This is a genomic window from Arhodomonas sp. AD133 (assembly GCF_051195215.1).
In the GTDB taxonomy this organism is placed as follows: Bacteria; Pseudomonadota; Gammaproteobacteria; order Nitrococcales; family Nitrococcaceae; genus Arhodomonas.
In genome coordinates this window covers 1-41322 of record NZ_JBNAZM010000040.1, presented here as the reverse complement: position 1 = coordinate 41322, position 41322 = coordinate 1, and the positions used below count along the sequence as shown (strand labels likewise).

Below are 41322 nucleotides of genomic sequence, written 5' to 3'. Positions count from 1 at the left end.
GCAGGCGATGAAACACTGGTACGCTGACAGGCCCGATCTATTTCACAAAAAGCCACGGAATCGTCCGGGACCCGACACGTAGCGGTCGAAAAGCGCCAGGGTCCTGGTCACGGTACCGCTATCAAGGCCTTCGTGCCTGAGGGAACGTGCCAGGCGTTGCCGCGCGGTAGGGACTCCCGGGCGGGGCCTGGCGGTGAGGAAATAGTCGAACCGTCGGCGCAGGCCCCGCGTCACCATCACTTCACCGTCACTGCCGACACGGACGTGCCCGTCCATGGCGGTACCCCGGTGGGACGGCGCGGTCGTGGTGTCGTTCGCTGGCGTTCGCGCCGGCTGGCCAGGTGCCGGCGGATCCGCAACGGCTCGCGGAGCAGTGCCGCCGGCTTCTGCCGTTGGCGGGCGGGTGCCCGGCACGGGCGCCGGCGCCGTAATCAGCCATCCGGCGCACAAGGCGGCGGCAGCGACCGCCGCCGTCAGTGGCAGCCACCGCGACATGGCCTAAAGGCCGGCGCGCTGGAGGCGATTGGCGTGCTGGCGATAGAGCGCGACAGGGTCGGCCGCATCCGGCGCGGTCAGCCCGAAGAGCTGATTGACCTCGTCGAGGTGATTCTGGCGATAGTCGTCGCGGATGACCTTGCCCAGGTGGGCGCTGCACCGGCTCACGAGGCCGTCGTTCGGGGTCTCGAAGGCATGGCTGGTGAGCGCCAGAGCGAAGTCAGTCGCGTCGAGGGGGTTGGTGAAGGGGGTCGTGCCGGTCCAGGAGTAGTAGCGTACGCCGTCGACCACGTGTGCGCCGTCGCCGCAGCCTTCGGGAATGCCCGCCGGAAAGCGGCGGTTGAACTCGGCCGCACCGGCGGTGGTCAGCGACGCCATGGCAGCGAGTGACTGCTGTTCCAGGTCGCCGCCGGAGAGGCTGTCGATAAGCAGCGCCAGACCGTCGACCACGCGGGCGATGACGCCGCCCACCTCCGGGTCGTCGGCGTTGAGCTCGGCCAGCGCGTCCGCCACGGGCGAGCCCTTGTTGACACCGCCCACACTGGTTACCGAGGCAACCAGATCCGGCCGCACGCCGGCGACGTAGCGGGCGGTCGGCGCGCCGTGACTGTGGCCGATGAGGTTCACTCTGGCCTTGCCGGTTATGGCCACGATTTCCTCGACCTGGGCGAGCAGCTGCTCGCCGCGGACTTCGGTAGCGTTGGCGGCGGCGACCTGGGTGACGAACACCTCCGCGCCGTCCTCGCGCAGGGCGCTGGGAATGCCGTGCCAGTAGGTGAGGGGGCCGATGGTGTCGAACCCTAGCAGGCCGTGCACCAGGACAATGGGGTAACGGGTGGCTGTATAGCCACGGGGGGCCGCGGATGCCGAAGCCGCGGCGAGCAGCAGCGCCGCTGCGAGAATGAGTGCGACCCAACGGTGGATTCGGCCGGGCATGATGTGCTCCTCCCTGGTCATGTCGTTGCCTTTCCCTGTGTTCCCGCTCTCATGGCGGGCTATTGCCACTCGTTTAGCATGGCTTTTGCGATGTTGCATCGATGCGTGTGAGCGTATTGACGAGGTGACCGGGGGTCAGGTCGAAGACAGACGTGTCGGTGGATGGCGCCCGCTGTCGTAGAGTGTCATCTCCCAGCCGCCGGCTTCGTCGTGACAGAGGATATAGATGCCGCCGTCGTCGCCGCGCAGCTTGAAGTAGCGTCGACCGGGCGCGAGCCAGCGATCGATGACCTCGACCACCTCCACGGTGCGCTCGCCGATGTGGAAGCGGCGCGGGCGCTCGTCGGCGCGGTAGCCGGAATGGCACTCGACGTGTACCGTCAAGGATCGCTGCGGCATCCCCGGGCCCTCTCGGTTGGGCATTGGCTACCGGTACTAACCTTTGCGAAAGTATTGCCAGGTCTCAGCGCCACTGCGCGGTGTCTCGGCAAGGCGCGGGAGCGCTGGCGTGGCTGGGTCACGTCAAGCGAGCGCAACGCCGCCGAGGCGCCGCGCAGTGGCGCCCTGCGGGTGGCCGTGTACGCCGCTGTGGACTGCGTTGCTCGTCGCCCATGTAGACCTTGCTACACTACGCTCCTCGCGTCTTGCCACAGCGGCGCACGCGGCCACTGAGACCTGGCAATACTTTCGCAAAGGTTAGCAATTGCCACCATAGGCACGGTGTTTGCTGTAAGGCAATCGGCCTTCCGCACCAGGGTGCCGCGACCGGTTCCACCCCGCCACGGAGAAGCGATGACCACTCGGAAGCCGTTCTCTCAGGCCTGCGAAAACAACAAGGCGCCCATCCTCGAAGTCCTGCGCACCGTCTTCGTCGATCCAGGGCTGGTGCTGGAGATCGGCAGCGGAACCGGTCAGCACGCGGTGCATTTCGCCGCCGGTCTGCCGCACCGCGTCTGGCAGCCAACCGACCAGCATGCCTATCTGTCCGGTTGCCGGCAGTGGGTAGCCGAGGCGGCACTTGCCAATCTGCGTGAGCCCGTCGAGCTTGACGTGCGCCGGGATCCGTGGCCCGTGACGGCTGCCGACGGCGTTTTCTCGGCGAACACCGCGCATATCATGCACTGGCCGGCGGTGGAGGCGATGTTCGCTGGCGTCGCCCGTGTGCTTACCACTGGCGGCGCCTTCTGCCTCTACGGACCATTCTGTTACGACGGTGAGCACACGAGCGCGAGCAACACGCATTTCGACAGTGATCTCCGCGCCCGTGATCCCGGTATGGGGATTCGGGATGTTGCCGACCTGACGTGCCTGGCCGGCGATCACGGGCTCGCACTCGTGCACGACCACGCGATGCCGGCCAACAATCGCACTCTGGTGTTCCGGTAACGTCAGCTCGGAATGCCAGCGTGGTGGCGTTCGCGATGATGGCCGGATCCGGCGAGATATACTAATCGGAAGACGGCATCATCGGATCATGGAGATCACCGACGAGATTTGCGAACGTGCCCGTCATGCGCGGGATCCGCGCTTCGATGGCTGCTTCTTCATCGGCGTTGTGACCACGTCCGTGTTCTGCCGGCCCACCTGCCCGGTGCAGCCGCCGCGGGGTGACCGGGTACGTTTCTTCCCGACGGCAGCGGCGGCGGTGGCGGCGGGTTTCCGCCCGTGCCTGCGGTGCCTCCCCGAGCTGGCGCCTGGCACTCGTACGGCTGCCAGCGCGTCGGACCGGGTGGAGCGGGCGCTCGCGCTGATCGCCGACGGGTTTCTCGACGGTAGGCGTCATGACGATCTCGCCGCCGCCGTCGGGGTCTCCGCGCGCCAGCTCGCTCGCCTTTTCCGCCGTCATGTCGGCGCGACGCCGGGACAGGTCGCGCACACGCGACGGTTGCTGTTCGCCAAGCAATTGCTCGACGACAGCGATCTTTCCCTCACCGAGGTCGCCTTTGCCGCCGGTTTCGGCAGCCTTAGGCGCTTCAACACGGTCATCCGAGAGACCTGGCAGCGTCCGCCGTCGATGTTGCGCCGGCGCGGTGCCTCGACGGCGGTAGCCGGGGCGCCGATTCGGTTGCATCTTGCCTACCGGCCGCCGTTCGACTGGCCGGCATTGATCGATTTCCACCGCCGTCGGGCGTTGCCCGGAGTGGAATGCGTGCACGACGGCCGCTACCGGCGCACCGTGACCACTGCCGGTGGCAGCGGCTGGATCGAGGTCGGCCCGGCTGCGCACGCGCTCGAGCTCTCCGTGTCGGTTCCGGACGTGAGCGGACTCGCCGTGCTGGTGGCCCGGGTGCGGCGGATGTTCGACCTGGATGCCGAGCCGTCCGCGATTGCGGCAGTGCTCGGGGCAGACCCGCTGCTGGCGCCGGTCGTCGAGGAATGCCCCGGTCTGCGCGTGCCGTGTGCATGGGACACGTTCGAGGTGGCCGTGCGCGCCATACTCGGTCAGCAGGTATCCGTGGAGGCGGCGCGCACACTCGCCGCACGCATCGTGGAGGCGTACGGCGAGCCGATTGACACGCCGCCCGATGCGGGGCCCGATCGTCTGTTTCCCGCGCCCGAGCGTCTCGCCGAGGCGCCGCTCGAACGCCTCGGTGTCATCGGCGCGCGCGCCCGGGCGATTCGTCATCTCGCCGCCGGCCTGGCATCGGGCGCACTCGAGCTGGACGCCCCGGGCCTTGCGGGGCGTCTCGTCGCCCTGCCGGGTATCGGCGACTGGACGGCACAGTACGTGGCCATGCGCAGCGGGCGTGACCCGGATGCCTTTCCGGCGGCGGACCTGGGCCTACGCCGCGGGGCCGAGGAGGGCGAGCCGGTGACCGCGGCGCAGCTGCGAAGGCGCGCCGAGGCCTGGCGCCCGTGGCGGGCGTACGCTGCGGTTTGCCTGTGGCGGCGTCACGCAGCGCTGGGCCGCGAGCATATCGATGCCAAGGAGGTGGAGCATGCTGTACACGTATCTGGACAGCCCCATCGGTGAGTTGATGCTCGCCGGCGACGAGGCCGGGTTGCACCGTATCGCGCTGCCCCGGGAGGGCGGCCACGTGCCGCTGCCGCAGTGGCGGCAGGCGGGGGAGGCGTTCGCCGAGGCACGCCGGCAGCTCACGGCCTACTTCGCCGGCGAGCTCACGGACTTCGATCTGCCGCTGGCGCCGCAGGTCACGCCGTTCCAGGGGCGTGTGCTCGCGGTGCTGCAGCAGGTGCCCTATGGCGAGACCGTGAGCTACGGCGAGCTCGCCCGGCGGATCGGCAATCCCAAAGCCTCCCGGGCCGTGGGAATGGCCAATGGCCGCAATCCCCTGCCCATCGTCATACCGTGCCATCGCGTGATCGGCGCCGGTGGTGCACTTACCGGCTACGGCGGCGGGCTGGCGATCAAGCGCTACCTGCTCGATCTGGAACAGGGTCAGGGCTTGCTGGCCTGACGATCAGATGGCGAAGAAGCTGCCGACCGTGACCGCCAGCAGTATCGCCAGGCCGAGGGTGAGGTTCACCAGGACCACCAGGCGTACGCGGGAGAGCGCTGCGCCGCCTGCCGCGGCGTCGTGCCGTGCGGCGGCATGGATGAGCCGTCGACGCGGGCCGAACCACAGGTAGACGAACAGCGCGATCATCAGCCAGCCTGCCCCGTGCATGAATTGCACGTAGTGCGGTGCTCCCACCAGGCCGCCGAAGTCGAGCCAGGCGAGACGGTAGCCGGTGGCGGGCAGGGCGATCACGGCGAGCCAGACCACCGCGAGGAAACGCTGCAGCACGCCGCGCCACAGGGTCAGGCGCAGGCTCGGGGCAAGCTCACCGGTGGCCGGACGCAAGCACGCATAGGCGAAGAACATGCCGCCGATCCAGATGACGGCGGCGATCAGGTGCAGAGCCTCGAGTAACGGTAGCTCCCAGAAGAACATACGGCTGTTTCCCCCACGCCGGTTGGCAGACAGGCGTCGCAGCGCCACGGCTGGCAGTCACCCTACCATGACGCGCCGACCGGGCCCTTGACGGCTGCAAATGCCACGCCGCTGGTGTAGAGTGCCCCGCTCCGGAGCCAACCCGCCAGTCAGGGTTCTGAAATCATGACGGATTTCCGCATCGCCCCGTCCATACTGTCCGCGGACTTCGCGCGGCTCGGCGACGAAGTGGATGCCGTGCTCGCCGCGGGCGCGGACATCGTGCACTTCGATGTCATGGACAACCATTATGTGCCCAATCTCACCTTCGGGCCGGTGGTTTGCGAGGCACTGCGCCGCCACGGCGTGACGGCGCCCATCGATGTGCACCTCATGGTCAAACCGGTGGACCGCCTCATCCCCGATTTCGCGGCCGCAGGGGCGAGTTACATCACCTTCCATCCGGAGGCGAGCGAGCACGTCGATCGCAGCCTGCAGCTCATCCGCGACCAGGGTTGCCGGGCGGGGCTCGTGTTCAATCCGGCCACGCCGCTCGAGTATCTGCGTTGGGTGATGGACAAGGTGGACATGGTGCTGATCATGTCCGTGAATCCGGGGTTCGGTGGGCAGACGTTCATTCCCGGGGCCCTGGAGAAGCTCCGCGAGGCCCGGCGGATGATCGAGGCGAGCGGCCACGATATCCGCCTGGAGGTCGATGGCGGCATCAAGGCTGACAACATCGCCGATGCGGCGGCTGCGGGTGCGGATACCTTCGTCGCCGGTTCCGCCATTTTCGGCGCCGACGACTACGCCGCTGCCATCGCCGCCATGCGCGAGCGTCTCGCAGGGGTGTCCGCATGAGCCTTGCCGGTGCGCACGCGGTGCTCTTCGATCTGGACGGCACCCTCGTGGACAGTGCGCCGGACCTCGCCACCGCGGTGGACCGCATGCTCATCGAGCGTGGCCACGAGCCGGTGGGCGAAGCGTATGTGCGCTCCTGGATCGGTAACGGCGCGAGGCGGCTCGTGGCGCGGGCGCTGGTCGGGCGACGCGACATCGAGACGGAGCCCGAGGATACCGAGGCGGCCCTGGCACGTTTCCTCGCGCTCTACGGCGAGCGGCTTGTGGCGCGCACGCAGGTGTATCCGGGCACGCTGGACGCCCTGGAGGCGCTGGCCGAGGCAGGCATGCCGCTCGCGGTGGTGACCAACAAGCCGGAAGCCCTGACCTGGCCGCTGCTCGATGCGCTCGGATTGACGCACCGCTTCGGTGCCGTCGTCGGCGGCGATACGCTGGCGGTGCGCAAGCCCGACCCTGCGCCGCTGGCGCACGCCGCCGAGCGGCTCGGCGTGGCGCTCGGCCGCTGTGTCATGGTCGGCGATTCCATGACCGACCTTTCCGCGGCGCGGAATGCCGGTGTTCCCATCGTGTGCGTGCCCTATGGCTATCGCGACGGGGATGCTATCTTTGACGCTCGGCCCGACGCAGTGGTGGAGTCGCTCGCCGAGCTGCCACCATTACTGAGAACTGACATACCGAGCCATGACATCGGTCACCGAACCGCGTAACTCCATGCACAGGTTGACGTTGCGAGAGCGATGGCGAGGCTGGCGCCACGCTTCGCGGATGTCGTCGTGTGTAATGTCAATCGGTGGTGACCATGGATCAGACCCAGTTTCAGACGCTGGCCCGTTCGGGCTGTAACCGTATCCCGCTAGTGCGCGAGGTCCTTGCCGACCTCGACACCCCGCTGTCCACGTATCTCAAGCTCGCCGAGGGCCCCGGCAGCTATCTCTTCGAGTCCGTCCAGGGCGGTGAGAAGTGGGGCCGGTATTCCATTATCGGCCTGCCGTGCCGGGTGCAGTACCGCATCCGGGGCCACACTGTGGAGACGGTGGTCGACGGTGCGGTCACCGATACGTGCACTGTCGACGATCCGCTCGCCTGGGTGGAGGCGGAGCACGCCCGGGTGACCGCGGGGCCCACGCCGGATTTTCCCCACATGCCGCGGTTCCTCGGTGGGCTGGTGGGCTACTTCGGCTACGATACCGTGCGCCATATCGAGCCGCGTCTCGGTGAGTGCCCCAATCCGGATCCGCTGGGCGTACCGGATATCCTCCTGATGGTCTCCGAGGAGGTGCTGGTCTTCGATAATCTGGCCGGCAAGCTCTATGTGGTGGTCAATGCCGATCCGGGGGAGCCGGAGGCCTGGGAGCGTGCCCAGTCGCGGCTCGACGATATTGCCGAACGTCTGCGGGCCACCGAGCTCGCTTACCGAACCGGTCGCCCGCCACGGGAGGTGGTGGAGGAGGACTTCACCTCCAACCCGGGACAGGCGGAATACGAGGCGGGCGTCGAGCGCATCCGCGAGTACATCGCCGCCGGTGACTGCATGCAGGTGGTTCCGTCCCAGCGCATGACCGCGAGCTATCATGGCCGCCCGCTGGACCTCTACCGGGCGTTGCGTTGCACCAACCCCTCGCCATACATGTACTTCATCGACCTTGGCGATTTCCAGGTAGTGGGGTCGTCGCCGGAGATCCTGACCCGCCTGGAGGAAGGCGAGGTCACGGTGCGCCCGCTCGCGGGAACCCGCCGCCGGGGCGCCAGCGAGTCCGAGGACAGGGCCCTGGAGGAGGAGCTGCTGGCCGATCCCAAGGAACTCGCCGAGCACCTCATGCTCATCGATCTGGGGCGCAATGACATAGGCCGGGTCTGCGAGACCGGCAGCGTGCGCGTCACCGACCGCATGACCATCGAGCGTTACTCCCACGTCATGCACATCGTCTCCAACGTATCCGGACGCCTGCGCCCGGAGCTCACACCCATGGACGTGCTGCGCGCGACCTTTCCGGCGGGCACCCTGTCCGGCGCGCCAAAGATTCGCGCCATGGAGATCATCGACGAGGTGGAGACCGTCAAGCGCGGTGTCTACTCCGGCGCCGTGGGCTATCTCTCCTGGTCGGGCAACATGGACACCGCCATCGCCATTCGCACCGCCGTGATCAAGAACGGCGAGATTCACGTGCAGGCAGGCGCGGGCGTCGTTCACGATTCGGTGCCCCGACTCGAATGGGAAGAGACCCTGAACAAGGGCCGCGCGCTTTTCCGCGCGGTGGCCATGGCCGAGGCCGGACTCTGAGGTATGCCGCCATGCTGTTGATGATCGACAACTACGACTCGTTCACCTGGAACCTGGTGCAGTACCTCGGCGAGCTCGGCGCGGAGGTGGCCGTGCACCGCAACGACGCCATCACCGTCGACGATATCGAGCGCCTCGCGCCGGAGCGCATCGTGATATCGCCGGGACCGTGTACGCCCAATGAGGCCGGCGTATCGCTGGACGTCGTGCAGCGCTTTGCCGGTCGGATCCCCCTGCTCGGCGTCTGCCTCGGCCATCAGGCGATCGGTCAGGCGTTCGGCGCACAGGTCGTGCGCGCCGGGCGGGTGATGCACGGCAAGACCTCGGCGGTTCATCACCGCAACCATGGGGTTTTCCGCGGGCTGCCCAACCCGATGGAAGCAACGCGCTATCACTCACTGGTCCTAGACAAGGCCACGCTGCCACCGTGTTTCGAGGTTACTGCCTGGTGCGAGAACGACGATGGCAGCATGGAGGAGATCATGGGCGTGCGGCATCTGGCGCTGGACGTGGAGGGTGTGCAGTTCCACCCGGAGTCGATTCTGACCGCCGCCGGCCATGATCTGCTGCGCAACTTCCTGGAACGACCCGCCCGCGCGGCCTGAGGAGACAGTCATGGAAATCCAGCACGCCATACGTGCGGTCATGGATCGCCGCGACCTCACCAACGAGGAAATGACCTCGGTGATGCGCCGGATCATGACCGGTGAAGCCACGCCGGCGCAGATCGGCGGGTTTCTCGTGGGGCTGCACATGAAAGGTGAGAGCGTCACCGAGATCGCCGCCGCCGCGGCGGTGATGCGCGAGCTGGCCACCGGCGTGCCCGTGGACGGCGGTGCGCTGGTGGACATCGTCGGTACCGGCGGTGATGGCGCCAATCTGTTCAACGTCTCCACGGGATCGATGTTCATCGTCGCCGCTGCGGGAGGTCGTGTCGCGAAGCACGGTAACCGCTCGGTGTCGTCGTCCTCGGGCAGCGCCGACCTGGTCGAGGCCGCCGGTGCCAAGCTGGATCTCGAACCCGCGCAGGTGGGTGAGTGTGTGGATCGCGTGGGCGTGGGCTTCATGTTCGCCCCCATGCATCACAGTGCCATGCGTCACGCTGTCGGGCCGCGTCGGGAGATGGCGGTGCGTACGCTGTTCAACCTGCTCGGTCCGCTCACCAACCCGGCCGGGGCCGAGCGTCAGCTGCTCGGCGTATTCGCCGGCCGCTGGGTCCGCCCGGTCGCCGAAGTGTTGCAACGGCTGGGCAGCCGGCGGGTAATGGTGGTTCATTCCGAGGACGGGCTCGACGAGATCAGTATCGCCGCGCCCACGCACGTCGCCGAGCTCGACGAGGGCTCGATCCGCGAATACACCATACGGCCGGAGGATTTCGGCCTCACGAGTGCCTCGCTGGATGCGGTGAAAGTGCACACGGCGGTGGAGAGCCTGGACATCATCCGGCGTGTCTATGCCGGTGAGCACGGACCTGCCGCCGACATGCTTGCCATGAATGCCGGTGCGGCCATCTACTGCGCCGGTCTGGTGGATACCCCGTCCGAAGGCGTCGAACGGGCCCGCGAGGCACTCGCCGACGGGTCGGCTGCCCGCAAGCTCGAGGAGTTCGTGCATTTCACCAACCGGTTCCGTGATTGAGGGCAGGCCCATGGTGCACCCCGAGACCCCCGACGTATTGAAGCGCATTCTCGAACGCAAGGCGGAAATCGTCGCCGAGCGCAGCGAGCAGGTGGGGTTCAAGGCCTTCGAGCGGCGCATCGCCGAAGCCTCGGCGCCGCGCGGATTCCGCGCGGCGCTGCAGGCGGTGGTGGGCGCCGGCGGCTCGGGCGTCATCGCCGAGGTCAAGCGAGCCTCGCCAAGCAAAGGCGTGATTCGTGATCCGTACGACCCCGTTACCATTGCCCGCAGCTACGAAGCTGGCGGAGCGAGCTGCCTGTCGGTGCTCACTGACGAGGATTTCTTCGGCGGCGCGGACACGCACCTGGTGCAGGCCCGTGCGGCGACCTCACTGCCGGTGCTGCGCAAGGACTTCATCATCGACCCCTACCAGGTCTACGAGGCCAGGGCCCTGGGGGCGGACTGCGTGCTGCTGATCGTCGCCGCGCTCGGCGATACCCGCCTGCAGGAGCTCCACGGGCTCGCCGAGGATATCGGCATGGACGTGCTCGTCGAGGTGCACACCGGCGATGAGCTCGAGCGCGCACTCGCATTGCGGCCGCGCCTGCTGGGGGTCAATAACCGGGATCTCCACACTTTCGAGACGGATATCGCCACGACCATCGCTTTGCGCGAGCGGGTGCCGCCGGAGGTAACACTGGTCACCGAGAGCGGTATTCACACTGCCGAGGAAGTGTCGTACATGCACCAGCACGGGGTGCACGCGTTCCTTGTGGGGGAGGCGTTCATGCGGGCGGCCGAGCCCGGCGAAAAGCTCGCCGAGCTCTTCGGGGAATCGCGCTAGTACTGGGTATCGCGTCGCGGGTTTCAGGTCGCGCGTAGCGCGCATAGCGGCGAGACGCGGACCCGAGACCAGCGCCCCGGACCCGGCCCATACCACACCCGCCTCAGCGCGTGTTGTATATCACCATCGTCTTGCCGCTGACCGAGATCAGTCCGCGCTCCTCGAGGTCCTTGAGCACCCGGCCCACCATCTCCCGGGAGCAGCCCACGATGCGCCCGAGTTCCTGGCGCGTTATGCGGATCTGCATCCCGTCGGGATGGGTGAGCGCGTCGGGCTCGTGGGCGAGGTCGAGCAGTGTCCGCGCAATGCGCCCGGTGACGTCGAGAAACGCCAGGTCGTGGACCTTCGCGCTCGTCTTGCGCAGACGGTCGGCCATCTGCCCGGCCAGCAGGAAGAGCAGCTGCGGGTCTTCTTCCGCAGCCTGGCGAAAGCGGGAATAACTGATCTCCGCGAGCTCGCAGTGCGATCGCGTCCGGATCCATGCGCTGCGGGTGCTGGTGCCCCCGAACAGCCCCATTTCACCGAAAAAGTCCCCGGCGTTGAGATAGCTCAGAACAAGTTCGTGGCCACCTTCGTCGTCCATCAGCACGCTTACCGAGCCCTCGATGATGTAGTAGAGGGCATCTGACTGGTCGCCGGCGTAAAGCACCACGGTCTTGGGCGGGTAGCGCCGGCGGTGACAGTGCGCGAGAAGATTCTGGATGGGCAACTGGGCGTCCCTGACTGCTTGTACCATGCCGTCGGATCCTGCCCCGTTATTTATGGTGGGCTCCCCTGATCATAATTCGTAGACCACTGTGAATACGTTCGCAAGTCGGAACGAATCCTCACGAATATACCCTACTGGCTTGCGTATATGCGAGCTATACTGGCAGATTACACTAAGAAAGGACCCATTCACCTTGCGGGTCCTTTCGTTCGTTTGGGCGGCGGGTGAGGTTTCGATGACCATGCAGGTGTCGGTGAGTTGGCGCGGGCAAATGGCGTTCGAGGGCGAGACCGGCAGCGGTCATCGGCTGATGCTCGACGGTCCTCCCGATCTCGGTGGGGACGACCGCGGGCCGAGACCGATGGAAATGCTCCTGCTCGGGCTCGGTAGCTGTTCGGGCGTGGACGTGGTGCATATTCTCCAGCGCGGCCGCCACGACGTCAGCGACTGCGTCGTGGAGGTCTCCGGTGAGCGCGCCGACGAGCCGCCCAAGGTCTTCACGAAGATCCATCTGCATTACCGTGTCAGCGGTCGCGGCCTCAAGGATTCGGTGGTGCGCCGCGCGGTGGCCCTGTCCGCCGAAAAGTACTGCTCGGCTTCGCTCATGTTGGCGAAGGCCGCTGAGATCACCCACGATTTCGAGGTGATCGAGGCTTGAGCGCTGTCTGCAGCCTGTCATCGCGTGTCGTATTCAACCGAGGCCACTGAGAGTTTGGCGGGAGGATTGCAAATTGGCGGAGCCCCAGCGTGTGAAGCTCTACGGGTTCAACAACCTGACCAAGTCGCTGAGCTTCAACATCTATGACATCTGCTACGCCAATACGCCAGAGCAGCGCCAGGAATATATCGAGTATATCGACGAGGCGTACAACGCCGAGCGGCTGACGCAGATCCTCACCAACGTCGCGGAGATCATCGGCGCCAACGTCCTCAACATAGCCCGTGAGGACTACGACCCGCAGGGCGCGAGCGTGACCATCCTGATCGCCGAAGAGGACGGCGAGAGCGCCGACGGCACGTACGTTTCAGCGCCCGCATCGCCGGGGCCGCTGCCGGAGACGGTGCTCGGCCATCTCGACAAGAGCCACATCACCGTGCACACCTATCCGGAAAGCCACCCGTACCGGGGGGTGAGCACGTTCCGGGCGGATATCGACGTGGCTACCTGCGGCTTGATCTCACCGCTGAAAGCGCTCAATTATCTGATCCATTCGTTCGATTCCGACATCGTCACGATGGATTACCGCGTGCGCGGCTTCACCCGCGACGTGGAGGGGCGCAAGCACTTCATCGATCACGAGATCAACTCCATCCAGAACTACCTGGCGGAGGACACCCTGGCGCGCTATCACACCATCGACGTGAACGTCTTCCAGGAGAACATCTTCCACACGAAGATGCTCCTGAAGGATTGGGACGTCGACGACTACCTCTTCGGTGAGTCCGCCGAGGATCTCAGCGAGGCGCGCAAGGACGAGATACGCCGGCAGCTGCGCCGGGAAATGAACGAGATCTTCTCGGGGCGCAATCTCTCTCCCGCCCAGGACGTATGAGCCCGCATCGGCCGCTGCCGGCGGCGAGCGGCCGACACGCTTCGCCGCCCCGGCTGGCCGCCTGTGTACGCTCCGGCAGTGGCGGTCAGACCCGGTAGGTCAGGGTCGTCATTACCTTCGAGGTGAGCTGCATCATGCGCTTCACCGGTGCCGGCAGCTCCCGTGCGCCCGCTTGTACGGCCATTGATGCGTGTTCGCCTTCGTCCGTGCGCATTTGCGTGACGATGGCGCGGCTGCGGTGGTCCGCTTCGGGCAGCCGTTCCAGATGACCGGAGAGGTGCCGGACCACCTGGCGCTCGGTTTCCGCGAGAAATCCCAGGCTCCAGCGGTCGCCCGCGGCACCGGCTGCGGCGCCCAGGGCGAGAGAGCCGAGGTGGAAGGCCGGGTCCAGCAGGCTCGTGCGGCTGTCCAGCTCGTTGAGCCGTCCGCGGCACCAGGCCAGATGGTCATTCTCCTCGTCGGCGGCTTCGCGCATGGCATCACGTATCACCGGATCGCGCGCGGTGAGCGCCTGGCCCTGGTAGAGCGCCTGGGCGCAGACCTCGCCGCAATGGTTGACGCGCATGAGCCCGGCACTGTGGTGGCGATCGGCATCGCTGAGCTCACCGTCCGCCACGTTTGCGGCCGGGTGCGGACGGCCGGTGGTGGGCGGGTTGCCGAATACCGTGCGCAGGCCCTGGTCCAGGTGGTCGATGAGTCGGTCGGCAGGGGAGTATCGGCGTGCGGTCATCGTGACTGTGCCCTCATGTTACGCTGGCCGCATTGTATCGCCGTCCGGTGGACTTCCGCAGGACGGGTTGACACGACGCCGGTACCTGTCGACAATCTTCGCCGGTTGAACGTGCCGCCGGCGGAAACGCCGCGGCGTCCTGTTTCGATTCTCCTTTGGTGTATTATTGGCGCGGCCCGGATGGCCGCGTTCCTTTGTGCAGGGTGGTTGTCGGGCAATCGTGGATTGTGTAGTATTGCCGCCCTTCCTTAGGAGCGACTGCTTCGGAGATCAGGTTCGATGAAGACCTTCAGCGCGAAACCGGCTGATGTGAAGCGTGACTGGTACGTGGTCGATGCCGCGGGCAAGACCCTCGGCCGGCTGGCCTCGGAGGTCGCGTTCCGGCTGCGTGGCAAGCACAAGCCCGAGTTCACCCCGCATGTCGACACCGGCGATTACATCGTCATCGTCAACGCGGACAAGGTGACCGTCACCGGTCGGAAGACGAAGCAGAAGACCTATTTCAAGCACACGGGTTATGTCGGTAACGGCAAGACCTTTACCTATGAGAAGCTCCAGGAGCGCGCCCCCGAGCGGGTGGTGCAGCTGGCTGTGAAGGGCATGATGCCGAAGGGGCCTCTGGGCCGGCAGATGCTCAAGAAGCTCAAGGTCTACGCTGGCACCGAGCACAACCATCACGCCCAGCAGCCGCAGGCGCTGGACATCTAAGACGCTGCAACGCGCTGAAGAAACGGTAAACGGATCATGGCAGTGGAACAGTATTACGGTACCGGTCGTCGCAAGACCTCCCAGGCGCGCGTCTTCCTGCGCCCCGGTAACGGTCAGATCACGGTCAACGGCCGTCCCCTCGACGAGTATTTCGGCCGTGAGACTGCGCGCATGATCGTGCGTCAACCGCTGGAGCTCACGGAGACTTCCGATCGGTTTGACGCTTATGTTACCGTTTGCGGCGGTGGCTCGACGGGGCAGGCCGGTGCCATCCGGCATGGCATCACCCGAGCCCTCGCGCAGTACGACGGTGAGTTCAAGCCGAGCCTGCGCCGCGCCGGTTACGTCACCCGTGACGACCGCATGGTCGAGCGGAAGAAGATCGGCCTGCACAAGGCGCGTCGGGCGACGCAGTTCTCGAAGCGCTAAACCGGTTTCCATTGGGGGATCGTCTAGTGGTAGGACAGCGGACTCTGACTCCGTCAACCTAGGTTCGAATCCTAGTCCCCCAGCCAACAGAAACAAGGGGTTACGGTACGCCGTAACCCCTTGTTCTTTATTGGGTGTCAATCAAGTGGCAACGGCGGGTTCCTCGCGGCCCTCGCGAACACCGGTCGATGGCCTGATCCGTCGCCCGCCATTTCGATACGACCGTTACTGCCCACCATCAGACCCCGCCCCGTGCTTGGACGTCGCACAACACCCGGCGTTTGCCGGGTGATCCGGGGTGCGCCATCGGATGAATCCGCATTCTGCGTGTATCGCGCCGTCGGTTTCGCACTTGGGTGTGCAACTATCCTCGGCTATTGTCGACATTGGTGTTAATGTGAACCCTGCACTGGAGGAGGCGGCTTCCCCATTGTGAAGACCGTCGGCGCATTGACGATGGCTTTCCGTACCGGCGGAAGGCCAGGGTGGTGACCATGAGCAATTCCGGCGAACCGACGATTGTCAGCCGCGGCGCTTTTCCGCCGACGGCAGGCCCGTTGGTGGATCGGTTCGATCGCAGCAAGCACAAGCTCCGGCTGTCGCTTACCGACCGTTGCAACTTCCGCTGCCACTACTGCATGCCCGAGGATCCGGAGTGGCTACCGAAGGAAGCGTTGCTGAGCTTCGAGGAGCTCGAACGCATTGCGCGGCTGTTCATCACCCGTCTGGGCATCGACAACATCCGTCTCACTGGTGGTGAGCCGCTGATGCGCCGTGGTGTGGCGGATCTTGTTGCACGCCTCGATGCCCAGCGTGCCGAGGGGCTCGAGCGCATCTCGATGACGAGCAACGGCGTGCCGCTGCGCAAGCATGCCGACGATCTCGTAGCGGCCGGGCTCGATGACATCAACATCAGCATCGACTCCATCGATCCGGAGCGCTTTCGCGCCATGACCGGGGGTGGCGAGCTGGATGCTGTGCTCGGCGGCATTCGGGCCGCGCGCGATGCGGGCCTGGCCATGAAGCTTAACGCGGTGGTAATCCGCGGGGACAACGAGGAAGACATCGTTCCTCTCACCGAATGGGCCATGAGCGAGGGCGTTTCCCTGCGGTTCATCGAGTTCATGCCGCTGGATGCGCGCGGCGGCTGGCAGCCGGGGCGGGTCGTCCCGGAACGGGAGATCATCGAGCGCCTCGCCGAGCGCCACCATGTGGAAGCCCTGTCGCGGACGCGGGAGCCGGCGACGTATTACCGCGTCGATGGCGATTACCGCCTGGGGGTAATCTCCACGGTTTCCAATCCCTTCTGTTCCACTTGCGATCGTGTACGCGTCACCGCGACCGGGGAGATCTACCCGTGTCTGTTCTCGCCGGTCAACACGGATCTGAAGACGCCGCTGCGCGACGGTGCGAGCGATGACGATCTGGAGCATGTGGTCCGCGGCGCCGTGTGGCGCAAGGGCAAGGGGTTCGTCGAGAGCGCCGGCTACGTGCAGCGTGCGATCACCATGCACGGGCTGGGCGGCTGAGGAGGTGTCATGGAGATCGAGCTGCACGGCCGCCTCACCGAGGTGGCAGGGTGCGACCGGCTGATGCTGACGGTGGACGCACCGGTGCGGGTTGACGAGGCGCTCGAGCGGCTTGCTGCGCAAGTGCCCGCGCTCGCGCCGCATCTGTCACGGGTCGCCTGTGCCGTGGGGGACACGCTGGTGCCGCGGGGCAGTGTCGTCGAAGGCGACCGCCCGCTTGTGCTACTGCCCCCGGTAAGCGGGGGATGAGGGAGAGTCCTTTGGAGCATCTCACCGACCGTCCGCTGGACCTGATGGAGGCGCTTGCCGCGACGGACGATCCCCGTTGTGGTGCGCTCGTGGTTTTCGAGGGCGTGGTGCGTGACCATCACGACGGCCGGCGGGTTTCGGCCATGGAGTACAGCGCCTATGCCCCGCTCGCGGAGCGCGAGCTGCGCGAGCTGGAACGTGAGACCTGCGAGCGCTTCGGCGTACCGGTGTGTCGAATCGTGCACCGAACCGGGCGGCTGGAGATTGGCGAGGCGAGTGTCCTCATCGTGGTGCGCGCGCCGCACCGGGCGGAAGCGTTCGAGGCCGCGCGCTATGCCATCGATACGCTCAAGCAGCGTGTTCCCGTCTGGAAGAATGATTTCTTCGACGATGGCAGCCATTCCTGGCAGGACGGTACGAGCCTCGCCGACCGTGCCGAACGCCCGGACGAGGATCACGCATGATCACCATCGAAGATGCGCTGGCGCATTGCCTGGAGGTTGCCCGTCCCCTGCCAGCCGTGCGGTGTGCCGTACCCGAGGCGCGGGGAGCCGTGCTGGCGAGTGATGCCGTCAGTGCTCTGGATCTACCGCCGTTCCCCCAGAGTGCGATGGACGGCTACGCAGTGCGTTGTGCCGATATCGCCGCTGCGACCGACGACGCGCCGGCAACACTGCCGCTCGCCGGCGAGGTCGCGGCCTCGATCCAGGGTCAGCGGGCGCAACTTCGTCCGGGGCAGGCGGTGCGTATCTTTACCGGCGGTCTCGTGCCGGACGGGACCGACGCAGTGGTGCGCCAGGAGGATGTGGCGGCAGGCGACGGGGTCGCGAGCTTTCACGCACCGGCCGCCGACGGCAAGAATATCCGGCGCCGCGGCGAGGAAATCGCGGCCGGTACGCCGCTGCTCCGCGCAGGCACGCGGCTGACCGCCGGTCGCGTAGCGGCACTGGCTGCGGCGGGCCTGGCGGAAATCGACGTGCGCCCACTGCCGCGCGTTCACGTTCTGGTTACCGGCAACGAGGTCGTGCCGGCCAGTGCCGATCTCCCGTTGGGGGCCGTGCCGGATGCGAACGGACCGCTGCTCGCCGGGTGGCTTGCCGAGCGGGGCGTCACCGATGTGACCGTACGTTACGTACACGATGACGAAAGCGAGCTCCGCGCGGCAATTGCCGACTCCCTGGCCGGGGGTGATCTCGTGGTCACCACTGGCGGTGTCTCGGTTGGCGAGCACGACCTGGTGATCCCGGTGGCCACGTCGCTGGGTGTCGAGCAGGTGTTCTGGCGGGTGCGTCAGAAGCCGGGCAAGCCGCTGTATCTCGGCGTTTCGGAGGCTGGCGTTCCGCTGCTCGGATTGCCTGGTAACCCGGGGGCGACGCTGGTGGGGGCCGCTGTCTATATCCGCCGACTCATCGATCTGCTGCAGGGCGCCGCTGCGCCCGGGCCACAGTGGCGTACTGCCATCGCCGACAGCGATTTGCGTGGTGATGCGGCACGCGCGACCTGGGTTCGGGTCGTGCGCCGGGTCGACGACGAGGGGCGCGTGTGCGTAGCGCCCAGCGATCATCAGGCCTCGCACATGCTGAGCAACCTCTGCGAGGCTAATGCCTTCGTGCACCTGCCAGCGGGTACCGAGCGCGTGCCGGCGGGCACCCCGGTGCGCTGGCTGCCCATCGCCGGCGGCGAGGACTAGTGTCCCGGGACACCAGGATCTACTTCCGGAACAACCAGATGAGTACGCTCACCACGATGCTCGCAATGATGGACGTGGTGATCGGGAAGTAGAACGAGAATCCCTCACGCTTGATCAGGATGTCCCCGGGCAGCCGCCCTAGCCCCAGCTTGCTGATCCACGGCCACAGCACCCCGATCAGCAGAACGATGATCCCGATGGTAATCAGCCAACGCTGCATGGCGCGCCGTGCTCCGTATCTGTCGCGATGTCTCTATCGTCGGTGCGGCGCGGGAAAACACCAAGGGCACGAGGGGAAGTACAAAGGTCACAAAGTGAAAAGACCCAAGCGGGCAGTGCCATCGAGGCCGCACAGTGTCCCGTAGCGATTGCCGGAGGGGGCGGGTATTCCCCGCCCTCTCCCCGCACCATCGCGATAATCCGCTCCCCGATCACGGAACCGCCGCTGTATAGGGTTCAGACCGGAGATCGCTTTGCGATCTTTGTACTTCCCCTCGTGCCCTGTGTGTCTGCATACCGCTCAGGCCGTAATGGACTCCACCCCGTTGTCCGTGCCGAGCAGCAGCAAATCGGCGCGGCGCTGGGCGAACAGCCCTACCGTGACCACGCCCACGATGTTGTTGATGTTGCGCTCCAGCTCGATGGGCTTGGCGATCTGCAGCCCGTGCACATCGAGAACGAGGTTGCCGTTATCGGTGGTGAAGCCGCTGCGCAGCTCTGGCTGACCGCCGAGCTTCATGAGCTCGTGGGCCACATAGCTACGGGCCATGGGTATGACCTCCACCGGCAGCGGGAACGTCCCGAGCACGTCCACGCGCTTGGAGGCGTCGACGATGCACACGAATTGCTTCGCCACCGCCGCCACGATCTTCTCGCGGGTGAGCGCGCCGCCACCGCCCTTGATCATCTGCAGGTGGCGGTTGATCTCATCGGCGCCGTCGACGTACACGGGGAGGTGGTCGGCGTCGTTGAGATCCAGCACCTCGATGCCGTGGTCGCGCAGTCGTCCGGTGCTCGCCTCCGAGCTGGACACCGCGCCGCGGATGTCATGCTTCATCCCGGCGAGTGCGTCAATGAAGTGATTCACCGTGGATCCGGTGCCCACGCCGACGATGCTGCCCGGTCGGATGTGCTTGATAGCCGCGCGGCCGGCCGCGGCCTTCTGCTCCTCGGCGCTCATATCATTGCTCCGTTGGCCATGCGTGTACATCGCATGATAGCCGTGCGCCAACGGCCGGCAAAGGCGCTTCTGGCCGTCGGCGCCGCGCGCCTAGTAAACTGATATGCTTGACCTTGCCACAAGTGATACGGGCCCGGAATGAAGGCATACCTGCAGAAGATCCTCACCGCCAGCGTCTACGATGTCGCCCGCCAGACTCCGCTCGACGAGGCCATTAACCTCTCGAAGCGTCTCGGCAATCGCATTTACATGAAGCGTGAGGATCTGCAGCCCGTCTTCTCGTTCAAGATCCGGGGGGCCTACAACCGGATCGCGCAGCTAACCGACGAAGACCGCGAACGCGGGGTGATCTGCGCCTCCGCGGGCAATCATGCCCAGGGCGTGGCGCTGTCCGCCCGGCGCATGGGTATTCGTGCCACCATTGTGATGCCGCGCACCACGCCGGGCATCAAGGTGAATGCCGTGCGAGCGCTGGGCGGTCGCGTGATCCTGCACGGGGACAACTTCGACGAGGCCAAGGCCCACGCGGACAAACTCGTCGAGGAACGCGGGATGACCTACATTCCGCCGTTCGACGACCCGGATGTGATCGCCGGGCAGGGGACGTGCGGAATGGAAATCCTCTCCCAGCACCCGCGTCCGCTGGATGCGATCTTCGTCCCCGTGGGCGGCGGTGGCCTGATCGCCGGCATTGCCGCGTACGTCAAGCAGTTGCGTCCGGACGTCAAGGTCATCGCCGTGGAGCCCGAGGATGCGCCTACGCTCCACCACGCCCTGCGCGCCGGTGAGCGTGTCACCCTCGATGAGGTGGGGATCTTCGTCGACGGTGTCGCGGTGCGCCAGATCGGTGAGCATCCGTTCGCGGTGGCGAAGGAATTCGTCGATGACTGCGTGCTTGTCTCCACGGACGAGGTCTGTGCCGCGATCAAGGACATCTTCGATGACACGCGCTCGGTGATGGAGCCTGCCGGGGCGCTTGCTGTCGCTGGGCTCAAGCGCTACGTCGAGGAGCGCGGATGCGAGGGGGAAACGCTGGTGGCGGTGAACTCCGGCGCGAACATGAACTTCAGCCGCCTCTCTCATGTCGCCGAGCGTGCCGAGGTGGGCGAGCACCGGGAGGCGGTGTTCGCCGTGACCATCCCCGAGCGGCCGGGCAGTTTCCGCGAGTTCTGCGAGGCTATCGGCAACCGGTCGGTCACCGAGTTCAGCTATCGCTATGCGGATCCGGAGCACGCTCACGTGTTCGCGGGCATTGGTCTGCACGACGGTGCCGAGGAACGCGAGGCGGTACTGCGCGACCTTCGCGAGCGCGGTTACTCGGTGCTCGACCTCACCGATGACGAAATGTCGAAGGTCCATCTCCGGCATATGGTCGGTGGACACGCCCAGAACGTCTCCGACGAGATTCTCTACCATTTCGAGTTCCCGGAGCGCCCCGGCGCGTTGCTGAAGTTCCTGCGGCGCCTGGGCAAGCGCTGGAACATTTCCATGTTCCACTACCGCAACCACGGTGCCGATTACGGCCGCGTGCTGGTGGGCATCCAGGTGCCGGCCGGCCAGCGCGAGCGTTTCCGCGAGAGCCTGGACAAGCTCGGCTACCAGTACCGCGACGAGAGTGACAACCCCGCGTACGCGCTGTTTTTGAGCTGAACGCGGCCGGTAGCGAGTTGCAAGTGGCACGTTCAAAGTTGCAAGTGCTGTGATCGCAGGCGGTGCCGCGCGCCACTTGGAACTCGGAATTTTGGACTTTTCACTCAGATTGCGCGGGCCACTCCACGTCCACCCAAACGAGCCGGTGGTCGGAGCTGATGACTTCCGGCCCGTTGCCGACGAGCTCGTGGCCGGGTTCACCCGGGGCGGGCCAGAATACGCCGGCGTCGAGCACCGGCAGCCGCGCGTCCGGAAGCACGTAGTCGACCCGTAGCCCGAATGGCCCGAACGCGGCCGTGTGCAGGCTTCGGTCGCCCCATCCCGGGCGGCCGTCAGTGGTCGCGGCACCGTTGCTTCGAGGGGCAGCGTCCTGAAGCGCCGAATGGGTGAGCAGCCGTTCGATGGCTTCCGGGTGACCGTTGCCGTCGCCGGGATCGGCGTTGAGATCGCCGGCGATGGCGACTGGCGAGTCATCCGGCCGCCCACCTCGGTGACCGTCATCGTCCACCGGATACGCGGCGCCATCCAGATAGTCGCACCAGAAGCGCACTTCGTCGTGATTGCGTGCCCAGTTCCGACCCTCCGTGCCGTCGAAGGCCGGTGGCGTCGGGTGGCTGGCGAGCAAACGCAGGCGGGTGCCGGCGACGCGTATGGCCACGTCCCAGTGGCTCTTCGAGGAAAGCGGCAGAACCGCGAGGGCCTCGTCGGTGTACCAGGGCGCCCCCGTTGCCGGGTTCATGGGTAGCCGGGCGTCGGGCATGTCGCGCCATAGAAATCGGCGAAAGGTTCGGCAGGCGCTCGTTTCGACGGGAAAGCGGGAGAGCACGGCCATGCCGTACTGGCCGGGGAAGCGGCCGAAGCCCAGGGCGTCGCCCGGACCGTCGGTGGCGCCGTCACCGTCTAGGTCGAAGCCGGAGGGCAGGCCCGTGTTCACGGGCGCGGTGAAGCAATGATCGAATGCCAGTGGCAGATCGTCGCCGGCGCCGCCCAGATAGTGGTGCACGAATCGCCGCAGCGCGCGTCGCCTCGGGTCGAAGTCCAGCTCGTTGATCAGCAGGATGTCGGGGCGGACCCGCCGAATGATCGCTGCCACCGCCGTGGCCCGGCTGTCACCGGCGGCCAGATCGCGGGCCAGCGCGCCGCGTCCCGGCCGCGTGAGCGCGGCGTTGAAGGTGGCCAGCCGCAGCCGCATGGGCCGGGGTGGCGCGCCTATGCCCGGCCGGCGTCGAAGTCCGTCGGCGCGTGGAAGTACTCGCTGCTACGGGCGAGCTCGTCCACGGCCTCGTGCAGGGCCTGCAGGCGCAGATCCGCCGTGCAGATCGGGCCGCAGTCCTGGCACTGGGGGTCTCCGCAAGGCTGACGGGTGTAGAGCCAGTATTGAATGGCGCCAGCGAGGAGGCCGTCGGCAAGATCCCACAGATCGGCGTCCTCGTCGGTGTTGGCCAGCCGGTTGCCGAGCTCGACCGCCTCTTCGGCGGCCTTGTCGTAGGGCGTTTGTGCCTCGCTCATTGCGCCTTTCACGCTCCGTTCCGATCAGAAACGCTAGTGTAACAGGCATGGGCGGGCTACAACGTGGCCGGTGCCGATGGTCCGCCCGGTGGCGCCTGCCCGCGAGCGCTCAGGCGCCGGGATAAGCGATCGCCATGGGCAGGCCGTGGGCGTCCCGTAGTGGCTCGGAGGGTAATGACCGCAGGCCTGCCGGATGTCGTGCGCAGATGGCCAGCACCAGCGCGTCGATTATGTCGTCCCGAACCGACGCTCTGGTGTGGTGCCGAGCGGCCGCGGCGAAGTACGCGGGTGCGTCGGGAACGATCGTGGCAAGTACCGCCAGCCGTTCATGCACCCCGTCGGGAGTGCGTTTTCCCGTGCGCATGGGCTGGCCGCTCAGGGCCCGGAAACACAGCTCCGGATGCGATTCCCGCATTCGCCCCCGTATGCCGGGATGACGCTCCAGCAACTCATCGGTCTCGCGAATTTTGGGAACGATTGCCCAGCTTTGTCTCGACAGGCTTCTACCGAGCACGGAGCGGTTGATCCGTGACGCTTCCTCGTAGCAGTCGGCGTAGACGGCTTGGCGGCAGGGTACGGGGAACACGCTGGCGGTGCGTCCCGGTGACAGCATTCGCCTTGCGGCGGTGTCACAAGCACGGGGGCCCGTGTTGCGTTCTGGCAGTCCGATGGGAATATCCACGAGTGTGCACGTATTGGCGTCCATCCGGGGGAGCAGGGATTCGAGCCTGGTGGCGAGGCCGCAATCGAACCGGCCACCGTCGAGGAAACAGTAAAACCAGCCGTGCCTGCTGCCATCGATACCCATTGCGGCCACGGTGTGGTGTCCCCCTTCGACAGTGATCGTGCGATCGGTGTGGCGTGCTGGTGATCGCCTCACGAGGCCCGCCCAGGGCATGACAACAAGGCGGACGCCGCAGCGGGCGTCCGCCTATGCGGCATGAGCGTGGTATCGATGACGTGAATGACGCCGTTGCTGGCCGGCATGTCCGCCTTGACCCCGGTTACGTCGTCGATCATGACGCGCTCGCTCTCGATGGTGATGCTCGGTCCCTGCACGGTCTCGACGCTTCTCGCCTGCATCGCAACCGTGGCCGTGCTCCTGCCGGGGACGACGTGATACGTGAGCATCGCGCGGAGCTGTTCGCGGTCGGCCCCTCGGGCAGGCCGTCCACGGTGCCCGCCGGCAGCGTGTCAAAGGCATCGTTGGTGGGCGCGAACACGGTGTATGGTCCGTCGCCCTTGCCTGTTTCCACGACGTTCGTCATGAGGACGCCCTGCATTCGTATACTATTTGTATCGAAATTCGACGAGTGGTCCCGCACTGTCAGCGATGGGGCGTTTGGCGATATCATGACGAACCGGTGACCTTGCGGTGGAGTGCGAATTGAGCCCCATTTTTTCGAGTATCGAGGCCCCGCCGGGCAGTCGTCTGTCCGACGTGATCGCCGAGCAGATCGAGCGTCGCATCGTCGATGGCTGTCTGCATCCCGGTGACGCGCTTCCGGCGGAGCGCGAGCTGGCGCGCCAGCTACAGGTCTCGCGTCCGTCATTGCGGGAGGCTCTGCTCAAGCTCGAGGCGCGGCACATACTCGAGGTGCGGCGCAACGCGGGTTATACGGTGGCCGAGGTGACCGCGCCCAGCCTGACCGATCCGTTGCTCCATCTGATGTGCGGCCACCGCAAGGCAGTCGGCGATGTGCTCGAGCTGCGCCAGGGGCTCGAGACCCTGGCGGCGACGCTCGCCGCCATGCGCGCCGAGGCGGGGGACATCGAGCGCATGACCGAGGCGCTGGAGGCGACCGAGCGGGCTCACCGGGCCGGTGACGTGAGCACCGCTGCCGACTGGGATGCACGCTTTCATCTCGCGGTCGCCGAGGCCAGTCACAATGTGGCGTTGGCGCACGTGATGCGAGGCATGTTCAGTGTCATGCGCGAGAACGTACGCCGGGCCCGGGAAGCCTTGTTCGCGCATGCGGATGCGGAGCCGGTGCTCGCTACACAGCACCGGGACCTGGTGGCAGCGATACGCGCCCACGATCCGGAGGCGGCGGTGCGCGCCGCCGAGACGCATCTGCGCTACATCCGCGAGGGCATCGACGCTCTCGATTCCTGACCGCCCCGGCGGTCCAGGTGTCGGGCCGCCGGAGAATCCGTGCCATTTCGACCGAGTGCGAGAGCCGTGGACAGCCGCATTACCCGCATCCAGAGTCTTATCCGTGACGTGCCCGATTTCCCGAGCCCCGGCGTGACGTTCAAGGACATTACGCCGGTGCTCGGCGATGCGCTGGCATTTCACACCTGCATCGACCTGCTGGCCGAACGTTTTGCCGACGAGTACGTGGAGACCGTCGTGGGCATCGAGTCGAGAGGGTTCGTGTTTGCGGCGGCGCTGGCCTACCGGCTGCGCGCCGGCTTCACGCCGGTGCGCAAGCCGGGCAAGCTTCCCGCGGACGTCCGGCGTGTCGATTACGAGCTGGAATACGGCGCGGATGCTGTGGAAATGCATCGTGACGCGTTGGGTCACGGTCAGCGCGCATTGATCGTCGACGACGTGCTCGCCACCGGCGGCACGGCCCGAGCGACCGCGGACCTGGTGGGCTCGCTCGGGGGCGATCTCGTCGGCTACGGGTTCGTCCTCGAACTCGGCTTTCTCGACGGGGCGCGGCATCTCACCGGCGCGCCGGTCATGTCACTGGTGCGGGCCTGAGCCGGCGGCGCGTCAGCACGCCGCAGCGCTTGCCACGCCCGGCAGGGGCTCGTCGCAAACGAACCAGGGGGAGGTGCCATGCTGCACGCGTTCGCGTTGGAAAAGGGGATGCTCACCGCGATTCCCGAGGCCGAGGACGGATCCACCGATCTCTCGCGCGCCATGTGGATCGACCTGGTCGACCCCGACGAGCAGGAACGCGCGCGTGTCGAACGCCTCTACCGCCAGGATCTCCCCGACGTGGAGGACGTCGAGGAAATCGAGGCCAGTGCGCGTTACTACGAGGACCAGGACGGCCTGCACGTGCATTCGCTGTTCCTCCAGGACATCGACGGCCGCCCGATGAGCACCACGGTCGCGTTCATCCTCAGCGGTAACCGGCTGTTCACGCTCCATGAGCACAGCCTCTCGGTGTTCCGTCTGCTGCGCCTGCGTGCCCGACGTGAGCCTGACCTCGCGGAAGACGAAACCGCGTTGCTGCTCGGCCTGTTCGAGACCAAGGTGGAGAACCTCGCCGACCGGCTGGAGCGGGTGCACACCGAGCTCGAGCGGGTCAGTCAGCAAGTGCTCGCCGACGAGGATCAGGTGGACCTGGAGGGGGCGATCGACGAGCTCACCCGTCAGGAGGACAACAACGGCAAGATCCGCCTGTGCCTCATGGATACCCAGCGGGCCCTGACGTTTCTGCTGCGCCGCGGCCGGCTCAGTGCCGACAATCGCGAGTGGGTGCGCGAGCTGCTGCGTGACGTGGATTCGCTACTGCCCCACAACCAGTTCCTGTTCGAGAAAGTGAACTTCCTGATGGATGCGGCGATCAGCTTCATCAACATCGAGCAGAACCAGATCATCAAGATCTTCTCCATCGCCGCGGTGGTGTTCCTGCCGCCCACCATGGTGGCGAGTGTCTACGGCATGAACTTCCGTGTCATGCCGGAGCTCGACTGGACCTTCGGCTATCCCATGGCGCTCGGGCTCATGGTGCTCGCCGGGGTGGCTCCCTACCTCTATTTCAAGCGCAAGGGCTGGTTATAGCGCATCGGCCGGGCCCTCAGCCGAGCTCCCGGCTGCCGCCGGAGCCAGGGGGCGTCTGCCAGCGCGTGAGCACGCGTTGCAGCCAGCGTGCGGTGGGATGCGCGTCGCCGGCTACCAGGGCAGAGGCTTCCGGTGCGGTGGCCCAGCGAGCCTCGCTGTGCTCGGCGCTCAGGGTAACGCCCGCTGTGTCGGTGGTGCGGCACAGGTAGACGACTCCCACGAGCTCGTTGGCGGTCACGGCGGCTCCGCGGTGGAAGTGGGTGGTTCCCAGAATGCGGGCTATCGACACACTGAGCCCGGTTTCCTCACGCATTTCGCGATGGAGCGCGTCTTCGAAGCCTTCGCCTTGCTCCAGGCGGCCGGTGACGCATTCCCATACCCCGGGGGCGAAGTCGCGCCCCGGCGCCCGGCGTAGCAGCAGGCAACGTCCCGTCGGGTCCTCCACCAGCCCGGCGACGCCGGCAAGGAAGCGCCCGCCGGTGCTCACCGCGACCGGTCGATTCGGGCGTGGATTTCCGGTCCCCGGGGTGCCGGGGGTTCCGGCGGCGCGGTGTCGGCGCTGCCGCGATCACCAGCGATCAGGCGCACGATGCGCTTGAGGCCCCGCCAGATCTTCGGCAGCAGCCAGACCGCAAGCGCGATGAAGGCGGCGAGCGCGGCGAGAAAGGCCAGCGGATAGTTGAGTGCCGCCCACAGCCCGGCGATCACGGCCACATCCTCCAGCAGTGAGGCGGACCAGTTGCTAACCGGTTCCGGCGACGTGTTGATGAGTGCCCGCCCGCCTGCTTTCACCGCATGGCTGCCGGCAGCGAGAGTGCCACCCACGAGCCCCGCAGCGATCTGCGCCGCGGGGGAAACGTCGCCTACCGCGGCGGCGGCCAGCACCGCGCCCGCGGGCAGGCGGATGAACGTATGAAGCGCGTCCCAGCCGGTGTCCACGCCCGGCGTCTTGTCGGCGAAGAACTCCACGCAGTACATGAAGCCGGCCGCGCCGAGCACCAGCGGGTCTGCCACGATCTCCAGCGACGGCGGCAGCGTTACGTGCCCCGCGTTGTGCATCAGCCCGAGGGCGAGCACGGCGGCATAGAGGTTGATGCCGCTCGCCCAGCCGACTCCGAGTGTCAGGGCGATTGTCGCGGCGAGTTGTTCGACGCCGGTCATGGCCTGCCTCCCCGCTCGAGGTGGTTGCCAAGTGTCCTGGAGCAGACGTGCAGCGAACACCTGACTCAGAATAATAGGATACCGCGGGGCCACTGAATCGCCAGTGCATGGCAAGCGCCAACGTCTTTGGCGCCTCCAACGTGGCGGTGCGGATGCCATCCTCCCGCCCGGTCCCGCCCATGCGCCGGCGTTGTTCCGCAATTGGCACGTGCCGTCGGCGGTGGGGAATGGTCCGTCACGACAGCCGCTGCCGTCCCAGCGCGCTCGCCACCCAGATGGCGGCGAAAGCGTAGGCGGCGACGACGAGCAGGTGCAGCGCCGCGAGTGCTGGCCACTCGCCGACCATCAGTGGGCGCACCACGGCGACGACATGAGCCAGGGGCAGCAGCATGGCACCGCGTACCACGGTGTCCGGCAGCTCCGCCAGAGGGAAGAACACGCCCGAGATCAGCATCATCGGCGTGATCGCCAGGGTGAAGTAGTAGAGGAAGAAGTCATAGCTGCGGGAAACCGTGGTGACGATCATCGCCAGCGCCCCGAAACACAGCCCGGCGAGGGCTACGACCGGTAGCGCCAGCAACGCCTGCCAGCTCCGGGCGAGGTCGAACAGGAGCGTGACGATGATGATGGCGGTCGCGTTGATGAGCGCCTTGGTTGCGGCCCACACGATCTCGCCGAGGACGATGTCGTTCACGGACAGCGGCGCGTTTAGCATCGCCGACCACGTTTGCTGCATCGTCAACCGCGTGTAGGCGGAGTACAACGCCTCGAAGGTGGCGCCCATCATGGCGCTGGAGCAGACGATGCCCGAGGCAAGGAAGGCCATGTAGCTGAGGCCCTCCACTTCCCCCACGAGACGCCCCAGGCCGTAGCCGAGCACCAGCAGGTAGAGCAGCGGGTCGGCGAAGTTGCCGAGCAGCGAGGGTACCAGTAGCTTGCGCCAGACGAGGAAGTTACGCCGCCATACCGGCAGGAAGCGCAGGCTCGGTTGCGGTGGCGTGAGCAGATGAGCGGCGAGGGTCATGGCGTTACTAACCTTTCGCAAAGGTTAGTAGTTCCGCACCTGGCGGCCGGTGAGCCGCAGGAACACGTCTTCGAGATTCGCGGGGCGGTACAGGTAGTCGCCGCCGATATCGTGGTCCACGCGCGTGAGCAGGGTCTCGCCGCTGCTGGCGTAGACGAGCACCGTTTCGCCGACGGCCTCGGTACGCAGGCCGTTGCTGTCATGATCGTGCTCACGCTCACGCCAGGCTCGGCCCGATGCGCCCCGAAGCTCCACCACGTGGGGCTCGATGTGCCGGGCGATGAGTGCGCGCGGCGTGTCGCAGGCGATGATGTGTCCGCCGTCGATGATCGCGGCGCGGTCGGCGAGGCGTTCCGCTTCCTCCATGTAATGCGTGGTGAGCAAGAGGGTGCGCTGTTCACCTTTGAGACGTTGAAGCCGCTCCCAGATATGCTGGCGCGCCTGCGGGTCCAGGCCGGTGGTAGGCTCGTCGAGCACCAGCAGCTCCGGGTCGTTCACCAGTGCCCGCGCCAGCGTCAGCCGGCGTCTCATGCCCCCGGAGAGTGTAGGGATGGCGGCATTGGCGCAGTCGGAGAGCTCCGCGAGATCGAGGAGATACTAATCCGATCATAGGTCATGCCGCATGTCAGCGAGGCTGTCGGGCGTTCTCGCAAGGCGCGAGGAGCGTGGTGTAGCAAGCGCTACATGAGCGACGAGCAACGCCGCGAGAGCGCCCGACAGCCTCGCCCGAAGGGAGCGCTTGTGCGATTCGGCTGCGGCGTTGCGCTCACTCGACGTGAGCCTTGCCACGCCTTCGCTCGCGCGCCTGGCAGCCGAATCGCACAAGCGCTCTGACACGTGGCATGACCTATGATCGGATTAGTAATCCAGGCGTTCGGTCACCCTGCGGCGGGAGAGACCGAAGTAGCTGCCGTAGGTGAGCAGGTTTTCGCTAACGGTGAAGTCCGGGTCGAGACTGTCGAACTGCGGCACGATGCCCGCGCGTGCACGCATGGCCCGCGCCTCGGCGGGAACTGGGTGCCCCAGTACGTCGATGGTCCCGGCGCTGGGCGGCGTCAGCCCCAGCAACAGCCGCAGCGTGGTTGTCTTGCCGGCGCCATTGGGCCCGAGCAGAGCCAGACACTCGCCGCGATGAATATCCAGATCCACACCCGCGACGACGGCGGTGGCGCCGTATCGCTTCACCAGCCCGCGGGCGGACGCGATCACCTCGCGCCCGACGGTTGCCGCGGCGGTTTCCTCAGTCAAGACTTCCTGTCGCATCGGGTGATGAGTGGCAAGTACCAAGTTTCAAGTCAAAAGCAGCACCGCGGTGCCCCCCGTCTCCCGGTCTGGGCACCGTTCACGGTGACGGGCTAGAGGCGGCGCGCCCGCGGCACCATGAGTGGCGCCGAGCAACTTGCTACTTGAAACTTGCCACTTTGAACTCGATTCGCCTAGTGCTGCAGCACCCGGGAGAGGAACGACTGGGTACGTTCGCTCTGCGGGTTGTCGAACACCGACTTCGGGTCGCCCTGCTCGACGATCTGACCGCCGTGGATGTAGATCACGCGATCGGCGACCTCGCGGGCGAAGCCCATCTCGTGGGTGACCACGAGCATGGTCATGCCTTCCCGGGCGAGCTCGCGCATCACGTCGAGCACCTCGCCGATCATCTCCGGATCGAGTGCGGAGGTGGGCTCGTCGAAGAGCATCAACCGGGGCTCCATGGCGAGAGCCCGGGCGATGGCCACGCGCTGCTGCTGACCGCCGGACAGCTGGCTGGGGAACTTGCCGGCCTGGTCGCCGATGCCCACCCGGTCGAGCAGGCGCTCGGCGGTCTCGCGCGCCTTGTCCTCCGAGAGGCCGCGCACCTTCCTCGGCGCAAGCGTCACGTTTTCGAGCACCCGGCGGTGGGGGAAAAGGTTGAACTGCTGGAAGACCATGCCGACTTCCTTGCGGATGGTATGCAGGGCGTGCCGGCTCTTGCCCTTGGGCAGCAGCTCGTTGCCGTCCACCACGAGCTGGCCGCTTTGGAACTCCTCCAGCCCGTTGACGCAGCGGATGAGCGTGGATTTGCCCGAGCCACTGGCGCCGATGATCACCACCACCTCACCGGGGGTGACCGTGAGATCGATGTTCTGCAGCACGTGCAGGCTGCCGAAGTACTTGTTCAGGCCATCCATCTCCACGATGGGGGCGTTGTCGTCGCGGGGTTGAGTGTCTGTCGAGGGCATGCCGTGACTCCGTTACTGACCCACCAGGCCGCTGCGCTCGACCCAGCGCAGAATGATGGAAAGGCTCATCGTGATCACCAGATACAGCAGTGCCACCATCAGGTAGACCTCCAGCGCCGTGAAGGTCGTGGCGATGTAGACCTGGCCCTGGCGAACGAGCTCGCCGACGCCGATGACGGAGAACAGCGAGGTGTCCTTGATACTCACGATCGCCTGATTGCCGAGCGGCGGGATCATGCGCCGCAACGCCTGCGGCCAGACCACGTACCAGAACGTCTGGCTGCCCGAGAGCCCCAGCGACAGGCCGGCTTCGCGTTGGCCGCGGTCAATGGATTGTACCGCTCCGCGCACGATCTCGGAGATGTAGGCGCCGGCGTTCAGGGCAATGGCCGCGATGCCGGCCGTGATCGCGTCGATCGGTCCGCCGAGCACTTGGGGCAGGCCGTAGAAGATGAACAGCACCTGCACGAGCACCGGCGTGCCGCGGAAGACCTCGATGTAGGCCGTGGCAAACCAGCGCAGGGGGCGCAGGGGGTTGATGCTCAGCAACCCGAAGATGATGCCGATCACGAAGCCGATGGCGAGGCCACCGAAGGAGATCAGCAGGGTCCAGGGGATGCCGGTGAGGAGGTGGGGGATGGAATCGATAGCCGCTTGCCAGTCGAACTGGAAAGTGAGATCCACGAGCGCGCTCCTGTCTTACGCCTGGCACACAAAAGGGGCCGGATCGTGTCCGGCCCCGGGGTTCAGTGGCTATGGGGATTCACCCACGAGACTTACTGCGTGGGCGGCGCCTCGCCGAACCATTTCTCGTAGATCTCGGCGTAAGTGCCGTCTTCCCGCATGGAGGCGAGCGCCTCGTTGGCGTCGTCGACCCACTCGCTGCCGTCGACGAATGCCAGCCCGTACTGCTGACCCTGGTACAGCGGACCCACGGTTTCCACCTTGTCACCGCCCTTGGTGCGGGCGAAGTAGGCGACGTTGGGCGCATCGTAGAAAACGGCGTCCACGTTGCCGCCCAGCAGCGCCATGTACATGTCGGAGCTGCCCGGATACGGGGTGACGTCGGCGCTGTCGCTGAGCTCCTGCTTGAGGAAGTCGTAGCTGGTCGAGCCGATCTTCACGCCCACCTTCTTGCCCTCCAGGTCGGAGAGCTCGGTGATGGACTCGTCACCGGCGTTGCGCAGGATGCGCAGCCCCGAATCGTAGTACGGATCGGTGAAGTCGACGATCTGCTCGCGTTCCTCGGTGATCGTGATGCCGGCGATGGCGACGTCGGCATTGCCGGTCTGCAGGGCGGGGATGATGCCGTTGAAGTCCATGGTGCGCAGCTTGTAGTCGAAGCCGGCACGTTTGGCCACCTCGGCGAGGATGTCCATGTCGAAACCGACCATTTCGCCGGAGTCCTGGTCCATCATCTCGAACGGCACGAAGCTCGGGTCGGTGACTGCCTGGAGCGTGGGCTTGTCCTCCTGCGCGCCGGCCGTACCGGCGAAACCCAGGCTGACCGCCAGGCAGGCGGCCAGGGAAATGGTGCGGAACGGTTTCTTATACATTGTCGCCTCCTCACGTCGTGTTCTCAGGGCACACTGCCCATATCTTATTCACGATGGTCCCAGAGCCACCGGCCGTCAAGCGCGCCGGCCCCTTCCCGTGGATAAGGCAAACTGAATCGGATATCAGTTTTTCTTGACAGTCGTTGGGTAGCCCCCTAGTTTTTCGCGCAAACAATGCCGATGGCATCTGCGTGTCCCCGACCACGGAGCTGGTGCGGGGCGTATCACAAGTAAGGAGGAGCAGGTTGATGCAGACCAAGCACTGGCGTGTCTGGGCCGCGGGGGCGGCGATGGTGGGGCTGTCGCTGGGGATGGCGGCGACCGCCTCGGCGAAGACCCTCGTTTTCTGTTCGGAGGGCAGCCCGGAAGGATTCAATCCACAGCTCTACACCTCCGGCACGACCTTCGATGCGGCGGGCCGTACGGTTTTCGACCGCCTGGTCGAGTTCAAGCGCGGCGAGACCACCCTCCGGCCGGGCCTGGCGGAATCCTGGGACATTTCCGAGGACGGCACCGTCTACACCTTCCATCTGCGCGAGGGCGTGCAGTTCCACGACACCGAGTGGTTCACCCCGAGCCGCGAATTCAATGCCGACGACGTGCTCTACACCTTCCGCCGGCAGTTGAACGATGACCATCTCTGGCACGACGTGGGCGGCTCTTACCAGTACTTCAACGCCATGGGGATGGATGAGCTCATCGAGAAGGTGGAGAAGGTTGACGAGCACACCGTGCGTTTCCATCTCTCGCGGCCGGAGGCACCGTTCCTGGCGGACATGGCGATGGACTTCGCCTCCATTCATTCCAAGGAGTACGCCGACCAGCTCATGGAGGCGGGCTCGACCGAGCAGATGAACCAGCAGCCGGTGGGCACCGGCCCGTTCCAGTTCGTGGCCTACCAGAAGGACGCATTCATCCGGTACACCGCGCATCCGGCGTACTGGCGCGGCAAGGCGTCCCTCGACCGGCTGGTGTTCGCGATCACGCCGGATGCCTCGGTGCGCTACCAGAAGCTCAAGGCTGGTGAGTGCCATGTCATGCCGTATCCGAACCCGGCGGACATCGAGGACATGAAGGCCGACGACGGGATCAACGTGCTCTCGCAGCCCGGTCTGAATATCGGCTATCTCGCCTTCAATACCCAGAAAGAGCCGTTCGATGACGCCCGTGTACGCCGTGCCCTGAACATGGCCGTGAACAAGGACGCCATCATCGAAGCGGTCTACCAGGGTGCCGGCCAGCCCGCGAAGAACCCCATCCCGCCGACCATGTGGAGCTACAACGAGTCGGTGGAGGACTATCCCTACGACCCGGAGCAGGCCAGGAAGCTCCTCGAGGAGGCGGGGGTCGACTCGCTGGAGACCAATATCTGGGCCATGCCGGTTCAGCGGCCTTACAACCCCAATGCCCGGCGCATGGCCGAGATGATCCAGGCCGACTGGGCCGAGGTGGGCGTCGACGCCCAGATCGTCTCCTATGAGTGGGGCGAGTACCTGCGCCGCAGTGGCGACGGCGAGCATGACACCGTGCTCATGGGCTGGACCGGCGACAACGGTGATCCGGACAACTTCCTCTACACGCTGCTCTCCTGCAGCGCGCGCAGTGGTCCCAACCGCGCCAAGTGGTGCCACGAGCCCTTCGAGAAGCTCATCGAGAAGGCGAAGGCAAGCAACGACAAGGACGAGCGTACCCGGCTCTACGAGCAGGCGCAGGCGGTCTTCAAGAAGCAGGCGCCGTGGCTGACCATCGCTCACTCGGTGGTCCACGAGCCCGTCCGCAAGGAAGTCAAGAACTACAAGGTCGTGCCGTTCGGCACGCATATCTTCTACGGCGTGGATCTCGAAGAGTGATCCCATGCCGGGCGGGTCTCAACCGCCCGGCCGGCCGGGCCCTGCCGTATCCACGGTGGGGTCCGACTTCTTTCGCGGTCGCTGTCCAAAAGACAACCGTCCGCCCGGAGCATGAATGAACACCCATGTTGCGCTTTCTTCTGCGTAAGCTTCTGCTTTTGGTCCCGACGTTCATCGGGGTCACCATCGTCACTTTCGCCCTGGTGCATCTCATCCCCGGCGACCCCGTGCTGATACTGGCCGGCGAGCGCGGCCTGTCTCCGGAGCGCCACGCCGAGCTGCTCGCCCAGCTCGGCCTGGACCGGCCGCTGTGGGTGCAGTACCTGGATTTCCTCTGGGGCGTGCTGCAAGGCGATCTCGGTCAGTCCATCGTCACCAAGAAGCCGGTGCTCAGCGAGTTCTTCGCGCTTTTCCCGGCGACGCTGGAGCTGTCCATCTGCGCCATGCTCTTCGCCGTCTGCCTGGGGATTCCGCTGGGCGTGCTCGCGGGCGTGAACCGCGGCAAGACCGTGGATCACGTGGTCATGGGAACGGCGCTCACCGGTTACTCGATGCCGATCTTCTGGTGGGGGTTGCTGTTGATCATCCTGTTCTCCGGCATCCTCGGCTGGACCCCGGTCTCCGGGCGCCTCGCGGCGACCTACTGGATCGACACGCCCACCGGTTTCATGCTCATCGACACGCTGATCTCCGGTGAGTCGGGGGCGTTCGTCAACGCCGTGCGCCACCTGATCCTGCCCGCGGTGGTGCTGGGCACGATCCCGCTGGCGGTAATCGCGCGCATGACGCGCTCGTCCATTCTCGAGGTGCTGGGCGAGGATTACATTCGTACCGCCCGCGCCAAGGGGCTGCGTCCGTTTCGCGTGATCGCCGTCCACGCTCTGCGCAACGCGCTAATTCCGGTAACCACCGTTATCGGCCTGCAGATCGGCCTGCTCTTCGCCGGTGCCATCCTCACGGAGACCATCTTCTCCTGGCCCGGCGTGGGCAAGTGGTTGATCGACTCCGTCAGTCGTCGCGATTACCCGGCCGTTCAGGGTGGCGTATTGCTGATCGCGACCATGGTCATGCTGGTCAACCTGGTGGTGGATCTGCTCTACGGCGTGATCAACCCGCGGATTCGACATACGGGATGAACGCATGAGTGAAGCGAACCCCCAACCCACGGCGGCGGTCGCCGATGCCGGCGAGCCCGTCGCCGCGACCCATCCCTTCACGGAGTTCTGGTCCTCGTTCCGCGAGAACCGGGCGGCGCTGGCCGGCATGCTGGTCATTGCCACGATCTTCGCGGTGGCGGTACTCGCCGACGTGCTCGCGCCGCATTCGCCCATCGAGCAGTTCCGCGACGCGGTGCTGCAGCCGCCGGCCTGGCAGGACGGCGGTAGCTGGCGTTTTCTGCTCGGCACTGACGACGTCGGCCGCGACATCCTCTCGCGCATCATCCACGGAGCCCGGCTGTCGATGTTCATCGGCGTCATCGTGGTGACCCTGTCGCTGGCGGTGGGGCTGCTGTTGGGCCTTTTCGCCGGGTTCCTCCGCGGTCCGGTGGATGTGGCGATCATGCGGCTGATGGACGTGATGCTCTCCATCCCCAGCCTGCTGCTCGCGGTGGTGGTGGTGGCGATCCTCGGGCCGGGGCTGTTCAATGCCATGCTTGCCATCGCCATCGTCTACCTGCCGCACTACGTGCGGCTGACGCGAGCGGCGGTCATCACCGAGCGGAGCAAGGACTACGTCACCGCCTCCCGCCTCGCCGGGGCCGGCACGTGGCGGCAGATGTTCATCACCGTGCTGCCCAACTGTCTCGCGCCACTGATCGTGCAGGCGACCCTGTCGTTCTCCAATGCGGTGCTCGATGCCGCTGCGCTTGGCTTCCTCGGGCTCGGCGCCCAGCCGCCGACGCCGGAGTGGGGCAGTATGCTCGCCGATGCCAGGCAATACGTACTCGAGGCCTGGTGGGTGGTGACCTTCCCGGGCCTGGCGATCCTGATCACGGTGCTCGCGTTCAACCTCATGGGTGACGGTCTGCGCGACGCCCTCGACCCGAAGTTGAAGCGCTGATGGCTCTGCTCGATATCCACAATCTCTCCGTCGCCTTCCAGACCCGAACGGGTCAGTTCCCGGCGGTCACGGACATCAACCTCGCCCTCGACGAGGGGGAAGTGCTTGGCGTGGTGGGCGAATCCGGTTCCGGCAAGAGCGTCACCATGCTCGCGCTGATGGGCCTGTTGCCGTGGAACGCCACGGTCACGGCCGACCACCTGGCCTTTGCCGGGCGCGACGTGCTCGCCCTCTCCGAGCGCGAGCGCCGCCGGTTGACGGGCAAGGAGGTCGCGATGATCTTCCAGGAGCCCATGACCAGCCTCAACCCGAGCTTCACGGTGGGCTTCCAGATCGGCGAGACGCTCAGGATCCACGAGGGCGGCAACCGTCGTCAGCGTCGCCGCCGCACCGTGGACCTGCTCGGCCAGGTGGGGATCCCTGCGCCGGAGAAGCGGCTCGACGACTATCCCCACCAGCTCTCCGGCGGCATGAACCAGCGCGTGATGATCGCCATGGCAATCGCCTGCAATCCGCGCCTTCTGATAGCGGACGAGCCCACCACGGCGCTCGATGTCACCATCCAGGCGCAGATCCTGGATCTGCTGCTGCGCCTGCAGGAGGAGCGGGGCATGGCCATGATCCTCATCACCCACGACATGGGGGTGGTGGCGGAGGCGGCGCGGGATGTCTCGGTGATGTACGCCGGCCAGATGGTCGAAACCGGACGCAGCGAGAACGTGTTCAACCGGCCGCGTCACCCGTACACGGCGGCGCTGCTGAACGCGTTGCCCGAGCGTCATCCCGGCCACGACCGGCTGCCCACGATTCCCGGCGTGGTGCCGGGCATCGAGGATCGCCCCGAGGGGTGCCTGTTCAATCCGCGCTGCGAGCGGGTGCAGGCGCACTGCCGCAGCGTGCGTCCGTCACTGGAGTCGGATCGGTACGGGCGCGTGCGTTGCCACTACCCGCTGATCGACGAGAGGAGGGTGGCCGAATGACGGCGACAGTCATGGAGGCCCGTGACCTGGTGCAGACGTATGCCGTGCGCCAGGGGCCGTTCCAGCATGCGGCGCTGCACGCGGTGCGTGGCGTGAGCTTCGAGCTGCGTGCCGGCGAGACACTGGCGGTGGTGGGAGAGTCGGGCTGCGGCAAATCGACACTCGCGCGCATGCTGACGCTGGTGGAGCCGCCCAGCGAAGGACGCCTGCTGATCGACGGCCGCGACGCCACGCGACCGACCCGCGCAGAGCTGCGACGCCTGCGCCGCGAGGTGCAGATGGTCTTCCAGGATCCCTACGGCTCGCTCAACCCGCGCAAGAAGGTGGGTGCGATCCTCCAGGAGCCGCTGGTGATCAACACCCGCATGTCCGCGAACGAGCGCCGCAAGGCGGCTCGCGAGATGATGGAGCGCGTGGGCCTGCGCCCGGAGCACTACGACCGCTACCCCCATATGTTCTCCGGTGGCCAGCGTCAGCGTATCGCCATCGCCCGGGCGCTGATGCTGCGTCCCCATATCATCGTTCTCGACGAGCCGGTCTCCGCGCTGGATGTCTCCGTACAGGCGCAGGTGCTCAACCTCCTCAACGACCTCCAGCAGGAGTTCGAGCTGGCATACCTGTTCATTTCCCATGACCTGTCCGTGGTGCGACATGTCGCCGACCAGGTGATGGTGATGTATCTGGGCCGGCCGGTGGAGGTGGCGCACCGCGACGATCTGTTCGCCGCGCCGCGCCACCCTTACACCCAGGCACTGCTCGCGGCGACGCCGGCGGTGAATCCCGAGCACCGCGGCCAGCGCCGGGCGCTCAGCGGAGAGCTGCCTTCACCGATCGCCCCGCCACCGGGCTGCGCGTTCCACAAGCGCTGCCCCTTCGCCGTTGAACGCTGCACCAGTGAGCGTCCGGAGCTGCGCTTGGTCGAAGGCGCGGAGGTGGCCTGCCACCGGGCGGAAGAGGTGTTGGAGGCGGAGCGGAAGAGTGCGTGAAGAAGCGGAAAGTGAAAAGTAGCGAGTGGTAAGCGGGCCGTGCCTGCTGCCACCCCTTCGCATTACGGCACCGCGGCCGCAGCGCTTGCTGAGTTGCACTGTGCGCCTTTAACCGCGCTCCAGGTGCCAGAAGTCGTAGATACTCCGTTGGCGGTCAAGCGCGCTGTGCATGAACATCGCTGAGCAGTCGCCGCAGGTCGGCGAGCGCACAACGCTGGCCGACATACCCGTCGCAGAGATGTCGGCTGCCAAGTGCAGCCGACCTACCCGGTTCCGTTGCCGGTCAACTCGTAGGTCGGTTGCTCTTGGCAACCGACTCTCCCCCCACGGGCTCCGCCCACTTCGCACCCGGCAGCCGTCCGACAGGTTGACCGATGTTGGGCACCGCCTGTGGCGGTTCCTATCCGACGTGACCGAACCCACGGAACCGACTGGGCAACGCCGCCGCGCTCGCTGACCCACCACCGCAGCGCCAATGGCCGTAGGTCCGCGAGCGTGAAGCGCTGGCCGACATGCCGGGCGCGGAAATGTCGGCTGCCAGAGGCAGCTGAGCTATACGGCTGCACGTGAAAAGCAGCAAGTGGCGAGTGGGCTATTGCTCGCTGCCACCGTCTTCGCATTACGGCACTGCGGTCGCAGCGCCGCTTGTCGCTTTGAACGTTGCGCTTTGTACGGTGCTAGAGCGCGCCAATCAACGCCGCCACCGCCGGGTCCGGTTGCTGGTGGCGGCGTAGCAGGCGGTGAAGCGGCCGCCGACGGGGGAAACCTTCCACGTCCAGGCGCACGAGCTCGCCGCGGACGAGCTCCTGTTGCACCGTCAGTGCCGAGACCACGGCGATACCCGCGCCGGCGGCGACGGTCCGCTTGATCGCCTCGGTGCTCGCCAGTGCCATGGCTTCGATGGGAGTGAGACCGGCGTCGGCGAGGGCCCGTTCCAGCACCGCTCGGGTGCCGGAGCCCGACTCACGCATGATCCACGGCAACACCGCCAGATCAGCCAGGCGGTGGTGACGCTCGGCATCCAGGTAACCGGCGGCTGCGACCACGACGAGCTCGTCGGTGTGAAAAACGCTCGTATGCAACCCGGGGTGATCCGCAAAGCCTTCGGTGAGCGCGACGTCCAGCTCCCCGTTCAGCAATCGGCCCTGAATACCCTCGGTGTTGTCCACGGCGAGGGTGACGCGTATCCCGGGCTGCTCCCGCGCGAGCCGGGCGAGTGCCCGCGGCATGAGGTAATTGCCGATGGTCGTGCTCGCACCAAGGGCGAGGTTGCCGGCGCGTAGCGCGGCGAAGTCGGCGAGTGCGGCTTCGGCTTCCCGTTCCAGGGCGAACAATCGATCCGCGTAACTGGCCAGCAGCTCGCCCGCCCGGGTCAGGCGCATGCCCCGGGGCAGACGCTCGAAGAGATCCAGGCCAAGGGTGGCTTCGAGCTCGCGAACTTGCCGCGAGACCGCCGGCTGACTGATGTGTAACTGCTCGGAAGCGGTACTCACGCGCCCGCTGCGGGCGACCGCGTGAAAGACGGCGAGATGGTGCAGGTTCATCGTTCGACCTTGTGGAGGGTTAACTTTAAAGCATGGTTTATAGATATAACTTGTCCTGTTGGTTAAGTGCCAGCCCGGTTAGTCTCCCGTTCGAACGTTACGCCGAGGAGCGAAACCATGCGGGAGCAGACCCGGAGCCTATCGTCGCTTGCCGCTGTTACGCCGGCCTGGCTGCCGGGTCTGGTCGTCAGTGGCGCGATCGCCGGTGCCGCCGTGGTGCTGGGTCAGTGGTCGGTGCTCCAGCGCGCCGCGGTCAGCCCGCTGGTGGTCGCGATTCTTCTGGGCGTGCTGGCGACCAACGTGCTCGGTCGTGCGCTGGCGACATTGCCCGGTCAGGGCTTCGCGCTGGCGCGGGGGCCGTTGCTTCGCCTCGCCATCATCGTCTACGGGCTGCGGGTTCCCCTGGCGCAGATGGAGGCCGTCGGCGGTGGTGCACTGCTGGTGAGCGTGTCGATGGTCGCGACCACGCTGGCGTTTGCGTGGTTCGTCGGCCGTCGCTGGCTGGGCCTGGATGATGAGAGCGCCTTATTGATCGGCGCGGGCAGCGCGATCTGCGGAGCAGCGGCGGTACTCGCCACTGAAGGCGTCGTGGGGTCGAGACCCGGCAAGGTAGGGGTCGCCGTGGCGACGGTGGTGGTCTTCGGCAGCGCTGCCATGCTCGTCTACCCGGTGCTGTTGCCATGGCTCGCCGACACGCTGGGTCTCGGTTGGGGGGCGACGACCATGGGCGTCTACACGGGGGCGACTGTCCATGAGGTCGCCCAGGTCGTCGTCGCCGGTGCGGCGTTGGGCCCGAACGTGCTGCAGGCGGCGCTGGTGACCAAGATGATGCGCGTGTGCCTGCTGGTACCGGTGCTTTTCGCGCTCGTGTGGCTGCTGCGCCGACGTAACGGTACTGGCGAGCGCCGCATTGCGTTGCCCTGGTTTGCGCTCGCCTTCCTCGCGGCCATCGTCGTCCAGCCCTGGCTCGGCCTCACCGGCATGCAGGCGCAGGCTATCGCCCAGGGAGACGATCTCATGCTCGCCACCGCCATGGCGGCGCTGGGGCTGACGGTACGGTGGTCCACGGTCCGCGCTGCGGGCGCACGGCCACTAATCCTCGGGGCGCTGCTTTTTGTTCATCTTATTGGCACAGGGCTGTTGGTGAGCTGGCTTGTTCTGTCCTGAGCAGGGTGCTAAGTGCGAGTCGCAAGTGGAAAGCGGCAAGTGGAAAATGGAAAGCGAGAAGCGGAATCGGCACCGCGGATGCCGACTTGCTGCTTCCGATCTGCAATTTTGAATTACTAATCTTCTCAGAAGTATTGTCATGCGTCAGCCGGTCTGTGCGCCGATGGGGCAAGGCGCGAGGCGCGCCGTG

Annotated in this window: 46 protein-coding genes, 1 tRNA gene and 2 pseudogenes; 28 read left to right on the top strand and 21 right to left on the bottom strand. The window is 66.3% G+C overall.

Translation table 11 applies throughout. The features are described from left to right. Positions 1-498: 498 nt before the first annotated feature. Both ACPEES_RS18065 and ACPEES_RS18060 read right to left on the bottom strand, forming a co-directional pair. Positions 499-1431, bottom strand: coding sequence for an esterase/lipase family protein (locus ACPEES_RS18065; RefSeq protein ID WP_435104980.1), 933 nt, complete (start codon positions 1429-1431; stop codon positions 499-501). Between the two features lie 135 nt (positions 1432-1566). Beyond that, positions 1567-1830, bottom strand: coding sequence for a hypothetical protein (locus ACPEES_RS18060; protein ID WP_435104979.1), 264 nt, complete (start codon positions 1828-1830; stop codon positions 1567-1569). 393 nt (positions 1831-2223) lie between these two features. On the opposite strand from ACPEES_RS18060, the gene ACPEES_RS18055 reads away from it, so the two are divergent. From ACPEES_RS18055 to ACPEES_RS18045, 3 genes are all read left to right on the top strand, one after another. Then, on the top strand, positions 2224-2817 hold the full coding sequence (locus ACPEES_RS18055) for a DUF938 domain-containing protein (protein ID WP_435104978.1): 594 nt from the start codon (positions 2224-2226) through the stop codon (positions 2815-2817). 88 nt (positions 2818-2905) lie between these two features. After that, positions 2906-4405 (top strand): AlkA N-terminal domain-containing protein, encoded by a 1500-nt coding sequence (locus ACPEES_RS18050; RefSeq protein ID WP_435104977.1) that lies wholly within the window; start codon positions 2906-2908, stop codon positions 4403-4405. After that, the gene (locus ACPEES_RS18045; RefSeq protein WP_435104976.1) at positions 4371-4850 is read left to right on the top strand and encodes a methylated-DNA--[protein]-cysteine S-methyltransferase; all 480 of its coding nucleotides are present in this window, start codon (positions 4371-4373) and stop codon (positions 4848-4850) included. The genes ACPEES_RS18050 and ACPEES_RS18045 overlap by 35 nt, the downstream gene beginning before the upstream one ends. Before the next feature lie 3 nt (positions 4851-4853). Here ACPEES_RS18045 and ACPEES_RS18040 read toward each other — a convergent pair whose 3' ends face one another. Then, the gene (locus ACPEES_RS18040) at positions 4854-5327 is read right to left on the bottom strand and encodes a CopD family protein (protein ID WP_435104975.1); all 474 of its coding nucleotides are present in this window, start codon (positions 5325-5327) and stop codon (positions 4854-4856) included. 165 nt (positions 5328-5492) lie between these two features. Between ACPEES_RS18040 and rpe the strand changes: the two genes are divergently transcribed. The 6 genes from rpe (at position 5493) to trpC (ending at position 10909) form a co-directional block, all read left to right on the top strand. Continuing rightward, positions 5493-6167, top strand: a complete 675-nt coding sequence (gene rpe / locus ACPEES_RS18035; protein WP_435104974.1) for a ribulose-phosphate 3-epimerase — start codon at positions 5493-5495, stop codon at positions 6165-6167. Beyond that, positions 6164-6874 carry a phosphoglycolate phosphatase gene (locus ACPEES_RS18030; RefSeq protein ID WP_435104973.1) on the top strand — a complete coding sequence of 237 codons (711 nt, stop codon included), beginning with the start codon at positions 6164-6166 and terminating at the stop codon, positions 6872-6874. Before rpe ends, ACPEES_RS18030 begins: the two co-directional genes overlap by 4 nt. A gap of 92 nt (positions 6875-6966) precedes the next feature. Further along, positions 6967-8448 carry an anthranilate synthase component I gene (trpE, locus tag ACPEES_RS18025; RefSeq protein ID WP_435104972.1) on the top strand — a complete coding sequence of 494 codons (1482 nt, stop codon included), beginning with the start codon at positions 6967-6969 and terminating at the stop codon, positions 8446-8448. Positions 8449-8459: 11 nt separating this feature from the next. Continuing rightward, the gene (locus tag ACPEES_RS18020; protein WP_435104971.1) at positions 8460-9053 is read left to right on the top strand and encodes an aminodeoxychorismate/anthranilate synthase component II; all 594 of its coding nucleotides are present in this window, start codon (positions 8460-8462) and stop codon (positions 9051-9053) included. A 10-nt stretch (positions 9054-9063) separates the two neighbouring features. Then, the gene (gene trpD, locus ACPEES_RS18015; protein ID WP_435104969.1) at positions 9064-10086 is read left to right on the top strand and encodes an anthranilate phosphoribosyltransferase; all 1023 of its coding nucleotides are present in this window, start codon (positions 9064-9066) and stop codon (positions 10084-10086) included. A 10-nt stretch (positions 10087-10096) separates the two neighbouring features. Further along, a complete protein-coding gene (trpC, locus tag ACPEES_RS18010; protein WP_435104967.1) occupies positions 10097-10909 on the top strand; it encodes an indole-3-glycerol phosphate synthase TrpC in 813 nt (270 codons plus the stop codon). Positions 10910-11012: 103 nt separating this feature from the next. Here trpC and crp read toward each other — a convergent pair whose 3' ends face one another. After that, entirely contained in the window at positions 11013-11645 is a 633-nt protein-coding gene (gene crp, locus ACPEES_RS18005) for a cAMP-activated global transcriptional regulator CRP (protein ID WP_435104966.1), read from the bottom strand. Positions 11646-11859: 214 nt separating this feature from the next. Here crp and ACPEES_RS18000 point away from each other — a divergent pair, with 214 nt between their 5' ends. Together ACPEES_RS18000 and speD are read left to right on the top strand one after the other, a co-directional pair. After that, complete coding sequence (locus tag ACPEES_RS18000) at positions 11860-12276, top strand: OsmC family protein (protein WP_435104981.1); 417 nt, start codon at positions 11860-11862, stop codon at positions 12274-12276. Between the two features lie 73 nt (positions 12277-12349). Then, positions 12350-13171, top strand: a complete 822-nt coding sequence (gene speD / locus ACPEES_RS17995; RefSeq protein ID WP_435104965.1) for an adenosylmethionine decarboxylase — start codon at positions 12350-12352, stop codon at positions 13169-13171. Between the two features lie 85 nt (positions 13172-13256). Here speD and coq7 read toward each other — a convergent pair whose 3' ends face one another. Beyond that, positions 13257-13901 carry a 2-polyprenyl-3-methyl-6-methoxy-1,4-benzoquinone monooxygenase gene (gene coq7, locus ACPEES_RS17990; protein WP_435104964.1) on the bottom strand — a complete coding sequence of 215 codons (645 nt, stop codon included), beginning with the start codon at positions 13899-13901 and terminating at the stop codon, positions 13257-13259. Between the two features lie 279 nt (positions 13902-14180). Here coq7 and rplM point away from each other — a divergent pair, with 279 nt between their 5' ends. The 7 genes from rplM (at position 14181) to ACPEES_RS17955 (ending at position 18506) form a co-directional block, all read left to right on the top strand. Beyond that, positions 14181-14609 (top strand): 50S ribosomal protein L13, encoded by a 429-nt coding sequence (gene rplM / locus ACPEES_RS17985; protein WP_435104963.1) that lies wholly within the window; start codon positions 14181-14183, stop codon positions 14607-14609. A gap of 36 nt (positions 14610-14645) precedes the next feature. Then, on the top strand, positions 14646-15038 hold the full coding sequence (gene rpsI, locus ACPEES_RS17980) for a 30S ribosomal protein S9 (protein WP_435104962.1): 393 nt from the start codon (positions 14646-14648) through the stop codon (positions 15036-15038). 12 nt (positions 15039-15050) lie between these two features. Then, positions 15051-15124: transfer RNA gene (locus tag ACPEES_RS17975), tRNA-Gln, on the top strand. A 408-nt stretch (positions 15125-15532) separates the two neighbouring features. Further along, positions 15533-16567: a GTP 3',8-cyclase MoaA gene (gene moaA / locus ACPEES_RS17970; RefSeq protein ID WP_435104961.1), complete on the top strand. Its 1035-nt coding sequence runs from the start codon at positions 15533-15535 to the stop codon at positions 16565-16567. A gap of 9 nt (positions 16568-16576) precedes the next feature. After that, positions 16577-16816 carry a MoaD/ThiS family protein gene (locus ACPEES_RS17965; RefSeq protein ID WP_435104960.1) on the top strand — a complete coding sequence of 80 codons (240 nt, stop codon included), beginning with the start codon at positions 16577-16579 and terminating at the stop codon, positions 16814-16816. A gap of 11 nt (positions 16817-16827) precedes the next feature. After that, positions 16828-17280: a molybdenum cofactor biosynthesis protein MoaE gene (locus tag ACPEES_RS17960; protein WP_435104958.1), complete on the top strand. Its 453-nt coding sequence runs from the start codon at positions 16828-16830 to the stop codon at positions 17278-17280. Continuing rightward, entirely contained in the window at positions 17277-18506 is a 1230-nt protein-coding gene (locus ACPEES_RS17955; RefSeq protein WP_435104957.1) for a molybdopterin molybdotransferase MoeA, read from the top strand. The genes ACPEES_RS17960 and ACPEES_RS17955 overlap by 4 nt, the downstream gene beginning before the upstream one ends. Positions 18507-18525: 19 nt before the next feature. Here the strand turns inward: ACPEES_RS17955 and ACPEES_RS17950 are convergent, their stop codons facing one another. Together ACPEES_RS17950 and rpiA are read right to left on the bottom strand one after the other, a co-directional pair. Beyond that, complete coding sequence (locus tag ACPEES_RS17950; RefSeq protein ID WP_435104955.1) at positions 18526-18726, bottom strand: DUF2905 domain-containing protein; 201 nt, start codon at positions 18724-18726, stop codon at positions 18526-18528. A 300-nt stretch (positions 18727-19026) separates the two neighbouring features. Further along, positions 19027-19686 (bottom strand): ribose-5-phosphate isomerase RpiA, encoded by a 660-nt coding sequence (rpiA, locus tag ACPEES_RS17945; protein WP_435104954.1) that lies wholly within the window; start codon positions 19684-19686, stop codon positions 19027-19029. Positions 19687-19824: 138 nt separating this feature from the next. Between rpiA and ilvA the strand changes: the two genes are divergently transcribed. Then, entirely contained in the window at positions 19825-21336 is a 1512-nt protein-coding gene (gene ilvA / locus ACPEES_RS17940) for a threonine ammonia-lyase, biosynthetic (RefSeq protein WP_435104953.1), read from the top strand. A 100-nt stretch (positions 21337-21436) separates the two neighbouring features. Here the strand turns inward: ilvA and ACPEES_RS17935 are convergent, their stop codons facing one another. From ACPEES_RS17935 to ACPEES_RS17915, 5 genes and pseudogenes are all read right to left on the bottom strand, one after another. Continuing rightward, a complete protein-coding gene (locus ACPEES_RS17935) occupies positions 21437-22528 on the bottom strand; it encodes an endonuclease/exonuclease/phosphatase family protein (protein WP_435104951.1) in 1092 nt (363 codons plus the stop codon). 17 nt (positions 22529-22545) lie between these two features. After that, on the bottom strand, positions 22546-22845 hold the full coding sequence (locus ACPEES_RS17930) for a hypothetical protein (RefSeq protein ID WP_435104950.1): 300 nt from the start codon (positions 22843-22845) through the stop codon (positions 22546-22548). A 109-nt stretch (positions 22846-22954) separates the two neighbouring features. Next, a complete protein-coding gene (locus ACPEES_RS17925; RefSeq protein ID WP_435104949.1) occupies positions 22955-23725 on the bottom strand; it encodes a DUF429 domain-containing protein in 771 nt (256 codons plus the stop codon). After that, a pseudogene (locus ACPEES_RS17920) lies at positions 23722-23985 on the bottom strand (fasciclin domain-containing protein); the annotation flags it as partial. The gene ACPEES_RS17925 and the pseudogene ACPEES_RS17920, both read right to left, overlap by 4 nt. Before the next feature lie 29 nt (positions 23986-24014). Then, positions 24015-24113: pseudogene (locus tag ACPEES_RS17915) on the bottom strand (fasciclin domain-containing protein); the annotation flags it as partial. A gap of 119 nt (positions 24114-24232) precedes the next feature. Here ACPEES_RS17915 and ACPEES_RS17910 point away from each other — a divergent pair. The 3 genes from ACPEES_RS17910 to corA all read left to right on the top strand — a co-directional run bounded on the left by ACPEES_RS17910 (position 24233) and on the right by corA (position 26587). Next, positions 24233-24961, top strand: a complete 729-nt coding sequence (locus ACPEES_RS17910; protein WP_435104948.1) for an FCD domain-containing protein — start codon at positions 24233-24235, stop codon at positions 24959-24961. 39 nt (positions 24962-25000) lie between these two features. Further along, entirely contained in the window at positions 25001-25555 is a 555-nt protein-coding gene (locus ACPEES_RS17905; RefSeq protein WP_435104947.1) for an adenine phosphoribosyltransferase, read from the top strand. 78 nt (positions 25556-25633) lie between these two features. Next, entirely contained in the window at positions 25634-26587 is a 954-nt protein-coding gene (gene corA / locus ACPEES_RS17900) for a magnesium/cobalt transporter CorA (protein ID WP_435104946.1), read from the top strand. Between the two features lie 16 nt (positions 26588-26603). Here the strand turns inward: corA and ACPEES_RS17895 are convergent, their stop codons facing one another. The 8 genes from ACPEES_RS17895 to ACPEES_RS17860 form a co-directional block, all read right to left on the bottom strand. Further along, on the bottom strand, positions 26604-27074 hold the full coding sequence (locus ACPEES_RS17895) for an NUDIX domain-containing protein (RefSeq protein ID WP_435104945.1): 471 nt from the start codon (positions 27072-27074) through the stop codon (positions 26604-26606). Beyond that, entirely contained in the window at positions 27071-27748 is a 678-nt protein-coding gene (locus ACPEES_RS17890) for a DUF4126 domain-containing protein (protein WP_435104944.1), read from the bottom strand. The genes ACPEES_RS17895 and ACPEES_RS17890 overlap by 4 nt, the downstream gene beginning before the upstream one ends. Positions 27749-27983: 235 nt before the next feature. After that, entirely contained in the window at positions 27984-28772 is a 789-nt protein-coding gene (locus tag ACPEES_RS17885) for an ABC transporter permease (protein WP_435104943.1), read from the bottom strand. A gap of 24 nt (positions 28773-28796) precedes the next feature. Next, positions 28797-29303 (bottom strand): AAA family ATPase, encoded by a 507-nt coding sequence (locus ACPEES_RS17880; protein ID WP_435104942.1) that lies wholly within the window; start codon positions 29301-29303, stop codon positions 28797-28799. A 327-nt stretch (positions 29304-29630) separates the two neighbouring features. Next, the gene (locus ACPEES_RS17875; RefSeq protein ID WP_435104941.1) at positions 29631-30020 is read right to left on the bottom strand and encodes an ATP-binding cassette domain-containing protein; all 390 of its coding nucleotides are present in this window, start codon (positions 30018-30020) and stop codon (positions 29631-29633) included. A gap of 188 nt (positions 30021-30208) precedes the next feature. Beyond that, positions 30209-30988: an amino acid ABC transporter ATP-binding protein gene (locus ACPEES_RS17870; protein ID WP_435104940.1), complete on the bottom strand. Its 780-nt coding sequence runs from the start codon at positions 30986-30988 to the stop codon at positions 30209-30211. A gap of 12 nt (positions 30989-31000) precedes the next feature. Continuing rightward, positions 31001-31672 carry an amino acid ABC transporter permease gene (locus ACPEES_RS17865; RefSeq protein ID WP_435104939.1) on the bottom strand — a complete coding sequence of 224 codons (672 nt, stop codon included), beginning with the start codon at positions 31670-31672 and terminating at the stop codon, positions 31001-31003. 92 nt (positions 31673-31764) lie between these two features. Beyond that, positions 31765-32544, bottom strand: coding sequence for a transporter substrate-binding domain-containing protein (locus ACPEES_RS17860; RefSeq protein WP_435104938.1), 780 nt, complete (start codon positions 32542-32544; stop codon positions 31765-31767). Between the two features lie 248 nt (positions 32545-32792). On the opposite strand from ACPEES_RS17860, the gene ACPEES_RS17855 reads away from it, so the two are divergent. The 5 genes from ACPEES_RS17855 to ACPEES_RS17835 all read left to right on the top strand — a co-directional run bounded on the left by ACPEES_RS17855 (position 32793) and on the right by ACPEES_RS17835 (position 38421). After that, positions 32793-34394 carry an ABC transporter substrate-binding protein gene (locus ACPEES_RS17855; protein ID WP_435104937.1) on the top strand — a complete coding sequence of 534 codons (1602 nt, stop codon included), beginning with the start codon at positions 32793-32795 and terminating at the stop codon, positions 34392-34394. A gap of 125 nt (positions 34395-34519) precedes the next feature. Further along, the gene (locus ACPEES_RS17850; protein WP_435104936.1) at positions 34520-35530 is read left to right on the top strand and encodes an ABC transporter permease subunit; all 1011 of its coding nucleotides are present in this window, start codon (positions 34520-34522) and stop codon (positions 35528-35530) included. 4 nt (positions 35531-35534) lie between these two features. Beyond that, the gene (locus tag ACPEES_RS17845; RefSeq protein WP_435104935.1) at positions 35535-36455 is read left to right on the top strand and encodes an ABC transporter permease subunit; all 921 of its coding nucleotides are present in this window, start codon (positions 35535-35537) and stop codon (positions 36453-36455) included. After that, on the top strand, positions 36455-37435 hold the full coding sequence (locus ACPEES_RS17840) for an ABC transporter ATP-binding protein (RefSeq protein ID WP_435104934.1): 981 nt from the start codon (positions 36455-36457) through the stop codon (positions 37433-37435). The genes ACPEES_RS17845 and ACPEES_RS17840 overlap by 1 nt, the downstream gene beginning before the upstream one ends. Beyond that, complete coding sequence (locus tag ACPEES_RS17835) at positions 37432-38421, top strand: dipeptide ABC transporter ATP-binding protein (protein WP_435104933.1); 990 nt, start codon at positions 37432-37434, stop codon at positions 38419-38421. The genes ACPEES_RS17840 and ACPEES_RS17835 overlap by 4 nt, the downstream gene beginning before the upstream one ends. Before the next feature lie 677 nt (positions 38422-39098). On the opposite strand, the gene ACPEES_RS17830 is transcribed toward ACPEES_RS17835, so the two are convergent. Continuing rightward, the gene (locus ACPEES_RS17830; RefSeq protein ID WP_435104932.1) at positions 39099-39965 is read right to left on the bottom strand and encodes a LysR family transcriptional regulator; all 867 of its coding nucleotides are present in this window, start codon (positions 39963-39965) and stop codon (positions 39099-39101) included. A gap of 117 nt (positions 39966-40082) precedes the next feature. On the opposite strand from ACPEES_RS17830, the gene ACPEES_RS17825 reads away from it, so the two are divergent. Beyond that, positions 40083-41132 carry a YeiH family protein gene (locus ACPEES_RS17825; protein ID WP_435104931.1) on the top strand — a complete coding sequence of 350 codons (1050 nt, stop codon included), beginning with the start codon at positions 40083-40085 and terminating at the stop codon, positions 41130-41132. The last annotated feature ends 190 nt before the right edge of the window (positions 41133-41322 follow it).

Coding starts and splice junctions, on each gene's coding strand:
- ACPEES_RS18065 (WP_435104980.1), bottom strand. CDS start 1,431: ATGCCCGGCCGAATCCACCGTTGGGTCGCACTCATTCTCGCAGCGGCG.
- ACPEES_RS18060 (WP_435104979.1), bottom strand. CDS start 1,830: ATGCCGCAGCGATCCTTGACGGTACACGTCGAGTGCCATTCCGGCTAC.
- ACPEES_RS18055 (WP_435104978.1), top strand. CDS start 2,224: ATGACCACTCGGAAGCCGTTCTCTCAGGCCTGCGAAAACAACAAGGCG.
- ACPEES_RS18050 (WP_435104977.1), top strand. CDS start 2,906: ATGGAGATCACCGACGAGATTTGCGAACGTGCCCGTCATGCGCGGGAT.
- ACPEES_RS18045 (WP_435104976.1), top strand. CDS start 4,371: ATGCTGTACACGTATCTGGACAGCCCCATCGGTGAGTTGATGCTCGCC.
- ACPEES_RS18040 (WP_435104975.1), bottom strand. CDS start 5,327: ATGTTCTTCTGGGAGCTACCGTTACTCGAGGCTCTGCACCTGATCGCC.
- rpe (WP_435104974.1), top strand. CDS start 5,493: ATGACGGATTTCCGCATCGCCCCGTCCATACTGTCCGCGGACTTCGCG.
- ACPEES_RS18030 (WP_435104973.1), top strand. CDS start 6,164: ATGAGCCTTGCCGGTGCGCACGCGGTGCTCTTCGATCTGGACGGCACC.
- trpE (WP_435104972.1), top strand. CDS start 6,967: ATGGATCAGACCCAGTTTCAGACGCTGGCCCGTTCGGGCTGTAACCGT.
- ACPEES_RS18020 (WP_435104971.1), top strand. CDS start 8,460: ATGCTGTTGATGATCGACAACTACGACTCGTTCACCTGGAACCTGGTG.
- trpD (WP_435104969.1), top strand. CDS start 9,064: ATGGAAATCCAGCACGCCATACGTGCGGTCATGGATCGCCGCGACCTC.
- trpC (WP_435104967.1), top strand. CDS start 10,097: ATGGTGCACCCCGAGACCCCCGACGTATTGAAGCGCATTCTCGAACGC.
- crp (WP_435104966.1), bottom strand. CDS start 11,645: ATGGTACAAGCAGTCAGGGACGCCCAGTTGCCCATCCAGAATCTTCTC.
- ACPEES_RS18000 (WP_435104981.1), top strand. CDS start 11,860: ATGCAGGTGTCGGTGAGTTGGCGCGGGCAAATGGCGTTCGAGGGCGAG.
- coq7 (WP_435104964.1), bottom strand. CDS start 13,901: ATGACCGCACGCCGATACTCCCCTGCCGACCGACTCATCGACCACCTG.
- rplM (WP_435104963.1), top strand. CDS start 14,181: ATGAAGACCTTCAGCGCGAAACCGGCTGATGTGAAGCGTGACTGGTAC.
- rpsI (WP_435104962.1), top strand. CDS start 14,646: ATGGCAGTGGAACAGTATTACGGTACCGGTCGTCGCAAGACCTCCCAG.
- moaA (WP_435104961.1), top strand. CDS start 15,533: ATGAGCAATTCCGGCGAACCGACGATTGTCAGCCGCGGCGCTTTTCCG.
- ACPEES_RS17965 (WP_435104960.1), top strand. CDS start 16,577: ATGGAGATCGAGCTGCACGGCCGCCTCACCGAGGTGGCAGGGTGCGAC.
- ACPEES_RS17955 (WP_435104957.1), top strand. CDS start 17,277: ATGATCACCATCGAAGATGCGCTGGCGCATTGCCTGGAGGTTGCCCGT.
- ACPEES_RS17950 (WP_435104955.1), bottom strand. CDS start 18,726: ATGCAGCGTTGGCTGATTACCATCGGGATCATCGTTCTGCTGATCGGG.
- rpiA (WP_435104954.1), bottom strand. CDS start 19,686: ATGAGCGCCGAGGAGCAGAAGGCCGCGGCCGGCCGCGCGGCTATCAAG.
- ilvA (WP_435104953.1), top strand. CDS start 19,825: ATGAAGGCATACCTGCAGAAGATCCTCACCGCCAGCGTCTACGATGTC.
- ACPEES_RS17935 (WP_435104951.1), bottom strand. CDS start 22,528: ATGCGGCTGCGGCTGGCCACCTTCAACGCCGCGCTCACGCGGCCGGGA.
- ACPEES_RS17930 (WP_435104950.1), bottom strand. CDS start 22,845: ATGAGCGAGGCACAAACGCCCTACGACAAGGCCGCCGAAGAGGCGGTC.
- corA (WP_435104946.1), top strand. CDS start 25,634: ATGCTGCACGCGTTCGCGTTGGAAAAGGGGATGCTCACCGCGATTCCC.
- ACPEES_RS17890 (WP_435104944.1), bottom strand. CDS start 27,748: ATGACCGGCGTCGAACAACTCGCCGCGACAATCGCCCTGACACTCGGA.
- ACPEES_RS17885 (WP_435104943.1), bottom strand. CDS start 28,772: ATGACCCTCGCCGCTCATCTGCTCACGCCACCGCAACCGAGCCTGCGC.
- ACPEES_RS17880 (WP_435104942.1), bottom strand. CDS start 29,303: ATGAGACGCCGGCTGACGCTGGCGCGGGCACTGGTGAACGACCCGGAG.
- ACPEES_RS17870 (WP_435104940.1), bottom strand. CDS start 30,988: ATGCCCTCGACAGACACTCAACCCCGCGACGACAACGCCCCCATCGTG.
- ACPEES_RS17860 (WP_435104938.1), bottom strand. CDS start 32,544: ATGTATAAGAAACCGTTCCGCACCATTTCCCTGGCCGCCTGCCTGGCG.
- ACPEES_RS17855 (WP_435104937.1), top strand. CDS start 32,793: ATGCAGACCAAGCACTGGCGTGTCTGGGCCGCGGGGGCGGCGATGGTG.
- ACPEES_RS17850 (WP_435104936.1), top strand. CDS start 34,520: ATGTTGCGCTTTCTTCTGCGTAAGCTTCTGCTTTTGGTCCCGACGTTC.
- ACPEES_RS17845 (WP_435104935.1), top strand. CDS start 35,535: ATGAGTGAAGCGAACCCCCAACCCACGGCGGCGGTCGCCGATGCCGGC.
- ACPEES_RS17840 (WP_435104934.1), top strand. CDS start 36,455: ATGGCTCTGCTCGATATCCACAATCTCTCCGTCGCCTTCCAGACCCGA.
- ACPEES_RS17835 (WP_435104933.1), top strand. CDS start 37,432: ATGACGGCGACAGTCATGGAGGCCCGTGACCTGGTGCAGACGTATGCC.
- ACPEES_RS17830 (WP_435104932.1), bottom strand. CDS start 39,965: ATGAACCTGCACCATCTCGCCGTCTTTCACGCGGTCGCCCGCAGCGGG.
- ACPEES_RS17825 (WP_435104931.1), top strand. CDS start 40,083: ATGCGGGAGCAGACCCGGAGCCTATCGTCGCTTGCCGCTGTTACGCCG.